A 57,671-nucleotide genomic window follows, 5' to 3' on the forward strand; every position below is an offset into this window, starting at 1 on the left:
AGGTTCTCAAGGAGAGCAGCGCCGAGCCGACATCCAGTCTGCATTTCCTGAAATTTGAGCGGCCTGTTACCGGGCTGGAACGACAACGCGTGGCGGTCGCCTTCGCGCTCGACCTCCTGCCGAACGTGCAGCGGTTCGATGAAAAGCTGCCCCTGGCCAAGCAGTTCAGGATCGTCGAGACGCGGGGTGCGGTGGCAGTCTACTTTCCGGCGGAAAAAGAAACGTCAGGCTTGCGCTTTCATATGCACGCACCTTTCGTGCCTGAACTCAGCCGCGCCAGCATCAAGGACACACCCGCTAATGCGCCACTGTTCGAGCAGCTTGCCGAACTTACGGCAGCCGCTCTGCACGACATTCGCGACCATGGCCTGCTCACGGCAGAATTTCTTGCTGTGCTGCCCAACCGACATGAGCAGATACCTCCGCGCTATGCAGCTATACGGCAGACCCTCATCGAGGCGATGAACACCAAGGTTCTTACGCCGACGCATGCCAAAGGGCATGGTCCAGCCCAACACCTGCTCCAGGCCAAGGCCTCACTAAAGGACCTCCTTGCTGAGGGGGATATTGAGTATCTGGTCGATTACGACGATCAACCACCGCGCTGGGCTGTGGCGGCAACGCAGAAGAATACGAACATCGACCGCTTCCTCGGTTCGCTTGCGATAAAGGACTGGGGCATAGAGGAGTTTGTCGAGCTTCTGACGAATAAAGTCGCGGAGGGCACACGGTATCTTTCCCACCCTCCGTACTACGCGTCTGAGCCCGATCAGGACTTCATGGCGTGGCTTGCTTCAAAGCCTGTGGAATGGCACCAGCAGTTCTATGCGCTCCTCTATACGGAGCTCGCGCCAGAAGGCGATTTGTATCGCCTCAAGGATTGCCGGATCGTTCGACGCAGCGATGGCAGCTTCAGTACAGGCGACAAATCCTTTTTTCCCAGCGATGGTGTCGAACACGATGAAGTCCTGCCGCGCGTTGAATCAGCCGTTTATGGCTCGGGCAAGAGCAAAGTGCAGCAGAGCAACGCAAGAAAATTTCTTGAAGATATCGGCGTTCGCGTGGTCGGTGAGGCCGAGCAGGTCGAGGTCATTCTCACTCAGAGATACACTCGCGAGGCCGAGATCCCGGGTGACGAGACGTACCTCAAGGATCTGAAGCGCTTTATCGCTCTCGTTGAGAAGCAGCCGGACTGCTTCAAGCTGTTTAAGGACTACTATGTCTTCGAATGCGATGGCGACCAGTGGTGCCAGCCCTCCGAGGTTTATCTTGATCAACCGTTTCTGGACACAGGCTTGAGTGCCTACTACGCAGCGAGGGGGCAAGATGCAAAGCTGTTTGCGCTCGCCGGGCGGTATCAGGATTGTGGGATAGCCGCTAAGAGACTTGCGGCATTCGCAAAGGCAGTTGGTGCCGTAACCGAGCTAAAGGTCACGCATGTGGCCTGTTACAGAAACCCAGAATGGCCATACCTGCGGGCGGTCGGCGGCGAGAGAAGCACTTCGCCTATCGACCGCGATTACGCAATTGCGGCTCTTGAGGATTTGCTGAGTACGCCCTCGCTGGAGCTTTCCAGACTCGTATGGCGGACCATGTGTTCGTTACCGGGCGACGGGCGGCATCTTGTCGCTACCTACCGTCGGAACGCTAGCTCAGGGTCGCGGAGCGCCAACTCGCAGTTGGTTCATATCTTAAAGCGCAGTGCCTGGGTCCCTCAGGATAATGGCTCGTTCGTGCGCCCCGCTGAGGCCTCGCGCAACCTGCTTCCCAACGGCTTCGCGTTTGATCCGGGCCAGCAATGGCTCAAAGCCGTTAAGTTCGGCGAGGAGGCGGCAAGGCGATCGGAGGAACAGCGTCGAAAAGAAACGGTCGCAAAGGAGCTCGGGTTCACGGACGACGCTAGCCTGGAACGCGCAAGGCGCTTTGTCGCTCTGCCGCCCGAAGATCAGGAACGGATTTTGGCTGATCAGGATCTCCGGGCGGCCGTGGAACTCCCCGACCACGAGCCCGGCAACCCAGTTCGCCGCGCCGAGGGCGTTGCTGCGCAAGCCGCCGAAGCGCCCGAAAGGATTACCGAAGAGCGCAGGAGGTCCGTGTCACTTGGGCGCGAAGCAGTCAAGGAAGAGGCCGCTCAGTACCTTCGTCAACAATACACAGGTGACGGCGACGTGGTCTGCCAAATCTGCAAAGCGCCGATGCCGTTCAAGCTCGATGACGGCACGGATTACTTCGAAAAGATTGAATTCCTGCCCGAACTGAAGAAGCGGCACTACCAAAACTATCTTGCGCTATGTCCCAATCACGGCGCTATGTTCAAGGAAGCGAACGGTTCCGCTGAAATTATGCGCGCTATGTTCGTTGAGCTGTCGTGTAACGAACTTGAAGTCGTTCTCGCGCAGGCGAATGCTACGATTTATTTCACAAAGACCCACATCGCGGACCTAAAGAAGGTCATCGAGGTCGATCAGGCTGAGGATACTCTGCCGAGTCATTCGGACGACTGATTTGAGCCGTGCGCCTGACGGCGCATTGGCCTCTCATTGCTGCGCTCCGGGAACCGCCTCCGCCATCCGGTGTCGATCCTTCGCGCAGGTGATCGGGGCAGCCGTTGGCTGACTTCCTTTTGTTTGTTTTGAGGACCGGCAGTGGAAACCCAATGAGACGTCTTACTGATCGAGCTGCTAAAAGGCGCTACTGCGCAACAGTGAGCTCGTATCGCAACTTTGTTGACCGTAACAGGCGTCTCTAGATGGAAGAGAAGTCCTGCAAGAAGAAGCACGGCCTTGGAACGGTGTGCGCTACACTTGGCGGGCTCGTTATGGCGGCAACCGAAGCCGCTGTCAAAGAAGCATCAGCGCAGGCTGCGTCGACTGGATGACCTCTCGATTGGCATTTCTTTTGGTCGGTAAGCGAAATCGACAAATGCTACACCAGAGGCAGCGATGCTGGTCAAAATAAACCTACAGAAAGGAACGAATACTATGAAGGAATGGGTTTCGGTGTTGCGGGCTGCGGATGCCGCGGCGCGATGGCATGTCCATCAGCGGCGCAAGGGAATCGCTCAGGAGCCGTACATCAATCACTTGCTGGAAGTGGCTAGTTTAGTGACCGAAGCGACCGGCGGCTCCGATCCGAATTTGCTGATTGCGGCATTGCTCCACGACGCGGTCGAGGATCAGGAGGTGCCACTTGAAATAATCGCCCGCGAATTTGGAAAGCAGGTCGCTGATATTGTGTTGGAAGTAACGGACGATAAGAGCCTTCCAAAAGAAGAACGGAAAAGCAAGCAGATTGAAGCCGCACCTAAGAAGAGCCAGGGCGCGAAATTGATCAAACTTGCGGATAAGACGAGCAACTTGCGAACAATCGCGTCAAGTCCTGCGGCCGGCTGGTCTGTTAAGCGTCGACTCGAATACATCGCATGGGCCAAGAATGTGGTTGCCGGGCTGCGCGGTACGTCATCTTGGCTAGAACAGCAGTTCGATGAAGCTGTGACAAACGCAGAGCATTCGATTAACCCGCCTTTGACAGGCGTTTAAAGGTTAGCTGTGAATACCGGGCTTGCAAACGCGTTTCAATAAACCGAGGGCAGATGCACAAAGTCGAGGGAACGCTCAATCTCAGTGCTGGCGACCTGGTGGGGCATCTGAATTGCCGCTATCTGACCAAGCTCGATCTCAGGGTCGCCAACGGCGAATTGGATAAGCCGACGATTTGGGATCCGGTGCTCGAAGTGCTGGCGGAGCGCGGAAGGCTGCACGAGCGGGGCTTTATCGAGCACATCGAGGCAGGCGGTCTGACCGCAACCATCGTTGATGGTGTAGGTGTCGATACCAAATCGCTGGACGCCACCAGCGCCGCCATGGCCCGCGGAGACGCGATCATCGTTCAGGGTGCGCTGCAGGCGGGCTGCTGGAACGGTCGGGTCGACGTTCTTAGGAGGGTGGAAACACCAAGCCGCTTCGGCCCTTGGTCTTATGAAGTAATCGACACCAAGCTCGCGCGGGAGACGAAGGGCAATACAGTCGTTCAGATATCACTATACTCGGACCTGCTGTCGAAAACCCAGGAGGTCGAGCCAATTTCCGCCTTCGTGGTTACGCCGGGTACAAGCTACATCCCGGAGGCGTACCGGGTCGCCGACTATGGCGCGTACTATCGGCATGTCCGGAGCAGTCTCGAGCGCTCCGTCTCGGGAGCGATCGCGTGTGATCCTTATCCTGAGCCGATCGAACATTGCGAGATATGTCGTTGGCGCCGCCACTGTGACGGGAGGAGGAGAGCCGACGATCATATGTCCCTCGTCGCTGGCATCAGTAAATCCCAGATCGGTGAGCTGGAGCGGCATGGGATCGCGAGCACTGCTGCGCTGGCGACGCTGCCTTTGCCGCTTCAGTGGAGGCCTGATCGGGGGGCCGCCAAGAGCTTCGAGAAGATACGCGAGCAGGCCAGGATCCAGGTCGAGGGAAGGACGAGAGGCAAGGTCCTTTACGAGACGTTGCCGGTAATTGCTGGATTCGGGCTTTCGCGCCTTCCCCAACCTTCTCCGGGCGACATTTTCTTCGACTTCGAGGGCGATCCGTTCGTCGGCAACGGCGGTTTGGAGTTTCTATTCGGCTATATCTACTCGGATGGTCAGGGTTCCGATTGCTATGTGGGCGATTGGGCTTCGAACCGGCAGGAGGAGAGGGGTGCGTTCGAGCGCTTCGTCGATTTCGTGACCGAGCGGCTCAAAGTCTATCCCGATCTGCACATCTACCATTTTGCGCCATACGAACCGGCGGCAATGAAGCGCCTGATGGGTCGCTATGCAACGCGCGAGAACGAGGTCGACGGTCTGTTGCGCGCGGAGATTTTCGTCGACCTCTTTTCCGTCGCACGCCACAGTATCCGAGCGAGTGTAGAGAGCTATTCGATAAAGAAGCTCGAGCCGCTTTACTCGTTTGTCCGAACCGTGCCGTTGGAGGATGTCGGTGCGGTGATGGCCCGTACCCAAGCGCGTCTCGAAATGGCCGATACGGCCGGAATTCCGGAAAATGATAAGACCGCGATCAGGGGTTATAATCGGGACGATTGCGTGTCCACCGCAGGCCCTGCGGAGTTGGCTGGAGACGGTACGTGAGGATCTTATTGCAAGCGGCGCGGTAATCGACCGGCCGGTGGCGGCGGTGTCTGAGATCAGCACTGAGCTCGACGAATGGCAGAAAAAAGTCGCCGCGCTTGTCGCACGTCTCACGGACGGTGTGCCTGACGACCTCAGTGAACGGAGTACCGAACAGCAAGCGCGATGGCTGCTGGCGTTCATGCTAGATTGGCACGGACGCGAGAAAAAGGCTGTTTGGTGGGAATACTTCCGGCTTCGCGACTTTTCGGCGGAAGACCTGCTTCATGAGCGGGCCGGCTTGGCGGACATCACGTTCCTGCAGCAGGTCGGCGGCACCACAAAGGCACCCGTGCATCGCTACCGGTTCGCACTGCAAGATACCGACATCCGGGCCGAAGACGATCTCAGGAGCATCGGTGGCGAGAAGTTCGGACGCGTAGTCGGTATTTCTCTCGACGATCGCACAATCGACATCAAGAAGCGCGGAGACACCGCAGGCTGTCATCCCGAGGCGGTATTCGCCCACAACTTCGTCGATACCCAGGTGCTCGCCGATGCGTTGATGCGGATCGGCGAATACGTGGCGGAGCACGGAATGGAGGGCGAGGGCGATTATCGTGCGGCCCGCGACCTTTTGATAGCCGTTGCGCCACGTCTTCTAGGGCAAGATTTGCAGCTGGACGGCGAGCCGTCATTGACGGCGGCGATCCGGATAGCCCTCAACCTCGACAGCAGCGTTTTCCCCGTGCAAGGACCGCCCGGCGCGGGCAAAACCTACACGGGCGCCCGGATGATTTGCGCGCTCGCGCGCGAGGGTAAGAGAGTTGGGATTACTGCCAACAGTCACAAGGTCATCCGCAACCTTCTGGATGAAGTTGTGGTCGCTGCGCGCGAACAGGCCTTGCCGATCGGTTGCATTCAGAAGATCTCCGACAAGGAAGACGATCGGCCAAGCTTGAAGTTCACGACGGACAATGCGGCATTCCTCGATGCCCTTAATTCTGACTGCCAGGTCGGGGGCGGAACGGCATGGTTTTGGGCCAGACCGGACGCCGCCCGCAGCGTCGACGTGCTCTTTATCGACGAGGCCGCCCAAATGTCGCTGGCTAACGTTCTGGCCGTTTCCCATGCCGCGCGGAGCGTCGTACTTCTGGGGGATCCTCGTCAGCTTGAGCAGCCGATACAAGGGAGCCATCCCGACGGTGTCGACGTCTCATCGCTCGACCATATCCTCGGCCCGCATGCGACTGTGCCCGCGGACCGCGGCCTCTTCCTTGCGGAGACCTGGCGACTACATCCGCTCATCTGCGCATTCAATTCGGAGATGTTCTACGAAAGCCGCCTGCATCCCCGTCCGGGGTTGGAGCACCAGGCGATCAGGTCGAAAAGTAGGCTCAGTGGCGCGGGACTGCGCTACCTACCGGTAGAGCATCAAGGCAATCAAAGCTCATCGCGGGAGGAAGCCGACGTGATCCGTGATCTCGTCGCCGAAATCCTAGGTGGCGGGGCGACGTGGGTTAATCGCGAGGGTGTTGAGGCGCCGGTCGGGCTGGAGGAAATTCTGATCATCGCGCCCTACAACGCGCAGGCGTTCGAGCTTCAGGAACGCATTCCCGGCGCCCGTGTCGGGACCGTAGATAAGTTTCAAGGACGGGAGGCGCCCATCGTGATCTATTCGATGACAACCTCAAGCCACTCCGACGCCCCCCGTGGCATGGAGTTTCTCTATAGCGCCAACCGTCTGAACGTTGCCACTTCGCGTGCGAAATGTATCTGTGTCGTCGTCGCATCGCCCCGTTTGTTTGAAGCGGAGTGCAGGACGCCCCGCCAGATGCTACTTGCCAACGCGTTTTGCAGGTACCTAGAGTTGGCGGCTCCTATCTAATCGAGAGCAGCCCGTGGACTGGTTGAAGACCGACGCCGGTGGTGCGTCTTGCTAAGCACCAAGATGTTTCGACCGGAACTGAGACACGCGTGAAATGCGGTCAGGCAGATAGGTAGTATGATCGAAGAGTATCCTTTCAATGTCCGCGTCCATCGATAGCCTCCTTGTCCTTCCAGCAACCACAACGAAATGCGTTAAGTTCACAAATGTTAATCGGCGTGGGGTCCTGGCGCCGATAACGCGACAATTGGGGTAAGACTCTGTTCGAGCAAGTCGAAGACACCGGTTTAATTGGCGATGTTGAAGTCTGGAGGATCGGAAGAGGTGTGCTGCCCCCGTAATCAAGTGCCGGGGATGAAGTATCCTGCTCGGAAATTTCGTCTAGAGCCTCTTGGTAACCAACCATGTTATCCGCCGTTCGTCGTCTGTATCCTGCTGATTGCTTCGATCAGATCAGAGGCTTGAAGACGATGCAGGATCTCTCTTGCTCGTATGCATCTGACAAAGGTGTCCTTATTCCATTTCGCTTGGCGTTGATGAGGTACGTGATTCCATCGCGACCTGTTCGTTCCAGGCGCGCACTCTCTATGGCGAGCTTGGCAAGATGTGCTGCCGTAAGTGGCGCGATGGTCGCAGGAAATCGTGCTGCCAGAATTGCGTCAACCCCTTCGAAGTTTGCATAGCGGTCGATAATTAGCGTGTTCGGACTTGGGTTGGCATGGTGGGTGTAGTGTCCACCTTGTCCAACTCTATTAGTTTCGCGGCGCCAGAGCCGATCCTTGGCAACCTGTTCGGAAACATTTAGGAGTAGAATTTGGGCAAGCACTGAAGCGCCGCCGTGTTCTAGAGGCACCAGTGTGGGCGCGCCCCCGCGCTTAATGCTGCTACGCGCAAATTCGACACCAAATGGAGTACGCACATTCAGCTTGCATCCGACCACAGCCTCCTCGATCTCTGCGCCCGGGTTATCGATCAGCGAACCGAATGCCAGTATGCCGACGGATGTTGTCATAACCAGTTCCCTCCATTGACACGAGTATCCTAATACGAGTGTCTGGCGCTCGCTGGTTGTAGTCACCTGCACAACTGACCTATGTTGATACTGGCATTCAGACTAGGCAGCGTACTTCGTTAAAGCGCGCTCGGATCAAATTCATTCACTATCTCTGCAAACGCGCGTGTAGGTGCTCCAAAGCTAACAAGCCTCACTTGAAGGCCGAATCCCGTCATCATTTTAAGGGCTCGTCGCAACGCGCTATGGATCCAAGCTTCATCGTTGCCAAAGGCGCCTCCGCCCAAACTTGTGAGCAGAACGATATTCGATGAGCCACGCTGAGCATTCAGGACCGCTGCCCACATCGTTGCCTCGTAGGCCGCCTCCAGAACTAGCGAGGCGAACGCCTTCCAGTGAACCGAAGGTATATGGCGGTTGTAACTCACGGGTAGAGCGGAGCAGAATGCTTGCGAGACGACCGTCGCAGGATGCTTGTCCGTCGCATCGGTAACCTCGACGTCGGTGTGGAGCCCAATGCGCAGCTTCCCACGCAACATTTCGACGTGGTCAGGCCGAGCCGAGCGAATATGCTCTGCGATGGCATCAAGTCCGCTTTGGCTACATTGAGCGTAGCCGTTTTTCATCTCCCAAAACGACCCAACCGGCCAGCCTAGGGCCTCACTCAAAGCGGTTCCAATATCCTCCAATCCGTCAAGCTGACGTTTCCTTGTTTGTCCTTCCGCACTCCCAACTTTGGCAAAATAGTTGCGGTAGATCGTTGCAGCCCCGGCAGCTATCGCGCAAGCCGGCCCCTGAGTGCGATCGTATTGATAAATTGCGACGCCGTCCTCTGGCGTTATGTTCGGACCGGTCATTTCAAGCAAATTAAACTGGGAAGCGACCTGAAATAGCGTGCCCGCGTATTGAGGCTGCCTGTGCATTTCCCGCACGTCCCCAGTCACCAATGATACCTTAAGGCGCCCCGATAAGCCTTTGATGCATTTCGCTCGCTGACGAAGGGTTTCGAGCGATGCCAGTTCCAACTTTCCGATGGCATAGCTCTTGCCGTTGACTAGCGACTTCAGTCGGCCGCGATCGACCACAAGCCTAGCGCGGGTTTCAGCGTAGTCGGTCTCTTGAAATCCCGTCAGCCTCTCAAACCAATCCAAGCAGCCGCCTCCAAGATCTGCCATCTCGATCGCGCCTTTGCGTGCGATGCGTACCGAATTAATTGCCTCTTCGGGCGGCATGCCGAGTTCGACCGGCAGGCGTGCCGGAATCATGCCAGCGCGCCCCAGGCCGCCCTTGCAATGGACGAAGATGTCGGAGCCGCAGCGTGCAAAAGGCGGCTTATATCAGTCAACGAAGTCCGGGCAAAAGCCTAACTCACCTGGCGGTGGATGCGATCGAGTGGCGCGCGGTGGAGTAACTGAGATGAGCTATCCTGTTGGGCCTAGGCTCGTCGCTTTGGCCAATCGAATTCTGCGCAATCTGGATTTGATCGAGGCCAAAGCGACGCCGAACCTGACAATTGGTTTGGATTGGTGGGCCGATGAGACGGCGGGGCGAGCCGGAGCGCTCACCCCAACGGCGCGCCCGCGCCCCGCCGGCTCCTGCATAGGTCCGGGATCCGGGCGGTGCGGGTTATGCGGTGATACGGCCCGCTGCTTTGGCCTCTGCGGCATACGACGACAGCGGCTTGTCGGCGACGAAGTGCTGATCTCGCTCGACGGGCAAGCCTAGCTTTCCTCTTAATTGAGTGATTTCAGCAAGGCTGACATAGCCAAGTTCGGGAAAACCCAGGCCCAGGTCACAGAGACCGAACAAGCGGTCCGGGTCGTCGGGGTCAACTTCACTGAGGAGCCAGGTGGCCACGCCATCCGGCGTGAACAATTTGACCACCGGCCGATGGTCCGTGGCCGGAAGAAGCGCGTTCACCAGAAGTTCGACGCGGTCCGCGACCGTGAGAAGGGGTTCGTTTTTCATTTAACCTCCTTCGGGTTCATTCGAGACTGAGCCGCTATCTTTTGCGGTGGTCCTGCCTGTCGATTTCGTCCCGCTGACCGAGTGACAGCGGATGGCCTCGCAAGCGGAGCAAGCGTGGAGGCGGCGGTGTTGTCTGATGAGCAGTCAACGAACTCGTGAAGTGAGAGATGATAGATGCGCTCGAAGTCGGCGTAGCGGCGCCAGAGGTCACGGGCGAGATCATTGGCGCCGGCCGCCTGCATCGCTTCAATAATGCTTTCCAGCGTCAAGGCCTGGAAGGCCACACGATTAGTGTCTCGATCGTCATCATCGATGAGCTGGTTTTCGTACACCTTAAACGCAGCCATAACGCGGCGATTGAGGCGCGGTCCAACGGCAATGAACATGGCTCTTTGCACGATTTCCTGCTCAACCGTGAGCTGTGCGAGCATATGTTCACGCCACAATTGCTCGAGCCCCAACGAACGAAGCACCGGGCTGTCAGGATCAACAAAAAGGCCGGATTTGCGAGAAACTTCGTCGTAGCGGTCACGGAGCCGAGCGGCGGGGCCAGTCATATCCTCGGAGTATTTGACCTCGATGAAGACAGTGCCGGGCTCGCCGTCAGGCGTGATGACGCGCATGGCGAGATCGAAGGCAGTCCCGTCATGAAGAAAGCGTTCCTCGCGGCGTCCGGGTGAATGCTCAAAGATAAATCCTTCGACCTGCTCGACGAAATCGGGGAGCAGTCCACGAAAAACATCGCTGGCGAGCTTGAGGTCGAGGGCCATTGGGCCGAACAGATTGAAGCATAGAGGCATCGAGCTGAGAGCGTTGCCGAACAACCGCTCTTCGTCGATCGCGGCGCCTTCTTCGCGCATTAACAACTCATGCCGGACGAAGGCATGAATGTCGGGTGAGAGAAAGTTCTTGCCGGCGCGAGCCGCATCGCGACTGAGATTCGAGTGAAGCGGCATGACAACGGCGGTGTCTCCTTCACCACGAACGTGAATACCGGTCTCGATGTTATGATCCTGCAGCCAAAGTGCCTGAAGCAATCGCGCGGCTTTACGGAACCGCGTATCGATCTCGAAATGGACATTGTGCTTTTTGGCTAGCTCGTCAGTGATTAACGGGCAACGTGGTAGCGAGGCGCGTGTGAAGGGCGCATTCGAACAGGCAACCATCTAAATCTCCAGCGTGATAAAGGACGCCGAAGATTCGGATGGGCATCGGCTTTGTTGCGAGTTGTGCGGAGCTTAGGCGATGTTCGAGCCGTGAATGGAAACTCTGAGTTGTTCATCGTCGTCTCCTGGTTTCGATCCGTCACCGGTCGTCGAGACTGCCGAAAAACGCAAGAAGTTATCTGAGATGCTTCCCATCGAGACGGCGGGTGCGATCGGCATCAGTTACAGATGCGGTACGCCAGCGAAAGGCACCACCTCTCTATCGAGGTGGTGAGAAGGGAGTGCCCGAACCATGGTGGACGCTTGAGGGGAGTCGCTCCTTGCCCGTCAGGGCAAGGCTTCGCCTGTCGGGGCGAAGCCTGCTGACCAAGATGTGTCCGAACCTCGGAGCCACGCCGTCGGTAAGCCGCTGGATTGAACGCAACCTTATTATAGGGAGGCCGGGGTCAGGCGGTCGGCCTTTACGCGCTGCTTCATCTGACGCGGACGGATCGTACTGCACATCCTTCTGCAATAGGATCGTCTGTGAGTCGGGGCATCCCGGAGCTCACTCCTGCGATAGCGCAATCGCAATCGCTTTCACCACTGCCAATGGTCGTATCTGGCTGTCCCTAAGTCGCATGGCTAGCGTTAAGGACCAGAACCCGTAAGGGGCAGGCTATTGCTATGACTGAGCAATAGATCTGCACTATCGGCGCTTGGACTGGTTAGCGTCAGAAGCTGTGGTCCGGCTCTGAGCGATCGTGCGGCGCCGGCAGAGACACGAGCCGTGCGCGCATCATCAAATGTAACGATAGTTCGTGCAGAAGCTTAGGCCCGCGAAGCCGGCGCATCGGCTCTGGCCTCGGCATCTTTGACGAGCTTAATAAATCTATCGAGCCCGTTTTCGGGGTCGCATTGCGGGGCGCCGTCGCGATGGATCTTGCCGCTGTTCGGCCAAAAATTGTACGACCCGACTTTCAAATGGTAAGCGGTTTTGCGCTCAAACCAAATGCCCTCTCGTTTCAGGCGGACCATCGCGGCGTACATGTTTTTGGAAAGTGAGGGTGGGTTCATGGTTAGTCCTTGCTTGCTAGCTGTGCCCGGGTGACGGCGGGATGATCGGGTCTTGGCGGTTCTATCGGTCGCCGGAATGACAGATTGGATCGTTTGTCCGTCAATCTGAGAGATCAAAAGATATAGTCGCGAGGCCTTAGGTCTTTCAGCAGGCTGAGCCGAAAAACCCGGCAGCTGTCATAGCGTTTGGCAGGTTGAATAAGCCTACCCAGGGAGATTGTGAAACGCGCCGAGGCCTTCCTTCGTTTATGTGCAAAGATCAGCTGGCCGACCGAGCAGCCGCAATTTCCGTGCAGACACTAAAATCATTGGCGGTTTCATTGAATCGTATAGAAGAAGGGCAGATTTCGAGCGACGTGCTCGAACCTGCGAAGCCGGATAGTTTAGATAGGTTCGAATAGCCCACCAAGAGGTGGATGCCGTCAACAACGTGCTTGCTCGTGCAAGGGCATTCGACCACTGCTCGGCCGTTGTCGAGCGCATACGAAAATATCAAATTCTGAGCGGTGTCGTCAGAGCGAATATCGATTGGACCACCCATGCCGTGATGTTTTGGCTTTTGCGATAATATCCAGGAAAGGCTTTCACTGAGCGCTTGATCATCAAACTGGAATTCCTGATATGCCTCGAACGGTTCTTCGAGCCAAGGAACGTCTTTATCCGCCCTGGGAATTCTGAGTCTGAATGCGTCATCGAAAAAGATCTGAGTCTGGCCCATCTTGCAAAATTGCGTGGATAACGGATCAAACTGACGAAGCGCTTCCGCTATTGCTTTCGAATCGGGTCGGGTAATTGTCATTTCCAGGCCGCTTAGTTTGTCGGAAGTCACGGACCTGCGGCCGATCGAAGTTGAGGCCTTTGCGATAGCCCCGAGAATGCCAATAGACGAAGTAGGTGCTGTGGTATCTTTGTCCGTTGCGAAAGGGCGCGCCATCATCACAGCCTTCGCGATCTCTGACGGGGCGACAGGCTTGGCGTCTCGAAGTTCATCGCAAGATACCGGAGGGGCATTTGTTGTCTTGTAGGGCCATCTTATTTTGAGGTCGGCGACGGTGCCGATAAATGTTTGCGCGCTTGAGGGCGCCGACTCGGCACGCACAAAGCAGAATCTGAATTCGCACCGCGTACCATCCTCCGGAATAACCGCCGTAAATCGGGTCGAGGCCTCAAATGTCAGTGGCAGGTGGTCGCTGGAGTTTTCAAGCCTGACGGGGATGGTCGCTTCAATCATCAGGGATTTACCAGCGCGCACCGTCATTGCCGTGTCAGAGATCGAAAATGATACGCTCTGTTTAGGCGCAATGATGTCGCACATCTTTGTCGTCTTTAACAGCAGCGACGCGTCCGCATAAAGGACGAGAGCGTTGCCGTTGAGGCTCGGGTCTTCACCATTTTCTAAGCCAACGCCCTCAGATGATCCGTGCATTCATGCGCTCCCTACTGCCTTGCTAGACAAGGTTGGCTTTGAAGCCGCTAACAAATAGGCTGAAAAGGTCAGGTCATCATTTTCAAATTGCAATCCAATGAAACTGCCGGCTTTGTGAATCGCGAACTCCACGTTCGTGGGGTCGACAGCGTCGAGGAGAAATCTCAATGGGCGCGTGGGAAGCTTGAATCTGACACCTTGATTTCGGGTGCAGAAACCAGTCGTTTTCTTGTGGATCTCGTGCGGATCATCATCCACCCCGGGAGAACCCAAAAGGATGCATTCACGTTTGCCGTCGCCGTCTATTGTGAAGGTAATATGAGCATTCTCCATGAATGCACTTTCGGTGATTTTCACGAAATCGATTAGTTCCGATTTCGGCAATAGCAAGGTTTCCGTTGAAGGAGCGACGTGCCATGTCGGCGCCTCTTCGGCGATTGTCTCGAATCCATAAGCCAGGCGATCATCGGAAATAATGCAAAACGGTCCACTCTTTGCGATTCGCGTCTGACCCATGTGCAGGAGAACAAGTGACAGTGTGATCGAGGCGTTCAGGCGAATTGAAGTACTTAGATTGGGCAAAGTCGCAGACGCCGCTTCGAGCATAGCGCAGCTCCCGCCGCCACGCACAAGACCGGGCGAAAGCGTAATCAGAGTTGATAGACCGTCGGGAATCGCATCCCCGAGAACTTGGCCCAGCATTTCAAGGGCCTTGGAAGTCGTCCTAGCGTTGAATTCGCTGGAGATCGCAAGATCGAGATCATTGGCGAACTTATCGCAGCGTCCAACAAATTTCGTCTGAGAAACTAGAGTCAGGGGACGGCGAAACCGCTCAGAGTATAGATGAGCCGTCGTGCCAATCTTGATGGACGCGATGCCTTTGACGGCTTTGGACGCGCGAGCGAGTTCGTCGTACGAGAGAACGTATGTGCGTTGTTTCGGACCGGTAAAGTTCAAGGGCTTGCCCTGAAGGTTCAATCGCAGGAACGCCCCCATGTTGTCGCCGTCGATGCGAATTGCGTCTTGCGATACAACGAGCCGGCACAGGCGATGTTGATCGGGCACGCCGCGATAGAAAATCTCAAAAAGACGCGCGAGCCATCGGAATTCATTTTCCTCAATTGCAAATCCGAACTCGTCGTTTGCAAGTGGAAACCGGTTGAAGTCAGGCACAATGGCTGCAAAGCTGCGAGGTACAAACTGGCCAGAATCGTCAAGAGAGGCCGACGGTCCCTCCACCAAGTCGTGGAAGAAATCGAGGTCGTCCAGTTGTTTATCTTCCATCGGCACCTCGAATCCAGCAATATGCATATAGAGTGAAAGCCACATTCATCGCAACACGATGTCCGCAGCCCAAAATCAAAGTCTAGCCGAGCGATATAGGCCGACGCAGCTTAAAAATATATTGGGCCAGCCTCGGATTGTCTCGTTCATCGCGGATCAATTAAGCGACAAGCGTGGACGGAGCATAATTCTTCATGGACCGAGTGGTTGTGGGAAATCCTGCATCGCCGGCATCTATGCGAGTGGGCTGCTCTGTCGAGGGACGGGAGATGACGAACCCCGGCCCTGCATGCGAGACGACTGTGAAGACTGCAGTCTTATTCAGGCTGAAAGGCACCCAAATTTTCGAATTCTGCGGCATGGTGCGGTCAATGATTTGCAATTCGCCGAGAAGATTGCTGAAGAGCTGCCGTCGGCGTCGTTAGGCGGCGGCTGGCTGGTCGTCTTGATCGACCAGGCCCAGCTGATGAGCAAGAGAGCATTCGATGTGCTTCACGAACACATTTCTCGCCCACTATCTAAAGTTACCTTTATTCTGTGTACCGAAGAGCTTCACGCGGTGCCTGCCAGAACGGCAGAACTACTAATCCCTTTGCAGGTTATTCTTCCCAACATTAAGACGCGGATTGCCTACCTCGAGAAGCTTTGCGGCGACGCACAGATTTCGGCTGGCAAGGGCGCCATTGAACTTATGGCAGAATTATCCGATGGATCGTTTACAGCGATCAGCCGGGAATTGGAGATCATTAGCCGCATAGAGACGCTAGATAAGGAGGGCGTCGAGAAGTTCTACCTCGGAGGGCGTGCGGCGTATCAATATGTGGATCTTGTTTTTCAGCAGGCGGATTTCGAAACGCAGCTAAAATACTTGGACGATTGGGAAGAGACATCCGTCCGTAAAATCGAATTAATTGGAGATTATCTTGGTCGGCTGTTTCGTATGGCAGTGCGGCGGTCGGTTGATGCGCCTGTATTCGGCCCTCTTAACGAATGCGGTCCGGCGGTTGATGATTACTTCAAGAACGCTCAGCTGTTAGGGCTCCGACCGCGCGCATTCGCCCATCAAATACTGAGGATATGGAGTGCTGAGCTTAAGCAAGATTCGAAAACCGTTCTGCGGAAGGCCAGCGAGTTCGACGAAATCGTCGGACAAATGCTGGCCGCTGATAAAAGTCCGACGAAGACCGTTGCTCAATGGCTCAGTAAACGAAAAAGAACAGAAAATCTGCGTGCACGCGAACGGGCGTCTGTAAAACCTGAAGGCTCGGTTTCCGTTCTCCCAAATGAGAAAGAGTATCTGAAAGGGAAAGACGTTAGAAAGCTCTGGGATGCCGCGTCGTTTATGGTCCAAGTTTATGGTGACGTCTTAAACGCTTCGATCTCAATCCTGCATAAGGACCTGCCGTTAAAAACAGAAGAGTCGCCGAGCGTTCTGATCACAGACATGGGTCGAGAGCTTCGACTTATGATTGATGGACCGGCCCGAAGGCAAGGACGCGATCAGCCTCAGGCCCATTGGATGTACGTCCATCGATACAGTGAAGCTGAAGGCATTGTCACTGATTTGGTGGCTCATATTCCACCCCAGTTCGACATTGAAGAATGGCTGAAAAGGAAGTTTCTTAGAAAACGAGTGCTTGGATCTCTTTCGGAACGTGCGCTAATCGTTCGACAATATAGAACGCAAAGGCACAACCCGTCAGACTTGAATGATAAGAAGCAATTGGAGCGCCATTGGTCGCTCATCCGCAGCTTATGTGCATCATTGGATCCCAACGAACACGCCAAACTCATTGACGGCCTGAAGCTTCCAAAGCTGAATAGACCAGTAGGGAAGCAAATGACGCCGCATCGCCTGCGAGTCTCGCGCGGGCTTGATCGGGCCGCAAGGCGCAAGGCGAATGAGTTCCTGCCGGTAATCTCCGCCTTCGACGATGATGCTGGCACTTCATTTTTTACAGGATGGGAAATTCGGAACCTTCGTTATCGCCGCGACCTTGCAGAGGAACAGGCCAAAGCCAAAGAAAAACTTCTCGCCTGGGAGGAGGGAGTACCTGCCGATTTGGCAAAGTTCGAGAAGTACTTGGCGCGGAATCGAACCAAATGGACAGCGACCCAACCAGGACTTTCATAAAAGTGAATTTTTAGACCCGCATAAGGGATTCACGACATGACATGCAAAAAATAACAGTAAAATCATATGGATAACATTGCCTTCGATCGTTTTTCTACCCTGTTTCTCCTGAAAGACCACCTGTAGAAATTCATAAATGACCAAATCGACGTTTCATAAATGCATGCATTTGCCTGAGGCATGAATTTTGTCTTCAACAGCATGGAGGCCGGCAGCCTAGAAAGCCGGCCGGTGATTGAGAAACTGCTCGAACTGAAGACCCTTTGCCGCCATCGGCGACCGCGTCGGAAACCGTATGATCGGTGTCGTCGGCACGGTTACCGCTATTTTGGCGAGCAAGGCACGCTCGGCGTCCTCGTCAAGCTCAACAACCCGCCCGACTGGTACGTCGAGGGGAACAGGGGCGATCCGATCGCGCACCTGTACGGCGTCGATCTCAACGGCCCAGGTCGTATGTGATCCGGCCGCGTCTGGGACAGCCGTCGTTTGCGGCCAGGCAAACGACGAATGCTCTACCGCTGACGGCGTAGTCGTGTGGTCTTGACGTCCAGTCCTATCTTTCGCGCCGCAAAAATGCAAGAAAGCCACATGGCACAAGGACTTCTTTGATTTTTTCTAAAAAGCAAGAAGCCCGACCAATCGCGCCGGGCTCTTTTTTGTCTCTTGACCACGACTTTCCCCGATTTTGGTGCTGGCCTGTTTCCGAGTCTCAGCGGCCTGGGGTGTGAACCCATAAATTCAGAGGGTCGGCCGACGTCCGCTTTGGTGCGCATTTCGGACTGAAGTCGGACATCGCGTGAGGTCCGAAAAGTGCCCACTAACGGACCTCGTTGGAGCAATCCACGAAGCCAGTGCGGCACCTGCCCATATCAGCCGAGAGGATTTACGCGAGGCGACGCGATCGGGTCCGCAAGCTCCGCCTTGCGCTCAATTGTGAAAACGGCTCGGGATGCCGACATCACTGCAAGCGCTCTCCCGACAGTACCTCGTACAGATATTCGGGACTCTCTGTTGGCGGCGGCGGCGGAACGTTCTCGGACGGACTTATGGGCAGAACCGGAGCTGGCTTTAGGTCAAAAAAGTCCAGGTTCGGATCGTACAGCATTCGATTCAGTTCCTTCACCTCCAGAAGCACCTCCTGGAAGATGGTCTGCAGCTGCCCCGCGGTTGTGACGAGAATCAGGGATCCGGCGGCAGCGGCCGGAAACTTCGATGCCCATGCAACTGCCTTCTCCGAACCCCACATGGCCGGCCTGAAAACGAGATTCGGATTGCCAGTCACGGAGAACTGCCTCAACCATTGTTGGAGCGAGGGATTGAACCAAGCCGCCCGCTGGGCCGCCGGCGACAGTCGCTCCGCGAACAGGCGTGCACCTCTCACGTGAATACCGGCGCGATTTGCAAACACGAACTCCTCTCCGACAAGCGTATGCAGAGCGCGTTCGATCAAGGGCGAGTACGTGCCCGCAGTCGTCGTCTTGGCGTAACTGTAGCCCTTCAAGACCAGGTACGCAGCCTTCTCATACGGCGCGATGAGTTCGCCAAGACGCTCCAATTCGCGGCTCGCCTCATCCCGATCATTCCTGTCATCCCTGCCGCCTCGTCGGCCCCTGCCTAGCTCTTTGAACAAATCGAACGGATTCCCGAGTGACGTGGCTTCTCCGCCTCCGCCGCCTCCGCCACCAGGGGGATCGCACGGCGGTGGATTGCAGACCTTCACGCCAACATCCTGATGGCCCGACGGATCGATCCGGCTCACGGGGTTGTTGCGCACATAAGCGAACCGATTGTAACCCTGCGCCCCACCACCCACGATGCGGTCGTCTGGCGTGATGAAGCGCCGGGTCTTCGCGTGGTAGTAACGGAAGCCGTAGTAGGCGAGGCCGCTGAAGTCCTCGCGTGGATGACCGGTGAATTTCTCGTAGCTCGTGTCGAGACCGACACTGCCCGCCGCGAGAAGGGCGCCCCAGACATCGTACTTGTATCGGGTCACCGGCACACCGTCCTCGGTGCGCGTCATGAGCGTCGGCGTGCCGAGCAAATCCGGCTGGCGAATATAGATCCCCTGTGGGGGACCGGCATTGATGTCACCGCGGAAGGGTTGATTGATGTGGCCGGTGACCATCGGTGCGGTCGCTTGCCCGTTGATGGCGTCGCCGTAAGTTCGGTTGATGACACCACCGAGCGACAGCGACTTCGCCGTCAATGACATGTCCGATGAGCTCTTACGCTCGGCATAACTCGCGCCGATGAGCCAGCTGTGGGTGGTGTTCGTCAGGTCGTTGTAGCTCTTCTTCGTGCGCCGGTCCGCGAAATCGTACTCGTAAGCGTCGCGCACCACACCGTCCCGGGTGACGCTGCTCAGTCGACCGCGGAAGTCGTAGCCGTAGTGGTGCGTAACGCATGGGGAGAATGAGCAGTCCTCGAACCGGGTACGCTTCCCTTCCGTGTCATGATAGGCGCGCCAGTTGATTGTTGTGCCGGTCTTGTTCTCGATCCTGCGCTCGCCAGAAAGCGTCGTGAAGTAGACGTTTGTGCTGCCTGAATCGGTGATCAGGTTACCGATCCCGTCATAGGTGAACGTAGCAGCAGGCGGCGGGACGGTGGTCGAGCACGTCGGCTCCGTAACTGCCTCCGACCAGGTCGCACACAATCGATTGAGTGGATCGTAGGCAAAGCTTTGTGTCAGGTCGGTGTCGACGCCGCCGATGACCTTGGTGGAACGATTATCGATTATCGCACGGACGTTGCCGATCGCGTCATAGGTGTAGCTTAGGTCCTGAATCGTCGTGCCATCTCTCTGCTTTTGAATAATGTGTGAGATCCTCTGGTCGGTATCATAGGCATATTCAGTCGTGTTGGCCCACCGGGGCATAAAGTAGTGCCAGTAGGTATCATATTTGCGTGATTGCTTGAAGGCATTGAAATCGCTCCAGCTGGCCCACGGGGCGAAGGTGTTGCTCGGAGAGACGGCGGTAAGGACGCCGTCGACCGTGTAGTTGAAGGACTGCGACGAATCGGGATGTGTCATGCTGGTGACGGAGTTACGGTCGTTGTAGCCGAAGGCATAGGTAACGCTGCTCAGCCCATTGAGCGTGATTGTTTGGCTGGTCACGTTTCCACGGCCATCATAGTTGAATTTGGTCGTTCCCGAGCTATCGCTGACCGTGGTCAACCGGCCGACGCCGTTCGTCTGTGAACTCTCATCGTAGGTGTGGGTGATGTGATTGGTGAGGGATAAGCCACGTTCTCCGACAATGCGGTCGAGTTGGTCATACGCATAGAAGAGCTGACGGGTCACAGTCATTGCCGGCGGGCGATTAAGAGTGGTGGCTGACAAGCGGTAGTAGACCTTTCTCGTCAGCATGCCGGCGTCGTCATACGTGTAGCCAACGAGGCCCTCGCCATTCGGATCATTTTCGGTCTTGAGGCGCCCCCAGCTGTCGTAGGCATAGGTGACGGTATTGAAGGTTGTGGCCGGCAGAGTGACCTGCGCCAGCCTGAGCCCCGTCGAGTAGCGGAAGGTTGTCGTGCCTGCGTCATCGACGACCTTGGTCACCAAGCCACGGTAGTTTCGATAGACGCTGCGGACGGAGCCATTGCCGTTGATGGCAGTGGTCACACTGTGTAAGCCGTCCGGGTTGTTGTACGAGAACCTGCGGATGGCTGGCTGCCCCGACGCATGGTAATCGAGGCTTAAGCTCGCGTCATTATTGACGCGCTTGATCGTGAGCGGACGGCCCCATGGGTCAGATATCGTCTCGATGAACTTGGCGATCGGTCCGCTGATGAAATACGGCCACGATTCGCGACGCGCGCGCTGATTAGAGATATAGAGACCCTGGTCCAGGGTATCGATCGTGCCACCGTCAAGGCCTGAATAATCCCGGGTCTGAGCCAGGCCGCCAAAGCCGTCGAAGTAGACGCTCAACTGATGGCTTTCGGTAGGGCTCGCATAGGTGAATTCATCAACTTGATAGCCGCGCACCGGGTCGATGCCGGGGTAGGCCCAGCGCTTCTGGTACAGTCCGACCCCAGGCGGCGCGTAGGTCGTCGGTCGGCCGTAGACGTCATAACCGAAGGTCGTAGTCTGATTATTGGGATCGGTGGTCGTGAGCAACCGACCGGCGGCATCATAGGCGAGCCTAGTGGTCTGGTTCAGCGTGTTGGTGGTCGACGCCAGCAGGCCTTTGTATTCTGCGTCATATGTCAGCGTGACCGGGTGCTCCCAGGGCGGGTTCGGTGGATCGCGCGATACCGGATAGCTGCCAAACCAAGCGAGGTTGCCCTGGGCGTCATAGCTCGAGCTGTTGGTCGTGAATGTCGTGACCCACCTAGCGTCACCGCTCGAAACCTTTTCGCCGCACGCGTTCACGTTCCATGGGTCGTCGATCACGGTGCAGCTTGCTGATTCGGCGTCGTCGAAGAGAATGCGCTCGCGCCTGAGGACGTGCGTGGTCTTTCCGGCGTCGTCGTCATAGGTGACGCGGCGCATGTCGAGCACGATGTCGGTACCCGATGCGTTCGCTCGCTTCGTCCAACTCGAGCGTGGCCGAAACAGCCAGTTCGCGCTGTCGAGGTGGTAGCGGTAGTAACTGTAGACGTCGTTCTCGCCCGGGATGTCGTTCGTGCCTTCGCGGCTGTGGGCAGGCACGAGGTAGAGCGGGTCGTGCGCCACGTAGCGGTGCGCGCACGGCAGAGCGAGCTCCGCCTCGTAGGAGCACGAATAGGAATCGGAGCGGTGGATGGCGATCACGCCCGGGTGCGGGGCTCCCTGAAAGTAAACGTAGCGCGAGCGGTGCAACGGCGTCCGGTCGCGATCGTACAGATTTGCTGCGGCGAGTCTGCCCTCGAAAGGCTTATCCTGGCGGTACCAGCGGACTGTATAGGCCCCAGTATCGAGATTCTTGATTGTCACCGAAGAGAAGCCAAGGTCTGCTCTTTGCTCGCGGGGGCCACCGTACACCCGGCCATTGTTGTAGTCGTACTGGATACGTTCCTTGAATGTGACTCCGTTTCTTGCAATTCCGTGATTCCTGACGATGCTGTGGACGAGCGCCCGCGGCCGGCTCTCGACGCGGCCGCAGACCGGCCCCGTAATATATCCGACGGACTGGGTCGAACTGTTCCAGCCATAACACTGGTCCGGCCACTCGGGCTTGACGGCGTTTTGGTAGTCCGGGTAATCCCCTGTTAGGCGATAGGTAACAGTAGTCGTGCCGAGCACGCCGTTGTAAATGCCGCTGAGCAAGTCCGGTAGGCGATCGGGGGGGTTCGCGGAGCTGATCAGCCAGGAAAGGCCACCTTGCCTGTTAGGTATCCACCTGTTGTTCGGCGGGTTCGGCGGCTCGGCATTGTTGTTGACAAAGAGCAGATCATCGCGGGCGTCGCCATTGTAGTCGGCAACGAGGACGTCGAGTGCCCGTGAGTCACCGCCGACGGGCGAAAATGTCGTCTGCGTGATCCCCCATTGGATGAGCCCACCCGAGCTTCCAAGAAAAATCGTCGAATCGACTAAATAGACGTGCGTGTAGCAGGTCACCACCTGCTCGCGCCAGCGCTCGTGGGTAAAACCGCTGCAAAGAGGCGCAGGCTTGGGTTCCCGACACGACGCGCAGAGGTGATGCTCTAGGAGACCCCAGCGGAACTGAATCCGAGCGACGTCGCTGATCCCATCGCCGTTGAAGTCGCCAACGGCGATGGTGGATTTTGGATAGTGAATCTCACCACCATCGGCGCGAAGTGAACCTTGGTCGTCGATGTGTCCGACAATCGGCCCGAGCCCAGTCGGTGATCCAAGCGCATAATAGAGCCGATCGCCCTGGCGGCCGGAGTAGGACTGGATGTAATCGTCGATGCCATCTCCATTGATGTCCGCAGTCGCAAACTGCCACTGGTTGAGGTGTGGAGGCCGCTCATCTCGACTTGGGTATGGATAAGGATCGGGGTCGGTCGCGTAGACTTGGAGGTTGCTTCCCGCACGACTGGTCGTGCCGAGGCGAACGCGAATGTCGCGCCCGTTGACCACGCCGCTGCAGAGGCCCCCCTCGCAGTTGCTGCCCGGGATCGCCCAGCCCTGATAGGTTAGAAGTGTGTCGCCACTGCCATCGCCGTTGATATCGCCATCACGCACCGCCGTGTAAGGGTAGCGCACCGCTGGAGTGCCGTAGGGTGTGGACGGGGTGTGGCACTCTTCGCTCGGGGGTGACAAGCCGCTCGACGTGCCAAGCACCGTGAGCATGGAGATCATTCCGGCAAAGGGCGTGCCATCCATCTGCATGCGCGACCAGCTCGCCACAATGTCGGCCTTGCCGTCGCCGTTGTAGTCGGTGAGGTCGATGCCGTTGAAGCCAACCGTGTCGGGGTACGGATAGTCCGCATTACACGACGTCCATTCACCTGACCGGTAGCGCCCCGCCAATATCGCAGACAGTTGGTTATCGCGGTAAAGCTTCCAGTAGAGGACGGTGTTTTTCCTGTCGAACAACACCACGTCCGACATCCCATCGCCATCAATGTCGGCGGGGAGGATGCGCCAATCCGCCGGCGAGGATGACATCGTCACGTTGGCGACGGTCTGACTCGGCTGCAAGATCCAGGGGCCGAGTGCACATGTGTTGTTCGCATGTGCGCCGTAGGCGATGTAGGTGGTGAGCGTGCCGGCGTCCGGGTAAATCGCCACCAGGTCCTGCCGGCCGTCGCCATTGAAATCCCCCATTGCCGTCAGATAAGTCGGCTGCACTCCTGAATATTTGCTGTGCTCGACCGGCGGCTTGGCGAGCCAATCGTCTCCGCCGCAGCGGTAAAGCACTTTGCCGCCGTAGCTGCCGTAGTAGGTGCGTACCATATCGGCTTTGCCATCGGCGTTTAGGTCGCCGACGAAGCTGTTCCACAAGCAGCCGCTGAGGTCAGATCCTGGCTGGCAGTTGGGCACCAGGTCAAGGGGCAATTCAGGGGGGCGGTCATCGGGTTGAGTGGCCTGAGTTCCGACAAACGATGCATTTGGGTTCGATGTATAGCTGAAGGTCGTCGCCTCGAGCCCGACGGCACTCGCGTCGTTGCCGTTGCTGCCGAATTCTTGAAACGAGGTGAGCAGGCTACGGCCGGAAGCCGCGCTGATCGTGTAACCGAGCTCGTAGCGGCGGATCAGCGTTCCAGCCAACGGTGGGATCGAATGCCCGTACACCCTGATGTTCTTGAGACGCACCGAATGATAGCTTGGCATCGGTGTTCGGTCGGGCCGGTTCTCATACTGAAAATGTACGGACTTCGCTCGGCCCTGCGCGCCTACGAGCGGCAGGTTGTAATCCACCCGGAGGGGCCGGAACGTGCCGGCAGCTTGATTGTAAGCGACAACAAAGTAATTCCCGTCCGCATCGACGACCTTGTAGAGCGGCCAGGCGACGATGCCGCGGTTGTGCGTGACACCATTCGCCGGCTCCCACAGGCCTGCATGCCAGGTACCTGGTGCGTATAATCCCGGATGAGCGTTCGCGTCGCCGCCGAAATAATACTTCCTGCCCGAACCGTCCCGCATCTCCCAAAAACAAGGGCCGCTGCCACAACTCTGATTGCTCGGCCGAAACTGCTCCGGCGGCGAACCGGCGCGCACCTTCTTTCGGTAGTAGTAGCCCGCGGCGTTGACAAGGCGATTGTCACGATTCTCAGACGTGCCCCAGCCGCCGGGCAGAAAGACAAACTGGTCCGTGGCGTCGAATTTCATCCCCGTATCGCGCGCACGGACGATCGCTGGAAATCCAGTGAGTACCCAGCCAAAACCCGCGATGCCATTGCCGGTCGCGGAGCTGTAGGCCAGCCCGATGCTCGGGCTGGGACCGCGTGCCGCCGGAACGGCCACTGCCAAGCTAGTCTCGAGCGCACCGCCCGCCGAGGCATCAACGGCACTCGCCGCTCGGGATGAAGGTTCAGCCGGCGGATTATCGCTCTGGGCCAAAGCCGGCGAAGCCGGAAGCCAAAGGCACGCCAAGAGCGCGAGCAGCACTGCCGGGACGAAGGCCTTCAACAGTGGTTGCGGCGCCATAGAATTCTCCCTCCGCGCGACGCACCGCCAAGCTGGGGCTTCAGCTCCTCAGGGACAATGGCGTCGGGCGACTTGCGCCCTCCAAATGGAGGGTATCCGGCGAGAGGCCACGATCAGCGGACGAATGGGTTCACATATCCGGCGACAAGCTTGACCAGATCAGCTTGCCGCCTCGTGTCAGTCTTTTCGAACATGCGCTGTAGGATGCCATTTCACCGTCATCTTGGAGATCCCGAGCAGTGGAGCACCAAGGCACTTTAGCATAGCACAAAATCCCGCAAAGGCGCTGTGAAATGTCAGCGCATCCGAAGGGCGCGAAGTCGGCTCTGGGTCATTCTCGTCGATATTTCCCCAGCATGTCCGGTTAGGGGGTAATCTCGGAAATGCCTGTTGTCCGGTTTTGCCGATTGAAGGCATCGTTTGGACGTGATTCAAGCGCCCAAGCGGGACCTCGGATCATGCGGTATGAACCGACAAACTTTGCATGGGCTGCCATCAGGTCGTTCCTTCCGAACAAGCCGCGTCGCATCCCCCGTGTTGACGAGAGTCGGCCACCGGACAGATGAAATGGAACAAACGGTCTGGGCTTAAGAGGGACCCATGGCTCAACAGCGTAGACGCGTCAAACACACAGCGACCTTTGAAGAACGGCTAGCGGAAGAAGCACAGAAATTCAAAGAGGCGGCCGAACAGCAAGCTCCAGGCAGCATGGCCCGAGAACTGCTTTAGCGGCGAGCTGGGCGCGCCGCGACAGCATCGCACATCAATAAGTGGCTGACATCGCCAGGACTGCAGCCCCCCAAGTCATTGGAAAACTTGCTCGCTGATCAGAGGAAGTAAGGCCGCCTCAGTTGGCGGCCTATTTAGACCAGTCCCCCGTTTTTCAGGCTGCCGCGCCCGATCTGGTCTTTGAGCGGGGCCGGCCCCGGCGGCGCTCGGGCTGCGAATTATCAACCTGCCGCTGCCACTCGACAATCTGGTCAGCGTACCAAATGCGGCGATTGTTGCTGATGTAGGTCGGCTTCGGAAATTGCTTCAGCCTGATCATGCGCTCCAGCGTCGTCCGCGCAATCGGGACAATTTCCAGAATCTCGTTGAGCTTCAGCATCTTCCGAGGTTCTTGTTTTTCGTTGCCGTCGTCCATCTTGGCCTCTCGTCTTGTCGGCCAGCACTTGCGCTCCCATGCCTGTCAAAAGCCAGCGGTAATGATTGAATTGCCCTAGCGCGGCCCGAACCACCTGATGCTCGCGCTCCATCAGGTTGCACATGCGAGCGCTGGGTCGCTTGCGCAGCAGAACAGAAAGCGGATCGGCTTCGTGATCACGAAGCCATTGCAGTGCGCGATACCGAGCTGGCGTTGTCATTCAAAGTGACCTCCGCTTTTGTTTTGCCATCAAATAGAGGCGCGCCCGCGGATGCCAAGAGAGCTGGGCCAAGACTCCCGAACATCCGCGAGCCACCTCCCGCCTGGACGCGGGCCCATGCCGACCCCGCGCCGGGCGTAGCTCACATCATTGTGGCGGGCCCATCTAATTGCTATTTTGTCTGGCCGGCGGCGCGATTGCAGTCACGCCGCCAGCCGGCCTGTGTTCAGGCGAGCCGTTCGATCCGGTCGGCCTGCTGGTCGTTCGAGATTGCACCGCCGCAGTCGCAGGAGAAGGCGTGCGCTTGGCTGATCGACAACTCAAAGAAGCGCAGCGCATCGGCTATCGACGTCGACGCGCTCAGACCCTGTGCCTGAAACACCGGGTCTGACGCCGCGATGCCGAGAGCGGTCACGTCGTCGGGGCCGATGCGGGTTCTCTGCTGCTGGGCCCAGCTCATATACTCCAGCGCATGATAGAGCCCGATGGGCCTGCCTGCCTTACGCACCAGCGCGGCCCAGTGCAGCAGCTTCTCGCGTCGCGTCATTTTCGCGGAAGCAATCGGGACAGCACTAACGAGTTCGCTAGTTTCGATGTGCTTCATGTTTTGTCTCCGTTGTGGCGGCTGATGCAATTACCCGAAACCTCCCCGCCGCCGGCAGGAGACCCGGGCCGAGAACGTCATGCCGCCAGTCCCATCGTTTGCATTGCCTTGCTGTACATCTCATCGAGTTCGGCAATCGCCTCAGGGCCATCCAGCTCGGCCATTTCGCGCAAGATCGGCATGCCGCTATCGATGCTGACCATAATCTCGTCACGCATTGCGGCGCGGCCCTCGGCGTAAAACTCGACGCGTTCCAGCTCGCCGATGTGAAACAGCACGCCGACGCCGCCGCGATCCCGGAATGGCTTGTAGTTGTCGGTGACCCAAATCAGCGTCACGCCTGGATTGCGCCGGATCATGAAGCCGGCGGGCCCACGGTGTTCGGGCAGATCGGCTTCGTTGCGGCGCATGCGCGGCTGCGTCAGAAACGGACAAGCCGAGACCGCGTAGCGGCTGCAATCGTAATGGCTCGGAGGTTCAGCGGACGTTCGGTTGACGCCGCACATCGGCCCTACGGTGAATGCCAGCCACTTGCCCAGCGTTTCGCCGCACAGCCAGCATCGCTTGTGGCGAACGCAGATGCCCAGCTTCTCGCCGTCGAAACCGCGAAACTCCGGCTTGCCATCGACCCACGGCACGAAGTATGGCACCGGAAACCCTTCGCTACTGATCGGAAGATGCGAAAGCCGCTTCGGCATTTCCAGATGTCGGATGCGTTTGTTTAGCTGCTGTTTCATCGGCTGCTCCTTGGAGGGATCAGGCCCAGCTTGTGCATGTCGTCGCGCGCCTTCGCGAGCAACAGCTCGTTGGTGGTTGGCTGCTTCTCCGCGTAAGCGCGGGCGGCCATCAGCGCGACCAGATAGACCGTGAGCGGTCGTGCGTTCTCGTCGAAATCCAGTTCGCTTTCGACTACCGCCGCCGTCATCTCCAGCATGGCGCAGGTGCCCTGCAGCAGCAGCGCAAGATAGAAGTCGCACGGCATCAACTGCAGCACGCGCGCCGCTGACGCGGTGACGTCGGTGCCAATCTTGCGCTGCATATCGTGGACAATTTGTTCCCGTCTGTTCATCGTGCTTCTCCTGCTGACAACAAGCCAAGCTGGTCGGCGCGCTCGGCGACAGTGCGGCCATCGTGGGTGATTTGAAACGGCAGGAAGACCTGCTCGAAGCTCAACACGCCGCATTCAATCGCGATGAGCTGGCCCTTGATCCAATCGCGCAGGATCGAGTTGACCGCGATCTGTCCCTGCGCCAGCGCGCTCTCGCGGTACTGCGCCTCGGTGCGCCTGATCCGATAGCTGTAAGGATGCTCACGTAGATACATCGCGGCCCAGCCCTTGGCGCGTCGGCATCATCTCGACCGGCCTTATCGTCAATGGCGATGACGAAGCCGAGCGCGGCGCTCTGGCGCGAAAGCGGTTCGGCGTCGTCATTCTCGACGAGGCGCACAAGGCGCGAGCCTCGCGAGGGCAGAACGGCCGCGATGCGCCGAAGGCGAACAACCTACTCACGTTCCTGCGGACGGTCTCGCGCGAAGCGACGAACGTGATCCTCGGCACAGCGACTCCGATCCAGCTCAATGCCGTCGAACTCTGGGATTTGCTGATGGGTTTGGGGCAAGGAGCGCCGCAGGTGCTGGGGACGCCCTTCGATGGCGGCGAATGGGTTCGCGAAGAGTCAATTGGCTTTCTAACTGGCGGTCGCGCCTGGCCGACGAACGACACAAATAGGTGGGGCCTCTTCAGGAATCCGCTGCCACCCGCTGCTGAGCATACGGTGTTTCGCGACATCCGCAGCGACGCCGGCCTGCAATCGCGCGAGGTAGTTGGCCCTCGTTACGATGCGCTGAGTGCTGACATTCGCACTGAATTCCTAAATGACTTCCGCAAGCTTGCCGAGCAGCACAATCCGATTGTCCGCCGCGTCGTACGCCGTACTAGACCGATGCTGGAAGCTGAGGGACTTTTGAAGAGGATCGGCGTGATTGTCCACCCGCGAGGGGACGACGGGCTTCCGGCTGCGCTATTCAGCGGTCAAGGGCTAGAGATGAGCTTCGCTTTTAAAGCAGCCTACGAGGCAGCAGAGGCCTTTAGTCGCCTTTACGCCCAGAGGTGCCCCAGCGCAGGCTTCCTGAAAACAATTCTGCTGAGGCGGATCGGTTCGTCGGCCCTCGCAGGCCTTGAAACCGCTAGGCGCCTGCTCAACCGCATCGAGGAACCGCTCCTTTCCGAAGATGAGATCGGCGACGAGGGTGAGCCTCGCGATACCGCTCCTCCCGATCCGCAAGAGATTGGCTATCTACGCGAGGTCGAGCGCAATCTTGCGGCCGTCATTGAGGGTTCTGATGTTGATCCCAAGGTTCAGGTGATCCTCCATTTCCTACGCGAACGCCGATGGCTTGAGCACAACGGCGCGATCATTTTTAGCCAGTACCGCACTACCGCCGAGTGGGTTCTGGAAGCGCTCTGCGAAGCTTTCCCCGACGAGCCGGTCGCCCTATACGCGGGTGGCGCGGCATCGTTCGTCGCCCGAGGTAATGAACGACGGACGGCAGCACGTGAGCAGATCAAACGCCGCATTCAGGACGGGGAAATTAGGCTCGTCTGCGCCACAGACGCGGCTTGCGAGGGCCTAAACCTTCAGCGTCTCGGCGCACAGGTGAACGTCGATATGCCGTGGAATCCATCGCGGCTTGAACAGCGTAAGGGACGTGTGCAGCGGATCGGCCAAATCCGAGATAACGTGCACGTTCTGAACCTTCGTTACGCGGGTACGGTTGAGGACGATGTCTATACCGCTCTTTCGAACCGGTTCGGAGATATTTTCTCGGTCCTTGGACAACTCCCGGACGCCTTTGAAGACGATTGGATCGCGGCCGTCCTAAAGGATCGATCTGCGGTGCTAAACTTCTCGCAGCGTGTGGAAAACACTAAACCCGCGATGGAGCTTCGCTACAACCAAGATATGGACGACCGCGGTCTAGATTGGGAGTACACAGAACGCGTTCTATCGTCGCGGGATCTAGAACAGTGGATGCGCGAGGGGTGGTAACGAGGTGGAAAGTAGCTCGAAGATTCGTGAAGAAGTCTGATGTTCTCAAAATCGTCAATTCTTGCGCGGCCCGGCTGGTCTCCTAAGGTTTTCGATGAGTTGATGGGGCCGCCTGATGAAATTAGGAAAGGACCCACCAAGACTCAACTTTTTAAGCCTGAGCGGGTGTTCGCGGTTGAAACTTCGGCCCGTTTCAAGGAGATCATGCAGCCGTTCGAGGTGATGGAATATCGAGCCATTCCAGGTTTGTTGCTAACGACAAACCCGTTTTGCTCGCTTGTCGATTCTATGGTCTTCGGAGTCATTCTCTTTACTGAGGGGAGAGTCCGAGAAGGGGCGATCGGGCATTACAATGCAAACCGCACAGAAAGCTTCGCGACCCGTGAAAGCACAGACGGTCTAATCAATCGTATAATGGTTGAATATGCTCGCGAAAATTTGGTCTTTTATGATGAGACCATTGAGGCTGCCGCAATTGAGGCTACCGACGAAAACGCTCTGAGAGTAATTCGCAGAACGATTTATCACGTCATAGGAAAGACCTACCCGAAACTTGCCCAGGAATGCTTTGCACAGCTAGACAGCACATTAAGCGGATAGCGCCTTCTAGTTACCCCGCGGTAGCTCCACAGACCTACACGGAAGGACTAGTCCGCTAGCTGTCGAGCGCTGGTGTAACAGGCGGGCGGACCACTAATATATAAGCGGCGGGTTCATTCCAGCCCCTCATATTCGAATGCTACGCCTTCGGGATCGTTCTCCTCGAACCATTTTTTCTACGGCATCAGCATTCGCGATCACCTTGATGTAGTCGACGTCGCCGACTTGTTTGTTTTGTGTTGACATAGACAAGGACGGTCATTGGTCCCTCTTTAGCTTGCGCCGGCCCCAATGCGCTCCTTCCGTTTTGGATTGAACTCGCGAACGTAATGGCGGTTCATCAAGGCGCGGTAGTTCGCGAGCTCGGTGACCCACAATCTGTAGAAAATTTGCCGCGCCTGGGAAGCTGCGCTTTGATAGGGCCATGGCTCCTCGCTTCCTGACCTTTCTTACTGGACGCAACATGCCGATCATTCGGCAGCGCCCGGATTCTGAGCCATCGATCATCAACGAAAAGACCATTGCCGATTTCACGCGCGTGGTGGAGCAGACCGGCATTTTAAGGCAACCGGCGGAAGCGGAAGCTGGATGCGACCGATGACTGAGCTCACCCGCCGCCGCGATCCGGATCGCGCAGAAGAAACGTGGCTGATCTACTACAGGGATGTTCGTGCCGGCAAAATCGGCCGCGCTGTAGGTAACCCCGGCGCCACGGAGCGCTGGAATTCGCATTGTGGGTTTTACCCGGGCAGCAATCCGGGTGAACAGGCGTATGGTTCGGAAGACAATTTCGACGAAGCGCGGGCAGCCTTTGAGCGCGCCTGGGCGGCTTTTCTGGGCCGGCGCAGCCCGGCGGACTTCCAAGCCTGGCGGGATCAGCAAGACTGGACGGCCCGTAAATACGCGATGTGGGAACGTGGGAAAAGCTCCCTCAAAGGCCTAATTCGATGATGCGCTGTCCCTGCGGCGAACGGTTTGATAGCCACCGGCTCGAGCACACCCGTATCCACGTTCCCCACATAACTGAGCACCAGCGTGAAATTCGCCGCTAATCGCCCGTTTGCCGATCCTGAAAAGGCCGCCCGCAAGCTTTTGGAGATCGCCAAGGCAGTTGAATCCGTCCAGGACGGCCGCATCCATATTGAAAAGATCAACGCCCCGTTCCTCTACAAGGAACAGGGCAGCGTCGCCGAATATGGCGCAGCGCTGAAACACGCGATCGACCGCGGCTGGCTAGTCATGCACGAGTCGGGCACCTTTGTGAGGCTCACTCAATCCGGCGCAGATCTGCTCGCCTGAAGGAAGGCCTATGTGCAATCTCTATTCGATCACCACGAACCAGGAAGCCATCCGCGCTCTTTTCCGCGTCATCAACCGCTACGTCGGCAACCTGCCGCCGATGCCCGGCGTGTTTCCGGATTATCCCGCGCCGGTGGTCCGCAACGCCAACGATGGCCGCGAACTAACAATGATGCGCTGGGGCATGCCGCCGCCGCCAAAGATCGGCGGCCCGCCGGCCACTAACATCCGCAACACGTCGTCGCCGCATTGGCGCGGCTGGCTGACGCCGGAGAGCCGCTGCCTGGTGCCGTTCAACAGCTTCGCCGAGTACGCGCCCGAGCCGAACCCCGAGACCAAGAAGAAGGACGTCGTCTGGTTCGCGTTGAACGACGACCGGCCGCTGACCGCCTTCGCCGGCATCTGGACCGAGTTCAAGGGCGACCGTGGCACCAAATCCAAACCGGTGCCGGGCCCGCATAACGTCTACGGCTTCCTGACCACCACGCCGAACGCGGTGGTCGAGCCGATCCATCCGAAGGCGATGCCGGTGATACTGACGACGGATGAGGAGCGCGACGTTTGGATGCGCGCGCCGTGGGATGAGGCAAAGGCGCTACAGCGGCCATTACCGGATGAAGCGTTGAAGATCGTCATGCGAGGCGAGGACAAGGAAGACAAGGCAACCGCCGCGTGACCGATCGCGGCTGGTCCCGCCCGTTCGATGAGCCGATACCGTTGCCGCGCGGTCGCCAGCTCGTCACGCTACAGGACGCCGCCGAGTACATCATGGAGCTGCCGGAGGCCGAACACGGTGCCGCCGAATGGCAAGCCGCGATGGAAGCGCTGCTCCTGGTTGCCGATCTCGGCGGCCCGACCATGTTCGCCCGGATTGGCATGATGCGCGCATTGAACCGAGGCCGCGTTCGGGAGTTTAACTCATCTCGGAAGAGCCCCCACTGGGGACCCGCAAGCTGGCGCGAGATCGATGAAGACGGTCTGGATTTACGTTGATACCGGCAAACAGGTCGGCGATCGTGACCATCTCAAGGTGTTTGCAAACTCGGACCTTGCCGATGAGTGGTTCCTGGTGAACGATCCTGAAGGCGTCGTGTTTGAATACGAGGTCATAGGCGCTGCGGATGACGAAACCGGGGAAGGATGCTGACGGCATCGCCGAAACCGAGGCACGACCTATGCCGGGCGCGATGTTGACGATCTGGACAGGCCGCAAATCGAGCGCGCTCGCGCTGCACTGAAAGCAAAATGGCCGCAGATTGCTCTGCGGCCCACCGACAAAGTAATTCTGCCGTACTGAAATCGTCGCCCTCGGTGCTGTTGATACCGTACCTCAGCCCTGTTTCAGTTTGGTTTCATCCCATCCCGTATTTCGTTTCATCCCCTCCCGTATAACTACGGACCTAGTTGGAAATCGGGGCCTAGCTCTATTTGTACGGAAGATGCTGAATGCGTACCGCCTCACCGTGTAAATGCCACGGTGGTGCACGATCTGCGCGACCGCCTTGGTGCTGCCCTCGGTCACCGGCTCAAGCTGACCATCGGCACCTATGACGAGATGCTCGGTGATCGCGGTGGGTATGACACGCTCGCCTTCGCCGGTCTCGGTGACGTCGTAGCCGAACTCGGCACTGACAAGGAGGACAAGGCCGCCGCGTAAACCCAGGTTTGGAACGTGACGGCCTCAATAGCCAAAAGCCAGCAACTGTCGCCATGGGCATCAGGGCTTATCGCATCTCAACGCCACGTCGACCCTGCAGCGCCCATACTACCCTAATGACCCACCACGAGCCCGATGATCGATTGGGACCGGCTGAGCGCTGCAGTGGCAGGAACGAACCGGCCAGTGTAGGCTTGGTTACCTTTCGGGTGCCTGTTGCGTCGGAGTATTGCAATGCCAAGAATGGGCTGGTCACCGAGTACCGTGCCGTACGGCGCGGATCAGACGGTCTATCTCGTGGTCGACCGTTTTAGGAATGGCACTGTGTATCGCGAGACTGAGATCGAGCGCACGGACCTCGAAACGATCATTAGCGATTTTTTGACCGGGCAGTTCAACGATCCGGTTCGCGTCGTTGCCTTCAACACTTTGGAGCATTGGGCAGACGATGTTTCGAAAGATGTCGCTGACGAAATTCAAGCTCGGTGCGACATTGCGGGCGAGCCCGTGCCTGAGCATCTCCGAGACTTCGTTGACACCTGCGCTGGGCCGACGCAGCAATTGGCGTTACGACTGGTTTAGGCGGCGAGGAGTGCATGGCATTTCAGCGCAAGAAGCCTATCGCCATCGGCGTCAAAGCACCGTATCCCGGTTTCATCGAACCGGCCCTCGCAACATCTATCGAAAAGGTACCAAGCGGCGAACGCTGGCTGCACGAAATCAAGTTCGACGGTTACCGGGTGCAGGTCCACCTCGTGAACGAGGCGATGAAGGTCTTCACCCGGCGCGGTAACGACTGGACCAGGCGTTTCCGGAAGATTGCCGACGACGCCTGGCATATCGCCGCCGGTTCGGCGATCATCGATGGTGAGGTCGTCGTCCCCTCCGAGAACGGCACGACGGACTTTTCCGTTCTGCAGAATGAGCTCAAGGGTAAGTCGAAAAAGATCGTGCTTGTCGCATTCGACCTGCTCTACCTCGATGGCTATGACCTACGGAAGCTGCCGCTGATTGAGCGCAAGGTGCACTTGAAGAAGACGATTGACGGCACCGACATCCAGTTCAGCGAGAGCTTCGAGGTCGATGGAGCGGAAATGCATGCCCACGCCTGCAAAGTCGGACTTGAGGGCGTCGTCTCCAAGGTGCGCGACAGCGCGTATATCTCCGGCAGGGGCAACAACTGGGTCAAGAAAACCTGTGCCCAGCGCGAGACGCTGACCATCGCTGGGTTCGCGCTCGACGGCAACAAGTGGGACGGAATTTACGTCGGCCGGCGCAAGGGCGAGGATCTGATCTACGCCGGCAAGGTCGACCACGGCTTCGACAAGATCTCAGCGGCAGCACTACGCAAGCGACTGACGCCGCTGATCCGCAAGACTCAGCCCTACACCAAGCGCATCGCGCACAAAGGCATTTGGGTCGAGCCGGAGTTACTAGCCGAGATCGAGTACCGCGCCAAATCCGCCGAGGGCAAGGTGCGTCATCCCTTCTTCAAGGGCCTGCGGGAGGACCTGTGATGGACATCTACGACGATGCCGAATGGACGGCGATGGTTATAGACGACCTCCGGGCTGCGATCGAACATGGCCGCTCGATCGAAGAGGTGGCTGAATTTTATGCCGTGTGGGGCACCGTGGATGAAGTCGCCCGTAAGGCCAAAGAACTCGGCTTGTGCCCGCCGGATGGCAAAATGACGGCGCATCCCGAAAATGACCGACCATGATCTCAGGGACAAGCCGGACAGAGGTCCAAGCATCTTGCGAATTGCCCCTTTTTGACGCCTTGGTCGATCTGCCGGCGTTGGGCAGGTCAGGTAAAGCATACGCGCACGGCCAAGAGCGGAAGACCCGACGGCGACCTCCCAAAGGCCGCTAAGCCCCAAGAGCGACTAAACTCCGCATCGCAGCGAAATGACGCGATGTGCCAACAGGTGACATTCGGAATGAAAATGCCGCAGGCCCTGCGCACGGACGCTGCGCTGCTTGAGGCAAAGACGGAAGAGAGGTATATTGGAGGTTCTTCTTCCCGCGATTTTGGGGGGAGCGCGATGGCACCCGGTACTGGAAAGAGTCGTTCAGCTCTCTGGCACTATCGGAGTTCATATCAGCTGCTCGCTCTTGTGGCGCTCGTGTCCTGGCTCCTGCGTCCTGAGACCGGTTTGGCCATGCCGCCTCAGTACGAAAAGGGCGGCACCGGCTGGGATAGGAAGACCATTGCATCGACTTCCAACTGGGGTAATCGCCGTGGGCAGGCACTGGGAGAGGCGGCGCGGCCGGCAAACCTATCGCAGCTGTCGCTAGGCGTTACGCGTCAGGCTCTCGAGAGTCCTGCGAGCGCGGGCGGTGGCTCAGGAGTTTCGAGCAACGGGCGTGGTTATGCCAGCTTCAAGTTAACAATTCCGGTTGCGCGACTACCCGGCCGTGGTCTCGATTTGGCGCTCGATCTCCACTTTGACTCGCATGTTTGGCACCGCGCTGGTCGGACTATGGTCTTCGACGTCGGCGCAGACTGGCCGGCACCCGGGTTCCAGTTGGGGTTCGGAAGTATTATCCAATTCCCTAACGGGTTGCCGTGCCCGCATTGCAAATTGATCAGCCGCTTGATCGAGCCCGATGGTACGTCACGTCCGACTGTCCTGGATTTTGAAGGCAAGAACGCGATCAATAACAAGGATGAACGAACCTACCGCACAACCGACGGCAGCCTAATTGACTACACTGTCCAATTCGACGGGAGCCAGGTTCTTTTCGCTGTTGCAAAGTATCCGAACGGCATGGAAATCCACTACAGGGCCAAATCGGTCATCGACGAAGGAATCATTTTCCCCACGCGGATCATCGACGTGAATGGCAACGTCATCGTAATCGACTATCGCTCCAATCGCGCGCCGCAGATCGAAACAATTTACGACACAGTCGGTCGAGCCGTGCGGTTCCACTATGATACAAAGGAGCGTCTGACAGCGATCACTGCACCCGGTTATGGAGACCGAGATCGACGCACGCTCGCCCGCCTCCACTATGCAGAGATTGATCTCAATCTTGAGAATGCCTTTGCCGCTCCGTTGCAGGCGGTAGCACACACGTGCAAGAGCCCGGCAGTAGGTGAGCGACGCAAACCCTGTCCCGTGCAGGTGATCGACGCGGTAGTCTATCCTGGCACCCGAACTGGTTACTGGTTTGGTGATGCCTACTCCAGCTACGGCATGCCGACCAAGGTCAGTGAACGGCGGAACATGGATCTTGTGGCCAGCTCGCTCAATGAGCAGGGCTCGATTTCCCTCGGGCTCATGACACGTGAGCGATCTTACGACGACTATCCATTGGTCCCAAGCGGCCTGGCCGACGCGCCGGCCTATACAACGATGACAGAGAAATGGACCGGCATGGACGCACCGCCGCCGGTGACGCGGTTCCAAACGGATCCGATTAAACGGACTTCGACGATCACACGGCCCGACGGCACTCGCATCGTACAAACCGCATATTCGCGACCCTCCCAGTTTGACGACGGGCTCCCAGCTTTGGAAGAGGTCTTTGACACCAACCAGCAGCGGCTGCGATCGACTACCAAGGTCTGGCAGCAGGGGGATGCTAACGGCTACTATTCTCCGCGGATCAAGCAGATTGTGCGTACCGACGAGGCGGATCAGAAAACGGCAACTGAATACGACTATGGTCCGTGGCATAATCAAGTTGAGACCACGCGGGAGCTCGACTATGGGGGTGGGAAGATCCTGCGCGGAACCAGGATAAGTTACGAGACTGATTGGCACTACCGCAGCCGTCATATATTCAACCTGCCCAAGGTTGTGGAGGTCTTCGCCGGTTCGCCGGGAGTTGCGGCGATCGAATCCAAGACCGAGTTTAGCTATGACGAGGTCGCATTGCTGCCGGCACGAGCGACACGCGGTCGTGATGAGCGCTATACGAGAGGCCTCGACTATGACCCAGAGACTAGGCGACGAGGCCTGATAACCAAAGTTCGGCGCTATGCCGATGCTGCGAACCCAAGCACCTCTGTGGTCCAGGATGAGGATCACCTATACGACGAGACGGGCAATCTCATTTACATCTACGGATCGGCCTGCTGCCAACAGATCCATTTCGTATTCGAGCCTGCCACGCAATATGCGTGGCCATCGCGGATCGCCCGCGGTTCTGGCGATCCGAACTCCCCGGTGCGGCTCGAAGAGAGCTTCCGATACGATTTCGGAACCGGCCTCACGATCGCAACCACGGATTTTGATGGCCGCATCACCGAAATGAGACACTTTCCGGATTCGCTTCGACTGGCCTCCACGAGCTTTCCGAGGACCGCCCAGGCTCCGTCACTACCAAACATCCTCTACGAGTACGATGATGTGGCGATGACGATTGGGTGGGGCGCTGTTGCGAAACCGCCTGGTGCCGCACCGATTGTGGCAGCCGAGGCGAGCACGACCTACAACGGTTTAGGTCTGCCCCGGGAAACGCGAGTTCGCGCGAATGACGGGGGGTGGGATGTCGTCGAGCTGCGCTATGATGCGCTCGGCCGGCTGGAACGTCGGTCATTTCCATTTCGGGGAGGACTTGGGCAGCACTGGATCGTCCAGACATATGACGCGCTCGATCGCCTCACGAGCCGCGCAGAACCAGGCGATGGTTTAAGCAATGCGAGCAGTCGGTTGTTTTACAACGAGACCAATCGGCCGACTGGCGCGACAGCAGGTTTCGGGCAGACAATTCGTCTGGTAGATCCGATCGGCCGCGAAACGTGGATGCTCAGTGACGCCTTGGGCCGCGTCCAGGAACTCGTCCAGCCAGACCCCGCTGGAGAAGGCTCGGTCTTCGCGGGCATGCCGCTCCTCACCCGCTATAGCTACGATGCCCAATACCTCCAGGTGAACCAGGGAAGCCAAGAGCAAAGATTTCGCTACGATTCGCTGGGCCGCCTGACGCATCAGGCGATGCCGGGGAGAGACGCGGTATTCGATGGACCTGATGGCAAAAAATACAGCGATGTCTTCGTCTATGATCAATTCTCAAATCTGGTTAGCCGCCGGGACGCGCGCAATAGTGGCGAGAACTACATCTATGACGACGATCCGCTGAGACGGCTGAAGCGCATCGAGCTTGCGGGGGGCGCCGGGGTGGTGCTTAACCGGCCTGGATCGCCATCCGCAGCAGCACAGAACGTCAGCTACGAATACATGACTTCGGGTAATGTGCGACGCATACACAAGATCACGACCCCTGGGGTCGTCGAGGAGATCTACAATTATGACCGAGAGGGACGGCTTGAAGTCCTGAGCCGTATTCCGGCGAACCGACCGAATTTTCCACTCGACATACGTTATGGCTACGACGAGTTTGGCCGTTTAACGGTCAAACGCTATCCGGCACAGTTCGGAGTGGCGCTTGGGAAGAGCGTGACTTACGAGTACGGGCGGGACAGCAGGCCCCAAACCGTGAAAGTCAATGGGGAGCCGATTGCTGCCAACATAGTTTACAACGCGAGCGGCCAAATCAGCGGTATGAGTTTGGGACCGAACGGGCCAAGACCTGTACAGGAGACGAATGACTATTACGCCAACGGACGGATGCTCAGTCAGACGATCAAGCGAGGCGGAAATCAACTCTTCTGGGCTCATTATGACTACTCTGCGGCAGGTCAGCTGTTTCTCCAACTTGAGAACAACGATGCCAATATTCGGCGCTATACTTATGATGCGCTCGGGCGACTGAAGACTGTTGCCGGGGGACCCCACGCTGCTCCATCCCACATTCGCGGCTACCCATCCCACATTCCCGGCTACAGCTACGATGACCTTGGACGGTTAATCCCCGTTGTCGTGGGATCCCATGCTTCTGCCGAATGGAATCAGACTTATAGCTACGACCAATATGGCAACCGGATAGGTACCCACGCTGCGGGCGTGATCTCCGGGGGTGCGCAGGCGCCGGCTGACGGGATTACCCAGTTGGCGGTGTCTCCCTCCACCGGGCGAATAGAGAGCCCCGGCTTCGGGTACGATCGGGCGGGCAGAATTACGCGTGCTCAGCGGTTGGATGGTGTTTGGCAGCTGTTCGACTACGACCGCAGAGGCAGGTTGGTCTCTGTCACCGATACCGGTGCCCCATGCGGATACCCCATCTGTTTCCCCGATGATTCCTCTACGGAAATCTACCGCTATGGGGCCGACGGACATCGGGTGGTCACTGAAAACGCGAAGATCGTCGGTGTTGGCGCTTCACAGACATCCATTCTTTTGAACTCGCGAGTCTACCATGTGTGGGACGATCAGTCGGTCATTGCTGACTACACCGAGACCCAGGGCTCTGCGTGGGCTCCACGCTTGACGCGGAGTTATGTCTACCTTGGCTCGCGGTTGCTCGCCACGTTCGAACCAGGTCCCACAGGCGAGATGGTGCGCTACTATCATCCGGACCGGCTCCACACCCGACTGATCACCAGTCCAGCAGAAGATGCGACCATCAGTCAGTCAGTCCTGCCGTTTGGAACGCCATTGGATAGGGGGCCGCCCGGAACTACGAACCGCTATTTTACCAACTATGAGCGAAGCCCGGTGACGGGACTGGACTACGCAATCAACCGATACTACGCTCCCGCGTTGGGCCGCTTTACACAACCTGATCCACGTTCCGGTGTACAAGATTCCAACGGTTACACGTATGCCCATAACGACCCAATTAATCTGACTGATCCACTGGGGCTAAGGGAGTGCGACGGGCAGCGCTGCGTTGAGGTGAGTAATGGTGTCAGGACGATCTACGACCAAGCCACCGGACGAATAATTAACGAAGAGAATCTCGAAACAGGAGAGATAACCGTTTACGCACCCCCCCGTGACAGACCAGAAACAGAAACAGAAACAACAGTTGTCCGACCCCCTCCCTCAATGAGGGAGCGAGTTGAACCGGCAGAGCGCACCGCCGAGGGGCGGAGGGAAGGAGGTCGCCCTGCAGGACGCACTGCTCCAGGACGCGCTAAAGCCAAACGAAGTGCAAACGTAGCAAGGCAGTATGCGATCGAACTTGGTTCTTATGAGGTCGAACGATACCTATGGCAGCAAAGCTGCTTAGCCGCCTTCAGCCAAAAATATGAAGAGCGCCGACAACAAGCGATCGATCCAATAAGGAAAGAGATCGCAACGCAGGCGGCGGTCATCACAGGTCTTGCAACTCTGGCGGATCCCTTTCTCAGCGAAACCGGTATTCCAAGAATAGTAAAAGCGCTCGCTGTTGCGTACGGGGCAGCGGGCTACCTGTTAGCGTCGGACATCGTTTCGTTCACCATGTTTCAGTCTAACTTTTCAATAGTAGTTAACCCACCATGCCGATGATTAATTGAACCTTTTTTTGTTATCTGAGCGCGTGTATCCCGGCACCTCACCTGGCGAGCACCGCACCGGCATCGCCGCGACATTCGAGGAAGCGCGCGCCAGTTTCGAGCGAGCATGGCGGACGCTCGCGGCAAAGCCGGACCAAGGCTGACTGTCAGGCGTGGCGCGATCAGCGCGATTGGACGTTATGGAAATACCAGATGCACGACGCCCGCCTGCCGCTGCCGACCCAGAGGCCGGAGGGGATCGCGCACTGCTTCTGCGGCCAGACCATCACCAGCGTCACGCTCGGCCAACACGTTCTCGCGGCACGCCGGGCGATTGGCGCATGAGACCAAGTGCAAAATTAGTAAGCGCGCCCGCCGCAGAAGCCTGTGTGGTCTAGCGGCCGCCCTGCGCTTCACCGCTCTCGCGCTTGCCGCTTGGTGACACGCGTTTATAGCGACAACGCAACTTCGGAACGACTATCCACCTAGCGATGCGCACCGCTCTTGCCCGTTTGGGCATGCGCCCATTGGCCAGAACCAAGCGATGCAAGGCGCGTCGGAAAACCCCGGCTGCACCAGTGGTGCATGTTCTTGGCTTTTCTTGCCCGGCCTAATCATGACGCAGAAGCCCGCCCTGGAGTCAATCGGGGCGGGCTTACACTTTTTTGAGACGATCAGGCGGCGATGCGGATCAGCGGCTCCAGATCATCAAGCGACTTGCCGGCAATGATCCGGCGCAAGGCGACGTCGAGCTGATCAAGCACCGCGCGCTTTTGCTTGAGCTGCTTTGAAAGGTTGCAGACCTTGCCGGTCACCGTCGGCAGCGCTCTGCCGGTGTCCTCGTCCTTTAAGATGGTGTGGTCGAGACACCGTGCGATCCAGCCTTCGGGGCAGCCAATCTCGCCGGCCAGGGTAGCGGCTGTGCGCCGCAGATCGTGCGGCGTGAAGGGCGCGAGCCCGAGCAATTCACAGATGCCCTTGCTCTGCTTGGTGCCGCGCAGCGCGGTCGCCATGACTCTCCGGTTCATCGGCTTATCGCCGAGCGGGCTGGCGAATAGATGCTGCTCGTCGCCGAGCGACTTGGCCTCGGCAATCACCTCCCGCGCGAGGCTGTTGAGCGGCTGCTTGATCACCCGCCGCATTTTCACCCGCTTGAGCGGAATGACGATGTGCGGCATCGGCAGATCAATCAATTCGTCGCGGCGGCCACCGAGTATTTCCGCCGAGCGCAGCATCGTGGTCAGCGCCAGCTTGATCGCGAGCCGCGTGCGGCGGTCCCATGGCATCAGATCGTCGTCGTCGAGGCCGTGCCAGAGCGTGCGTATCTCGGCCTCGGAAAGATAGCGCTGGCGCGGACGCTCCTTGAGCTTGCCGAGTTTGAGAAAGGGCTGGCAGGTCGGCGGCAGATAATCCTGCTCGGCTTCGGCGGCCCAATTGTACAGGCCGGAAACCGCGCGGCGCATGTGGCGGGCCCGGCTCAACGAGGCCTTGCCGAACTTGCCCTCGACGATGTCCTTCGATAGTCCCGCAACGTCCTGCCGGGTCACTTCGACGGCGCGCTTGCGGCCGAGCCGTGGCTTGACCAGATTGTTGAGATGACCGGCCATGCCCTTCCAGCTTTCGATCCGGGGCCGGCGCTCGCCGTCTTCCTTAAGCTCCAGCTGCTTCATCCATTCGATCCGCAGCTCGATCAGCTCTGCGACCGTCTTGTTGTGCTTGGTCGCGGTCGTCAGCTCCTGCCGGCGCTGCTCGGCAACGTTGACGCCGCCGTGATCGGTCTGTCCCTTGAGATGATAGGCGGCGGCGCGGGCTTTGACCGGCGTGCACTCCCTCGGATCGAAGGTGCCGATCTTGATGCTGCGCTGTTTGCCGCCGGTGGTTTCGTTGCGGTAGCGGAAATGGAAGTTCGCCGAGCGCGGCGATACGTCAACGTAGAAGCCCTCGCACTCGGTGTCGAAGAACTTGGTGCGCTTGGCGACCTTGAGTCGGCAGACATCGGGATTGATATAGACGCGGGTTTCGACCAGGGCGCTGGCGGCGGGGCGGCCCTTGCGCCGGCCCGGGATCGAGGCAATGTTATTCACGGTTCTAACTCCTGTCAGGGTTGGGATCAGCCGGGTTCTTGGCTTGCGGGGCGGCCCTTGGGAGGGCCCCGGAGGCTTAAGAGCCCGGCTCTTTTTTTGGGAAAACGGCGGGCATTGGCCGATAAGGCTAAATCAAGAAAGCCCTATAAATAAGGGTACTTCTTTGTGCGCCCGTGTACTTCCCAGTACCAAAATATAGACGTGTAATCCTGACGCCCGACCCCGCCTTGGCTGCCGATCTCCGCAAAAATACAGTTTCAGCCACGCTGGGGCACTTGAGTCCCCACACCTAGGGTAGGGGGAATCTTCTCCTGACCTGGAGACCTGCATGTTTAGCAAGTACACCTTTGGCGCCCGCAGCTATGGCCACAACAAGCCGGGTCATCGAGAGGTCCGACCGATGAAATTGAAACAGTGGGAGCGATTCTGCGGCAGATGAAGCGGAACAAGAAGCTACGCAGGCGCGTGCTGATCGCGAAACAGCCACTGCCCGTCCGGTGATGGGCTGTTCAGGAAGGCACGGACGCACGTGAATCCCCAGTAGCCGCCGGTGATAGCTACACGATCCACTTCATAGGAGAGTACAACGTGGGAACATCAACCGATGCACACTGCTCCGCCTGCGGGTACGACACATTCCTGATGCTCGGAGGGGGCATGTCTAACCACACAACGTACGCAGCCTGGCCGGTGAGCTGTAAGACGTGCGCAGCAGTCACGACGGCCAATTTCAAGGAGTCGCCGTTAGTCTGCCGATCATGCAAGAGCCAAGACGTTACTTCACCCACCGACCTTCGGTGGTGGAAAGGTGACGGCAATGTCATCGAGAGTTGGCTTATGGGGTTGGCAAGGGACGACGCCCTGACGCTGACTAACGGCCACTATCGCTGTCCCAAGTGCGACGAATTTGAACTGCGTTTCGGTACAAATGCCGCTGGACACCCCATAAGGATGTGGGACTGACAATGTCCGCCTGACCTAATCGCCGCTGGATGAAGTCAATCCCTGACCAGACCAGCAAAATGGCGCAACGCTGATCCACGCTCTTCGGATGTTACAGTTGACTCGCGATAAGTGGGGCGTCGGCATGGTTTTTAAGATCGTGTAAGTTTCCAAGGAAGCTTACGACTGATATCCATGGTTGGGGTTATCCCCCTAGGCTTCGGAAGTGGCTTAGGAGTTTTTTTAGTCTTATGCTCAGCCTTCGGTTTCTTGGCGGGTTGTTCTGCCGCTCGCGGTGCCGTTTCCCACATAGAGCGGTGCACCTCCGAGGTCTTTCGCTCAGGGACCTTAGGATGAGGACTATGCCATTTCCGTCTCATTGTTTGCTGCTCCTTTAAGTAACGGGTGGTTCGATCACCAAACTATCCCTGGCCGGTGACCGGCTCTGGCTGGGTGTTCAGGAAGGCACGGACGCACATGAACCATGAACCCGCGGTAGCCGCCTGTGATAGCCACACATCCAGTTTGATACACAACACCGTTTAACGATTATATTCCGTTAGGTGGCGATGTGCGTTTCGGCCCCACCGCCCTGTTCATGGCACCGATCCGCGAGGACCGGACGCGACGACGGAAATGCTGCGCTTCTTCCTTGACCGGCCACGCCGCCATCAGGCCGAGCCGACAGAACCAGCGTAGGCGAGGTTTAGATGGACCTCCTCGCACAGCCGGCGATCGGAGCGGATGCCGAAGCAGTAGCCGATGATCAGCATCCGGATCATCAGCTCTGGATCGATCGAGGGCCGCCCCATCGAGCTGTAGAAAGATCGCGCGGTCGATCGAGCGCAGCAGGTGATCGGCCGGCACGTGCCGCTCCAGACTGAACTCGTAGAACAGCGCCTCCTGCATCGGCTGCTTCTCCGATTGATGCGAAGCAGTCTAGGCAGACTACCCCGCGAGGGTAGCAGCCGGTCTATCCCATTCTGAAGTCTCCGGCCCTGTTCGGATCGCAAGGGCCTGCCAACCGAGACGTTCTGAATCCTTATCGCCCAAGAGTAGCGCAACGGTCAGCGCCTCCTCAGTCTCGAAAATGCCAGCGGCTGGCATGAAGGCGTGCATCGGCCTGGTCGATTCCTATTGCTTCTCGACCTCGCGCTTTTGCTGCACCTTCAGTTCCTGTTTTTCGCTCATTTTGCTCCCCAACTCATCTGATCTGAATGGTGCGCGGCTTGTCGCGCTCAGCACGCGGGATGAAGAGTCCAGAAGGCCGTCACTATACTCGGCCTTGATGCCATCCGGATCGATCTGCACTGGAACGGCGATGGTGCGGTCGAACTCGCCCCAGAAGCGCTCCCGCCGCTGGGAGCTTGCCTGCTGCGGATATTCGACACTCTTCCGGCCAGCTATCCGGACAGTGTTGTCCCTTGGCCTGCGCTTGAGTTTCTTCGATCTCCTGCTAGGATTGTCGCAGCTCAGAGCCACCTCCTGGAGGTGCCCGATGCCTAGCCTCGCCGCCTGGAAACGCATCGCCTCGGAAGCAGGACGCTTTGCCCGCAGTGCCGACCCGCTCGCGGAGATGTCCGCGGCCGGGATCGTGGCCGACCCCGAGATCCGCGAGGTGCTCGAGGACCAAAAGCCAGCCTTCAAGCTCGACCCGGTGGCGTACGCGAGGCTTCTCGGCGAGTACGGCCCGCTCCCCGAGGTCAGCGTGACCATGGGTGACCGGCCAGCCCAGCCGGCCAGCGACCGCTCCGACTACGGCCTCTCCACTACGATCGACGTTGCGCTCGTGAACGAGATCGTTCGCGCGTTTTGGGACGCGAGGGCCTATAAGCGGCGCGTGCCCGCGTCGATCGTCCGCAAGGTGCTCGACATCGCCGCCATCCGTGCGGCGTTTGACGGGGTACCGGACGATCCCGACGCGGCAGTTGGGCAGATGGATCTCCGCGGCGCCGCCGAGCTTGAAGCGTACTCCGGAGGACGCGACGTCATCGTCGTGCAGCCGGTGAGTCTCCGGATTACTGGGGCGCAGCCCGCCTCTCTCGACGTCACGCTCCGACTCAGGCTTCCGCTCGTCGGCACCGCCACAGCGAGCCGGGTCTACCTCTCGGAAGCGTCTGTGCAAGCGTTGGCTGTGGACCTAACCGTAGACCAGTCGTCACTGGTGCGGCCGAATTCGGCGGCGGCCGTTCAGATGCTCGAAGAGCGGCTGACCGACATGCTTCGCACTCTCGCGGTGGACGCGCGCCTCGCTTACTCGCTGCCGTCGGAAATCGCCCTCCGCGGACGACTGGACAACACCACGCTGACGATTGGCGCAGCGGCCGGTTACGCACGGCCCACGGGCGGGCGCAGCTACCTGAGTGCAGGCGCTGAACTAGCCCCGCTCGGCGGCACCCCGCGGCCGAACTCGCTGGCGGTGGCAGTGCCGGACCAGTCAGAGAACCTACGGATCGTGGTGGATGAGCGATTGGCAACCGGGGTGCTCACCGCCACCATCGAGTCAGGCGATCTGGCCGCGTTTGCCAACCGCAAGATTGCATCGAAGTTAGATCCGTTGAACCCGGCGCCGATCCGGTTCGACGGCGGTACCGTGCGCTTCACCGGCGGGCGGATGGTGATCACGCTCGACACCGTTTGGGAAGACGCGTGCGTGGCGGGTAAGAACCTGGCGATGGTCGTCACAGTCACGTCCACGCTGACGGCGGCTGGCGGTCAGGTCAACGCGGCCGATACCGAGATCGACATCAACCTCGACAACACGGATGCGCTGGTGTGTACGCTTCTGAGCGGCCTACTCGGCCCGTTCGGGCTGCTGGCCAACACGATCGTGCTCGGCATCATCGCAGCGATTAACCCAGCTCTCGACGACAAGTCGCTCCCGTCATTCCTGGAGCCCGTGCTGCCGAGGACGGAGCTGCGGCTTCGCGCCGCGCTGTCGCGGCTCGAGGTGAACGAGGGCTACGCGGTCGCGACCGGCGTCGCCAGCATCGTCCCCAACGTCACCGACTGGTTCGTGTACCTCAAAGTGTTGTACCCGAACCCGATCGTGCCGCGCCGTCCGTCGCTTCGGGTGCCGGTGGCAGACGCTACGGTGGCGCTCTACGAGCTCGACAACCCGCCACCAGCCGGGGACGACGTCGCGGTTCCAGATGCGGAGCCTATCGAGCACCTCGTCGGCCGGTACCTCACGACCGAGGTGCGGTCCTACCATCCTCGCGCAGACGAACTGCTCGGAACCGCCGCGACCGATGAGGACGGCTTTGTGCGTTTCCGGGTCCGCCCGAATGCGATCGGCGGGACTATCACGACCTATCGAACCAAGGAGGATGTGGTGACCGGCAGGGTGCTGAGTCAATCGACTGCGCACGCGCCGGCACCCGAGCCGGGCCCGGATTTCGCGGTGACGATCACCGCCGCCGATGGAGCGGTGCTCACCACGCGCCGGTTGGTCGCGCTCAACGCCAGTCAGAAGCACGCGGGAACGCTGGACGACCCGCTGCTGGTGGTCGTGTCGCAGTCCGGGCCGCTGCCGGTGGACATGGCGTCGGGTGGGGACGACTGAGGGAGCCGACCGCGGTGACACCGGTGGCATCGAATGGGAAGGGTAGTTCTCCGAGGAGCCTAGATTCGGGCTTTCTCGATCGCACCGATCAGATCTGACCAGGCCAAGAATGCTGGGAACGTTCTCGTCCAGGAATTGGACCTGGGCCTTCGACAGGCGCTCCTTGCTGGGATCGCGGAACCATCTCAGTACTCCCACTCCGCATCTTTATAGAAGCGCCACTCCAGCCCTTCGCGGTACCATTCGCCGGCACAGACCTGGAAGTGCTTGAACGTGGAATTGAACTCATCATCCGGGCCATCCCATGCGATCAGCTCCCGCATAAGATCGGCCGGGATCAGCTCGTCAGTCCAGTGTCAAACGCCATCCGGATCTGCCCCCTTTGCGTCATGAAGAACTGCCCCCACCATCGGGATTATACTGCCCCCACCATCGGGATTATGATCTCGGTTGAAGGTTGTTTCCGCCGGTGACGGGCCGGAGGGAGGCGGAGCCGACCGGAGGGCCGTCACCGGCGGTCGGCGTCTTGATGAGGCCGCTCTTGCGCTTGGCTCGGAGCCGGTAGCTGTCGCCGCGGATCGTCAGCACGTGGCTGTGGTGCAAGAGCCGGTCGAGGATCGCGGTGGCGACCACGGGATCGGCGAACACGGTGCCCCATTCGGCAACACTGCGGTTCGAGGTGATCAGCATGGCGCCAGTTTCATAGCGCCGGCTGACCAGTTGGAAGAACAGATGTGCCGCGTCAGGTTCCAGCGGCAGGTAGCCGAGCTCGTCGACGATCAGCAGCTTTGGCTTCGACAGCGCGAGCAGTTTCTCGTCCAGACGCCGTTCGCCATGCGCCTTGGCAAGGCCCGCGACCAGCGTCGTCGCAGTGGTGAACTGCACCGTGTACCCGGCCAGGATTGCCTCTCGCCCCAGCGCGATCGACAAGTGCGTCTTGCCGACGCCGGGCGGCCCGAGCAGCAGCACATTCTCGCCGTTAGCGATCCAACGTGACGCGGCAAGATCGCGGATCTGCTTTGGATCGATTGACGGCTGCGCCTCGAAGTCAAAGCCAGCAAGCTCCTTCACGGCCGGGAAGTGTGCGAGCTTCAGCGCCATCTCGATGCGGCGATGGTCCTTGCGTGCGATCTCGCGCTCGCACAGCAAGATCAGCGTCTCACGCGCCGACAAGTTCGCGCGCGCCGCCTCGTCGAGGAGGCTGTCGAGCTGATCGCGGATCCCGGAGAGCTGCAATCGCGCCAGCATGGCATCTAGCGGATCGGTCGTTGCTTCCATTACCTTTTTTGCCATCGTCATCAGAAGCTTCCTCCGACCGCGGCTTCATATTCGGCAAGAGGACGTAACAACGACGGCGGTGAGGACGGCGCCAGCACCGCCGCCGCGATCTCCGCCCGGCGGACCGCGCCATTGCGACCAGCAACACCATCGAGATGGGCGGAGTCGATGATCCGCAGCCGGCGACCCTCCGATTGCTTGTGGACCGCAACCTGGTGCAATCCATGGCGGATCCGCACTTCGCCGGCCGCGATCGTTACCGCCACGCGCTCACCAATCAGGCGCCACGGTACCGAGTAGCTGTTCGTGTCGATCTCGACGGCGCAATCATTGCCGACGACGCGGGACAGTTCACGCAAGGATCCGAACGACGGCTGCCCGCCGAGCGGCTTCAACCGATGTATCTCGTCACGCGCGAAGCGGATGATCGGCGCCTCGCCGGTCGTGCCGTGGATCCGAACGTTCGCAACCTCACGCTCCCATCTGTCGAGATGCGCCTCGAACGCTTCCCAACTTGGGAAGCAATGACCGGCGATCGCGTTCTTCTTCACGTAGCCGACGCCGTTCTCCGTCTTGCCCTTCGTGCGCGCCCGATATGGCGCGCAGGCGCGAGGGCGAAAGCCCCAATGTTTTGCGAAGGCTATCAGCTTGTCGTTGAACTGAACCGACCGGCTCACTGCGTCGTGGCGCACGACAAGCGCGCGTGGATTGTCCATCAGCACTTCCTCCGGCACACCGCTGAAGGTCGTGAATGTGCTCTCGAGCCCGGCGAACCAATGCTCCTGCCTCTCGGCCCGGAACGCACGCACATGGAGCCGTCGCGAGTGTCCAAGCGTTGCCACGAACACGAATGCCTTGACTTTCGCCCCTCCGATCTCGACCAGGCGCTCCCCGAAGTCGATCTGCAGCTGCCGGCCCGGGGGCGTCTCAAACCGCGTCGTCGCCAGCGCCTCCGCCTTCCGCGCAATCCGCTTCACACCCCACCCGCACGCCCTCAGGCGCATCATCTCCGCCACGTCATCCGGCGTCTTCATCACCTGCCCCCGTGGATCATTCCACGGCGAGCCTTCAGTGATTCGTTCCCGCTTCATTCACTCTCTCCTCAGCTATCCGAGGAGGGGGCAATTCCTCGTGACGCTGAGGGGGCAGTTTTCCATGGCGCGCGACAGTCCAGACCAGCTCGGAGGTCGATCTCACGATCCTGGCGCGATCTGTGATCCCGTTCTCGACGACGGAGATAGCGTGTCGCAAATCGGCCAGTTCTGACAGTAACAGCGCTGCGTTGTTCGGCCCGCCTTCGGGGTGAGCGCTGGTCAGACCAAATCTGCCGGTCTTGCCGATGATCTGGAGCACTCTCCCCATCACCTCGGCGACCTCGCCGCTTTCCTCGACGACGCGGTCAATCTGTCCGTCGAGCGTGGTTGGTAGAAACTTCGGGTTCATCGTTTCTTGTTCCGTATGAGCCTGAGGTTGGAGATCAGTTGTTCGAGGTGATGATCCTGGCGGAAGACGCCGGCCCCGCGGTCGGCACCGTCCTTGCAGATCCAGAGGGTGACGCCCAAGCGATAGGGCTCACCCATGTTGTCCTGCTATGCCTTGATGGCGGCACCTTCCTCGCCGACGATCGTGAACGACTTGATCGACGCCCTTCATGCCTTTCGATCCTCGAATTTGATGTTGACTAAACCGTTGCCGCCCAACCAGGCGAGCAACTTTGCTGCGGGCAGGTAAAGCCGTGCCCGATTAGCATACTGATGCTCTCCTCATAAATTCAGCCATCTCGGTGAGACGGTTCGATATGGAAACTCGGAATTGCTAACTCGAAGGCTGCATTCACCGCAGTTGGGACGGTCATTGATCCATGACTAGACAGAGTTCTTAGATTTCGTCTCGTATGAACGTACTTTGATCTATGGGTTTCAGCGCAAGGCACCTACAGCTGACATCTGGTCATCTTACCAGGCCGCTCGGGCGGCGAGCGGTGTACTTGGGCCGGCAAGCGCGGCAATAGCGGCATACCCCCGCTTTCCGAAGGCCGTAAATCAGCGCGTCAGGTCATGATCTCAATCCCTCCGGCTTAAAGAAGGTAGCGCACGCTATACTGCCAGTTTCTGGTATCGACGGGCTGGCTGTCTGAATTGTCTTGGCTGTGCATCCACAGAACGATGCCGGATGACCGAGACAATCGGTCGGAAACTTCAGCGAGATTGAGCACCGCCCCGGCATTTGGCCACGGTGTGCCTAAGGACGGCGAGATATAGGGCCGCGCGGATTTGCGGGGGTCACGGCGTCGCATCGAACGTGCCGTGGACCGTTACATCCCCCGTGGCGTCGACCTCGCCGGGGGCCACGATCAACGTAGTACCAAGAACCGACAACTGATCGCCGGAGACTGTCGTCTTGCGCCCTGCCGCGACCAGTCCATCTGAGGCGGTGGGGTCGGACGCGTCACTGCTCGTCAGCAGCCCGACCTTGGCGGCACTCAGAACCAGGTCGAAGGCGGCTTCGTCGATCGCTGCGATGCGTCGCCGGTGGCCGCCCAGCGCGTGCGGCATGCCATGCCCATCGATGGCGACCACTAGGTTGTCGCCGGCAATATGCCTGGCATAAAAGCCGGCGTGGCCACGGTTCGCGCCGAAGCCTGTCGGCGAGAGCGGGACCGCTAGCAAAGCTTCGGTGCCGCCGGGCGCTGCCATGACGGTCCAGTTGCCGCCCTTGGGCGGGTTGAGTTCGAGTTGCCCGCCATCGGCGGACCAGTCGCCTGCTACACCCTCAACCCACAGTCGGGTGCCGCCGGCTTCGTCGTCGAGTAGCGGGGCATCGAGCGTCGCCGTCACGACGACCGACCCCGCGCCCGGATTGCTGACGAAGCCGGGGACGCGCAGCTCATAGCGGATACTGGCGCAAATCCAGCGCTGGGCGCCGAACATGAACGAACCGGGCCGGCCAGGAAGCTGCGCGACTTGCGCAAGCCCGCCCCACCGGTCACCCTCGGCGAGCAGCAGCTGGGCGAGGAAGTGGTGCGGTTCGGTGAGGCCACGAAAGCTTCGGTGCAGCACCAGCGGGCTGCGGCGCATTGTCTGGCCGTCGTAGCCGGAGAGACGGGTTGCGCCAGGCGCCACCCAGCCTTCCGAGAGATCCGCGTCAACAGCCTTGCCGGTGATCGCCAGGTGGACGAATCCTTCGTTCTTACCGTTGGCCCACCAGCCAAGAAGCTGGGGTACGGATTTGCGCACAAGCCGGCAGACGCGATTAAGGTGTGTGCGATTGTCGATGGCGCTGTCACGGATCATGCAGCCGAGCGGTTTGGACGCAACCGCAAGGGCAGTGAAGTCCGTTCCGGCGCTTCGCAAGGCAGGTGCAAACATGCGGGCGAAATAGTCCTTGGCCTCTTCCTTGAGCCCGCGCTGGTAGATGACATAGGCGACTTCGCCAGCGTCCGAACCAAGCGCGGTTGCCGCGAACCACTCGCGCGCGGCGTGGTCGATGCACCGACCGACAACACGGGTTCTCGCTTCACCGGCTAGCTCAAACCCCAGCAACTCGAATGGGAATATCTTGTCGTGCCATTTTAAATGGCACTGGGGGAGTGTCCGAAGCAGCGCGAGAGGATCGAAATCTCCTCGCCTGTCGATGAGCACCTCCAGGATCGGCGCATCGCCGAGCGCCAACGTAACGGCCAGGCCGCTGATGTCGAGCTCGGTGCTGTCGAAGGCGACGTAAGGCATGGGATTGAGCCACTGTTCAGATGAACCCCGGGTCGGGGTGGAAGGACTGCCCGGCAGCGCCAGCCGCAGCACCAGCCGGAGGATTAGCTTGCATATAGAGGGCCTCGCGAACGACTGACGCGTCGCCGAAAAGACTGTTGTCGCTGCTGTCGGTGCTGTGGACGTTTCCGACCTTGCGGACCATCCTTCCCTCATGACCGGTAGCCACATTGTGCGGCGACCAGATCAGTTCGGACAGCGACTTGGTAAGCTCGGCCGCATCGGCGACCCAACTCCGCAACAATAGATCGGCATCCATCTGGGCGAACGCGCCAACCGCAGCCATGACGCAGCCGCGAACCGGGACGGCGATGCTGTTGGGGAGGAAGAAGGGGGTCTGGCCTCCTCCCTCTGCGCGCAGCGAAAGCGTCGGAAAAGTATGCCCGGCCAGTGCCGTCCCGGTGATCTGGGCGGTCATGGGCTGCTGCTGCAGGTCGAGCACCAGAGCGAGTTCGGTAACCCCCTGGTTATTTGTGGTGAGGCCGACTTCGTGGACAAAGCGCTCTTGGAAGGCGCCAAACGAAGCGCGCGAGGGCGCGAACCGAGTGTTGTCGGCATTGACTCCCAAATCTGGAACGACCGGCGCCCAGCCCGCCGCGTCGATCCATGGCTCATCGACGGCACCAGGATTGTTGACGTCGAACAGCATGAGGATGCCAACTTCGTTGCTGCGCCGAATCGCCGAGCGTCGCAGCAATCGCGTGCGCTTGATGACAAGCGTCTCGTTGACCCCCCGCCTGCTGATCTGGAGTGTGCCCGTTCCGCCGGCTCCACCCGGAAACGGGATGTTCTGCGGCTGATGGCCATTGTCGACGTCGGTATGGCTATAGGTCAGGTAGACGGCAAAATGAGCCGTCTGCAGTGCGACGAGCCCATTAGGTTGGAGGGTGAACATGAGTCTAATCCAAAAGCTCGTCAGGCGGCTCGAAACAATGGCAATGTCCCTATCTACGCCTCGGCTTAGTGTGTACATCGAACATGCTCCTTGCGTCGGTGCTAAATCTTGGGGAATCCCGCCAGCCAAACGGATGTTTTGGCATCAAAATCCAGTGGGCGGTCGAAACCTTCAATTTCGACACGAAGCCACTTTCCCTCGGACCGCCCGAAGTTCCACAGCGCGACCGCGGGTCCGAGATCAGTCACGGTCGGACCCGTGTCGATCTGCTTCAGCGTTATGCCCCGGTCGCCAAACTCGCGCAGCGCTGGCAGGTCGAACGCTGCCCTCAGGGTCTCCGCGCGGCCACCGGCCGAGCGGGCCAACCCATCCAGCAGCAGTCTCGAGTCGGCGAGCGCTGCACCTGGAGAAAGCGCGGTCCTCTCAAGGATCGCAATATTGACCAGCCGGACCCCGACAAGCGCGTAGAGGAGGGGGGACGCCTGTGATAGCGAGCCGCTCGCGGGATGCGCGTTGTGCACCTTGCGGTTGAGCCATATTCCCCGCAGGATCGAGACCAGGCTCCGGCCGTCCTGGAAGTCAATCCCGTAGGTTTTCTTGACCCAGGCAGTAAAGGGCATCGAGGACGAGGCCTGGTCGTCCAGCTGCGCCAGCTTGTTGTCGTCGGCGAAGAGGCTCAGCAGCAAGGCCAGTTCGAAGCCGACGCCTTCGGGATCGTTGGGCTTAGCCCAGATGAGTCCTGCCTCGTTGGCAGGCTGATCATTCTTGGGCGGCGTATGATTGGTCCTGGCCTCGAAAGGTTGCAGGCTTGCCGCCGAGATGACCGGGAAATGGACCTCGGTGGGGGCCACGAGGTTCGCGGAGAGGACAATCGGCACCAGCGGCAGGGACTGATCGCTCTGCTGGGGCGGGTAGTAGTTCTGGTGGTGCGAGCCATAAAAGTCCGACAGCGCGCGCATCGAGTCCTCGGTAGGCACCGCCGACTTGCTGAGGTAGATGAAGGACGGGAATCCGTTGTTGGCGTAGCTGACCGGATTTGCCACAAGCTTGGCGTTGTGCTCGGCCAGCGTCATACTCGTGACGATGAGCCGCGTATCAGTAGGTACGGTGATGGCGGTACTGCGGAGGTTCACGACGTCGCCGAGGTAGTCCGCGAGATCGAGCACGCTGTCGGTCAGCCGGAGGTGGAAGCGAATGATGTTCGCGATCTGATCCGAGCCTTCCCTGAGGTCGTTGGGCACCGGGTAGTATGCATCGAACGGAATGTTCTTGAGTCCCGCATAGGACTCGTTGTCGGGCTTGTTCTCGATGAGCGTCGCGGGCAGTCCGCTTGCGCCAATCTCCTTGACCGCGTCCATGCTGAACCCCACGACCTGGCTGAGGTCGCGCAGATTGAGCACCGTCTTGTCCTCGGGGGCCGCTTCGATGAACTCGCCGAGCAGTGCCGCCCGGACTTCGCGCTTGAGGACTTCGTGCGACGCCTCGCTCAGCGAGCCCTTGTTCCTATAGACGTGCGCCAGTCTGTCGAAGAAGGCCGAGAGGTCGCTATATTTGTCCTCGTCGCCCGGCTGGGGCAGTGCCGATCGCAGGTCCTGTTCTGCCTTCAGCGCACCGGTCAGAGCCCCATCGGCATCAAGGACCGTGCCGGGAATGGTAACGTCCGGCCCCGCGCCCGATACGACCGCCTTCAGTTCTGCCACGCTGGCCTTGAGGATCGCTGGCTTGTAGCTGATCTCCGCTGTTCCCGCGGCCGGATCGACGACGATGCTTGCTGCGTCGGTGTCTCCGACCTTCAGCTTTCCGTTCCGCGGCTTGACCGGTTTGTCCGCTGGTGGCGGCCCGCCGAGGGCATCGATGGCTTGCTGGGTCAGCGGGAGCTTGATCGTAGCCGGAGCGTTGGCATTCTGGCCGGCGATTGCTGCCTTGAGGGTAGCCTTCTCACGCTCCGCCGCCCCTTCAGCGCGCCAGCCGCGGCTCTTGACCTCGTCGTAGTGACGCAGTCCGCCGGCGGCAATGACCCGCGCCGGTAGGGCCACCTTTTTCCCGGAAGTATCGAGGTCGCGGCTTCGCCTCAGCGCCAGGATGCGCTTAAGCACACCAAGCTGCACGCCGAGCTCAACCTTGGCCTTGGCAAGGAGGCCCACTAGATAACCCACCGAACTGGTCGCATACTCCTCGACCGTTACGTCTAGAGCCCGCCTCAGGGCCCGTTCATCTTTGCCCAGCTTGACCGCCGAAAGCGCCGAGACAACACGCTGACGCATTTGCTTGACGTCCACGTCCGCGCCCGCGGACTCCTTCGTGAGCCCCTCGACCACATTCTTCAGCCGCGCTTCTTCCGACGGAGCCGGACCAGCAAGCCGCAGGACCTCATGATGCACCTCCACCAGCCGGTCGGCGTACTTCTCGGCCTCGTCCACTGCTTTGGCCGCGGGTCCGGCTAGCCGGAAGCCGAGTGTCAGCAGCAGGCTTTCGACTTTCTTGTCCAGCGCGCCCCGGGTGAAGGGGGTCTTGCCACCGATTTTGCTCACCAGCACTTGACCGAGGCCCGTAATGATTCCGGTAAGGGGCGCCTGAAGTTCTTTCTCGAAATCCTTGAGGGAGGTTGCAAGGGCCGTGTCCACGGCGCGCGAGATCAGGTCGGCGCTGAGCCGTTGATCTTCTGCTCCGGTGCTGAACCGCACCCCTTGCCGGTCCTTCATGGTCTGTTCGAAGACGGCCCGGCCGACCTTGGGCAGAGCTGCTTGGCTGTCGTAGGCATCGTATTTGCTCATCAGCCAGACAAAGAAGAAGGACTGATGCGGCAGGGACCGCGCGAACGCGTGAACGGCGTCAGAGCGTCGCCGATATGCCCGGTAGACATCCATGAAGCTGCCGCCCTTGACGATCCGCTCGTCCAGCGACAGGTCGAATCGCGGGTCGCTGGCGTAGTTTTTTAGCCAACCGGTCGTGAATGGCTCCCGCGTTGCCATCTTCTCCCAGGTAGCGTCGGCGCGTTTTGCGTCGAGGACCGTTAGCCGAAGATCGCGCATTGCCTGGGCCATGGCGTTGGCGGCGTCTGACTGAATTGCGTTGTCCTGGAAGAAAGGAAATGCAGCATACGCAGCCAGGAGCTGCTGATGCGCACTGCTCTCGTCGGCCGGGCTGGCGAGCAGATACTTGACGACTGCCCCGGCGATCTGCGGGTGTTCGAAGTGGGCCGCTGTCGAAGCGCCTGGCTGAAAGACGACGCCACGCAGCTTATCCAGCAATTGACCCGCGCGTTCTGAGGCGTACCCGTCGGCAACCGTCAGGAGCGCGTTTGTGAAGCCGCTGGTCATGAATTGCGCGAGCCCGTCAAGGTTCTGGACGAGCGTGCGGAACAGCCCGCCGCCGATCTTTTGCGCGCGCAGCACTGGGTTGCTTAGAGGGTTGCTGTCGCCGATAACCTCGAACAACGCGTCCTCCGGATCGAGCTCGATCTCGGTGATTGCCTCGCCGGCTTTGGGGATGTAGCCGGGCTGCTCTAAGGTGTAGCTGTCGTAGATGGTGTTGCCCACTCGCAGCGCTTTGTTGCCGACCTTCAGGACCTGGGGGCGGACTGCCTCGAAGATCGCCTGCACCTGAGGTGCCCCAGGCGCTCCCTCCTCCGTGTTTCGACTGTCGAACACGAAGCTCCTCGTCTTCTCAGGGTTCTGGTTGAACTTGCCGATGAATTGAATCGTCCGATTGTACTCCCGCAGTCTTGCGAGCTGATCGTTGGCTAATGCCATTATTTTCCTCCGGTTTTTTCCTGACGGTCCGAACGCGTATTTCGGTCCTGTGATTGCCCATACCACATGTCCAGTCGTCGTTTCTTGATGAGCCGCTCGATCATCCGGATCGAACCGGCGCCGGCGACCTCGCGAACAACTGCCGATTGAATGTCCTCGGGACAATCCGACCAGCGCAGCGATTTAAGTTTCAGTTGCACCACACGCGTGAGGTCGCCGATTTCATCGATCGGAAAGAACGGCACGATGAAGTCAATCCGGTCCAAGAAGGCCCTATCCAGGCTCGAATGGCGCCGGTTCTGCTGCAGGGCAGCCCGGCGCTGCTTCAAACTCAGATAAAGGTCAATGGACGCAAGATCTGCCTGCGCCGCCGGGACGCGCGCCGCCTCGATTGCTGCATCCAACC

44 protein-coding genes and 2 pseudogenes (2 of these 46 only partly in view) are annotated in these 57,671 nt (G+C 59.1%); 23 read left to right on the forward strand and 23 right to left on the reverse strand.

What is annotated here, in order from left to right:
• From KJQ96_RS11365 to KJQ96_RS40170, 4 genes are all read left to right on the forward strand, one after another.
• Nucleotides 1–2,504: the 3' portion of a sacsin N-terminal ATP-binding-like domain-containing protein gene (locus KJQ96_RS11365; protein ID WP_213286702.1), read on the forward strand. It extends 658 nt beyond the left edge of the window; the window shows 2,504 of its 3,162 coding nt (coding positions 659–3,162); its start codon lies beyond the left edge, outside the window; the stop codon is at nt 2,502–2,504.
• A gap of 438 nt (nt 2,505–2,942) precedes the next feature.
• Nucleotides 2,943–3,539 (forward strand): HD domain-containing protein, encoded by a 597-nt coding sequence (locus KJQ96_RS11370; RefSeq protein WP_249733948.1) that lies wholly within the window; start codon nt 2,943–2,945, stop codon nt 3,537–3,539.
• A gap of 53 nt (nt 3,540–3,592) precedes the next feature.
• On the forward strand, nt 3,593–5,122 hold the full coding sequence (locus tag KJQ96_RS40165; RefSeq protein WP_249733950.1) for a TM0106 family RecB-like putative nuclease: 1,530 nt from the start codon (nt 3,593–3,595) through the stop codon (nt 5,120–5,122).
• Between the two features lie 46 nt (nt 5,123–5,168).
• A complete protein-coding gene (locus KJQ96_RS40170) occupies nt 5,169–6,989 on the forward strand; it encodes an ATP-binding protein (protein ID WP_309142401.1) in 1,821 nt (606 codons plus the stop codon).
• A 448-nt stretch (nt 6,990–7,437) separates the two neighbouring features.
• Here KJQ96_RS40170 and KJQ96_RS11380 read toward each other — a convergent pair whose 3' ends face one another.
• The 6 genes from KJQ96_RS11380 to KJQ96_RS11410 all read right to left on the reverse strand — a co-directional run bounded on the left by KJQ96_RS11380 (nt 7,438) and on the right by KJQ96_RS11410 (nt 14,901).
• Nucleotides 7,438–8,001 (reverse strand): hypothetical protein, encoded by a 564-nt coding sequence (locus KJQ96_RS11380; protein ID WP_213286703.1) that lies wholly within the window; start codon nt 7,999–8,001, stop codon nt 7,438–7,440.
• Between the two features lie 119 nt (nt 8,002–8,120).
• Nucleotides 8,121–9,266 (reverse strand): hypothetical protein, encoded by a 1,146-nt coding sequence (locus KJQ96_RS11385; protein ID WP_249733952.1) that lies wholly within the window; start codon nt 9,264–9,266, stop codon nt 8,121–8,123.
• Nucleotides 9,267–9,627: 361 nt separating this feature from the next.
• A complete protein-coding gene (locus tag KJQ96_RS11395; protein ID WP_213286704.1) occupies nt 9,628–9,969 on the reverse strand; it encodes a DUF2958 domain-containing protein in 342 nt (113 codons plus the stop codon).
• Entirely contained in the window at nt 9,966–11,135 is a 1,170-nt protein-coding gene (locus KJQ96_RS11400; protein WP_213286705.1) for a hypothetical protein, read from the reverse strand. Before KJQ96_RS11400 ends, KJQ96_RS11395 begins: the two co-directional genes overlap by 4 nt.
• A gap of 1,315 nt (nt 11,136–12,450) precedes the next feature.
• The gene (locus KJQ96_RS11405; RefSeq protein ID WP_213286706.1) at nt 12,451–13,617 is read right to left on the reverse strand and encodes a hypothetical protein; all 1,167 of its coding nucleotides are present in this window, start codon (nt 13,615–13,617) and stop codon (nt 12,451–12,453) included.
• Nucleotides 13,618–14,901, reverse strand: a complete 1,284-nt coding sequence (locus KJQ96_RS11410) for a hypothetical protein (protein WP_213286707.1) — start codon at nt 14,899–14,901, stop codon at nt 13,618–13,620.
• Nucleotides 14,902–14,959: 58 nt separating this feature from the next.
• On the opposite strand from KJQ96_RS11410, the gene KJQ96_RS11415 reads away from it, so the two are divergent.
• A complete protein-coding gene (locus KJQ96_RS11415) occupies nt 14,960–17,035 on the forward strand; it encodes a hypothetical protein (RefSeq protein WP_213286708.1) in 2,076 nt (691 codons plus the stop codon).
• A gap of 180 nt (nt 17,036–17,215) precedes the next feature.
• Nucleotides 17,216–17,494, forward strand: a complete 279-nt coding sequence (locus tag KJQ96_RS11420) for a hypothetical protein (RefSeq protein ID WP_213286709.1) — start codon at nt 17,216–17,218, stop codon at nt 17,492–17,494.
• 499 nt (nt 17,495–17,993) lie between these two features.
• Here KJQ96_RS11420 and KJQ96_RS11425 read toward each other — a convergent pair whose 3' ends face one another.
• The 6 genes from KJQ96_RS11425 to KJQ96_RS11450 all read right to left on the reverse strand — a co-directional run bounded on the left by KJQ96_RS11425 (nt 17,994) and on the right by KJQ96_RS11450 (nt 28,367).
• Nucleotides 17,994–25,076 (reverse strand): RHS repeat-associated core domain-containing protein, encoded by a 7,083-nt coding sequence (locus KJQ96_RS11425; RefSeq protein ID WP_213286710.1) that lies wholly within the window; start codon nt 25,074–25,076, stop codon nt 17,994–17,996.
• 980 nt (nt 25,077–26,056) lie between these two features.
• Nucleotides 26,057–26,440: a hypothetical protein gene (locus tag KJQ96_RS40175; RefSeq protein WP_249733954.1), complete on the reverse strand. Its 384-nt coding sequence runs from the start codon at nt 26,438–26,440 to the stop codon at nt 26,057–26,059.
• Nucleotides 26,441–26,666: 226 nt separating this feature from the next.
• A complete protein-coding gene (locus tag KJQ96_RS11435; protein ID WP_213286712.1) occupies nt 26,667–27,044 on the reverse strand; it encodes a hypothetical protein in 378 nt (125 codons plus the stop codon).
• Between the two features lie 77 nt (nt 27,045–27,121).
• Complete coding sequence (locus KJQ96_RS11440; RefSeq protein WP_249733956.1) at nt 27,122–27,781, reverse strand: hypothetical protein; 660 nt, start codon at nt 27,779–27,781, stop codon at nt 27,122–27,124.
• On the reverse strand, nt 27,778–28,113 hold the full coding sequence (locus KJQ96_RS11445) for a hypothetical protein (RefSeq protein WP_213286713.1): 336 nt from the start codon (nt 28,111–28,113) through the stop codon (nt 27,778–27,780). Before KJQ96_RS11445 ends, KJQ96_RS11440 begins: the two co-directional genes overlap by 4 nt.
• The gene (locus KJQ96_RS11450; protein WP_213286714.1) at nt 28,110–28,367 is read right to left on the reverse strand and encodes a hypothetical protein; all 258 of its coding nucleotides are present in this window, start codon (nt 28,365–28,367) and stop codon (nt 28,110–28,112) included. The genes KJQ96_RS11445 and KJQ96_RS11450 overlap by 4 nt, the downstream gene beginning before the upstream one ends.
• A 221-nt stretch (nt 28,368–28,588) precedes the next feature.
• On the opposite strand from KJQ96_RS11450, the gene KJQ96_RS11455 reads away from it, so the two are divergent.
• From KJQ96_RS11455 to KJQ96_RS41350, 15 genes are all read left to right on the forward strand, one after another.
• Nucleotides 28,589–30,094 (forward strand): helicase-related protein, encoded by a 1,506-nt coding sequence (locus KJQ96_RS11455; protein WP_213286715.1) that lies wholly within the window; start codon nt 28,589–28,591, stop codon nt 30,092–30,094.
• 39 nt (nt 30,095–30,133) lie between these two features.
• Nucleotides 30,134–30,694, forward strand: coding sequence for a hypothetical protein (locus tag KJQ96_RS11460; protein WP_213286716.1), 561 nt, complete (start codon nt 30,134–30,136; stop codon nt 30,692–30,694).
• Nucleotides 30,695–31,118: 424 nt separating this feature from the next.
• Nucleotides 31,119–31,295 carry a hypothetical protein gene (locus KJQ96_RS11465; protein ID WP_213286717.1) on the forward strand — a complete coding sequence of 59 codons (177 nt, stop codon included), beginning with the start codon at nt 31,119–31,121 and terminating at the stop codon, nt 31,293–31,295.
• Nucleotides 31,292–31,645: a hypothetical protein gene (locus KJQ96_RS11470; RefSeq protein ID WP_213286718.1), complete on the forward strand. Its 354-nt coding sequence runs from the start codon at nt 31,292–31,294 to the stop codon at nt 31,643–31,645. The genes KJQ96_RS11465 and KJQ96_RS11470 overlap by 4 nt, the downstream gene beginning before the upstream one ends.
• Nucleotides 31,646–31,729: 84 nt before the next feature.
• Nucleotides 31,730–31,993 carry a hypothetical protein gene (locus KJQ96_RS11475; protein WP_213286719.1) on the forward strand — a complete coding sequence of 88 codons (264 nt, stop codon included), beginning with the start codon at nt 31,730–31,732 and terminating at the stop codon, nt 31,991–31,993.
• 10 nt (nt 31,994–32,003) lie between these two features.
• Nucleotides 32,004–32,669 carry an SOS response-associated peptidase gene (locus KJQ96_RS11480; protein WP_213286720.1) on the forward strand — a complete coding sequence of 222 codons (666 nt, stop codon included), beginning with the start codon at nt 32,004–32,006 and terminating at the stop codon, nt 32,667–32,669.
• Nucleotides 32,666–32,986, forward strand: a complete 321-nt coding sequence (locus KJQ96_RS11485; RefSeq protein ID WP_213286721.1) for a hypothetical protein — start codon at nt 32,666–32,668, stop codon at nt 32,984–32,986. Before KJQ96_RS11480 ends, KJQ96_RS11485 begins: the two co-directional genes overlap by 4 nt.
• Entirely contained in the window at nt 32,961–33,140 is a 180-nt protein-coding gene (locus KJQ96_RS11490; RefSeq protein ID WP_213286722.1) for a hypothetical protein, read from the forward strand. The genes KJQ96_RS11485 and KJQ96_RS11490 overlap by 26 nt, the downstream gene beginning before the upstream one ends.
• A 330-nt stretch (nt 33,141–33,470) precedes the next feature.
• Nucleotides 33,471–33,650: a hypothetical protein gene (locus tag KJQ96_RS11495; RefSeq protein WP_213286723.1), complete on the forward strand. Its 180-nt coding sequence runs from the start codon at nt 33,471–33,473 to the stop codon at nt 33,648–33,650.
• 234 nt (nt 33,651–33,884) lie between these two features.
• The gene (locus KJQ96_RS11500; RefSeq protein ID WP_213286724.1) at nt 33,885–34,232 is read left to right on the forward strand and encodes a hypothetical protein; all 348 of its coding nucleotides are present in this window, start codon (nt 33,885–33,887) and stop codon (nt 34,230–34,232) included.
• Between the two features lie 14 nt (nt 34,233–34,246).
• A complete protein-coding gene (gene ligD / locus KJQ96_RS11505) occupies nt 34,247–35,167 on the forward strand; it encodes a non-homologous end-joining DNA ligase (protein WP_213286725.1) in 921 nt (306 codons plus the stop codon).
• Nucleotides 35,167–35,373 carry a hypothetical protein gene (locus KJQ96_RS11510; protein ID WP_213286726.1) on the forward strand — a complete coding sequence of 69 codons (207 nt, stop codon included), beginning with the start codon at nt 35,167–35,169 and terminating at the stop codon, nt 35,371–35,373. The genes ligD and KJQ96_RS11510 overlap by 1 nt, the downstream gene beginning before the upstream one ends.
• Nucleotides 35,374–35,592: 219 nt before the next feature.
• Nucleotides 35,593–40,995 (forward strand): RHS repeat domain-containing protein, encoded by a 5,403-nt coding sequence (locus tag KJQ96_RS11515; RefSeq protein ID WP_213286727.1) that lies wholly within the window; start codon nt 35,593–35,595, stop codon nt 40,993–40,995.
• A gap of 4 nt (nt 40,996–40,999) precedes the next feature.
• Nucleotides 41,000–41,146, forward strand: coding sequence for a hypothetical protein (locus KJQ96_RS11520; RefSeq protein WP_213286728.1), 147 nt, complete (start codon nt 41,000–41,002; stop codon nt 41,144–41,146).
• A gap of 49 nt (nt 41,147–41,195) precedes the next feature.
• Nucleotides 41,196–41,327 (forward strand): hypothetical protein, encoded by a 132-nt coding sequence (locus tag KJQ96_RS41350; RefSeq protein WP_256441607.1) that lies wholly within the window; start codon nt 41,196–41,198, stop codon nt 41,325–41,327.
• A gap of 329 nt (nt 41,328–41,656) precedes the next feature.
• On the opposite strand, the gene KJQ96_RS41730 is transcribed toward KJQ96_RS41350, so the two are convergent.
• From KJQ96_RS41730 to KJQ96_RS11535, 3 genes and pseudogenes are all read right to left on the reverse strand, one after another.
• Nucleotides 41,657–43,066 (reverse strand): tyrosine-type recombinase/integrase, encoded by a 1,410-nt coding sequence (locus tag KJQ96_RS41730; protein WP_213286729.1) that lies wholly within the window; start codon nt 43,064–43,066, stop codon nt 41,657–41,659.
• Between the two features lie 1,614 nt (nt 43,067–44,680).
• Nucleotides 44,681–44,917 (reverse strand): annotated as a pseudogene (locus KJQ96_RS11530) (transposase); the annotation flags it as partial.
• Nucleotides 44,918–45,142: 225 nt separating this feature from the next.
• Nucleotides 45,143–45,535: an Hsp20/alpha crystallin family protein gene (locus KJQ96_RS11535; protein WP_213286730.1), complete on the reverse strand. Its 393-nt coding sequence runs from the start codon at nt 45,533–45,535 to the stop codon at nt 45,143–45,145.
• Here KJQ96_RS11535 and KJQ96_RS11540 point away from each other — a divergent pair.
• Nucleotides 45,507–47,573, forward strand: a complete 2,067-nt coding sequence (locus KJQ96_RS11540; protein ID WP_213286731.1) for a hypothetical protein — start codon at nt 45,507–45,509, stop codon at nt 47,571–47,573. The two genes, KJQ96_RS11535 and KJQ96_RS11540, sit on opposite strands and share 29 nt — an antisense overlap.
• Before the next feature lie 185 nt (nt 47,574–47,758).
• On the opposite strand, the gene KJQ96_RS11545 is transcribed toward KJQ96_RS11540, so the two are convergent.
• The 4 genes and pseudogenes from KJQ96_RS11545 to KJQ96_RS11560 form a co-directional block, all read right to left on the reverse strand.
• Nucleotides 47,759–47,896 (reverse strand): hypothetical protein, encoded by a 138-nt coding sequence (locus KJQ96_RS11545; protein ID WP_213286732.1) that lies wholly within the window; start codon nt 47,894–47,896, stop codon nt 47,759–47,761.
• Between the two features lie 115 nt (nt 47,897–48,011).
• Nucleotides 48,012–48,872 carry an IS21-like element helper ATPase IstB gene (gene istB / locus KJQ96_RS11550; RefSeq protein WP_305829269.1) on the reverse strand — a complete coding sequence of 287 codons (861 nt, stop codon included), beginning with the start codon at nt 48,870–48,872 and terminating at the stop codon, nt 48,012–48,014.
• A pseudogene (gene istA / locus KJQ96_RS11555) lies at nt 48,872–49,855 on the reverse strand (IS21 family transposase); the annotation flags it as partial. The gene istB and the pseudogene istA, both read right to left, overlap by 1 nt.
• 64 nt (nt 49,856–49,919) lie before the next feature.
• Entirely contained in the window at nt 49,920–50,294 is a 375-nt protein-coding gene (locus tag KJQ96_RS11560) for a hypothetical protein (RefSeq protein WP_213286734.1), read from the reverse strand.
• 38 nt (nt 50,295–50,332) lie between these two features.
• Between KJQ96_RS11560 and KJQ96_RS11565 the strand changes: the two genes are divergently transcribed.
• Nucleotides 50,333–50,536 carry a hypothetical protein gene (locus KJQ96_RS11565; RefSeq protein ID WP_213286735.1) on the forward strand — a complete coding sequence of 68 codons (204 nt, stop codon included), beginning with the start codon at nt 50,333–50,335 and terminating at the stop codon, nt 50,534–50,536.
• A 597-nt stretch (nt 50,537–51,133) separates the two neighbouring features.
• Here the strand turns inward: KJQ96_RS11565 and KJQ96_RS11570 are convergent.
• From KJQ96_RS11570 to KJQ96_RS11585, 4 genes are all read right to left on the reverse strand, one after another.
• Nucleotides 51,134–52,579 carry a hypothetical protein gene (locus KJQ96_RS11570; protein WP_213286736.1) on the reverse strand — a complete coding sequence of 482 codons (1,446 nt, stop codon included), beginning with the start codon at nt 52,577–52,579 and terminating at the stop codon, nt 51,134–51,136.
• A gap of 16 nt (nt 52,580–52,595) precedes the next feature.
• Entirely contained in the window at nt 52,596–53,513 is a 918-nt protein-coding gene (locus KJQ96_RS11575; protein WP_213286737.1) for a hypothetical protein, read from the reverse strand.
• A 101-nt stretch (nt 53,514–53,614) separates the two neighbouring features.
• A complete protein-coding gene (locus KJQ96_RS11580; RefSeq protein ID WP_213286738.1) occupies nt 53,615–57,265 on the reverse strand; it encodes a hypothetical protein in 3,651 nt (1,216 codons plus the stop codon).
• On the reverse strand, nt 57,265–57,671 hold the 3' end of the coding sequence (locus KJQ96_RS11585; RefSeq protein ID WP_213286739.1) for an AAA family ATPase. It continues 1,909 nt past the right edge of the window; 407 of the gene's 2,316 nt are visible here — the last part of the coding sequence; the start codon falls outside the window, past its right edge; its stop codon occupies nt 57,265–57,267. Before KJQ96_RS11585 ends, KJQ96_RS11580 begins: the two co-directional genes overlap by 1 nt.

It is taken from the genome of Bradyrhizobium sp. sGM-13, assembly GCF_018398875.1.
GTDB lineage: Bacteria > Pseudomonadota > Alphaproteobacteria > Rhizobiales > Xanthobacteraceae > Bradyrhizobium.

Excerpts from the sequence above, each read along its gene's own strand:
- KJQ96_RS11500 (WP_213286724.1), top strand. The coding sequence starts at position 33,885 with ATGCCAAGAATGGGCTGGTCACCGAGTACCGTGCCGTACGGCGCGGAT.
- KJQ96_RS11445 (WP_213286713.1), bottom strand. The coding sequence starts at position 28,113 with ATGAACAGACGGGAACAAATTGTCCACGATATGCAGCGCAAGATTGGC.
- KJQ96_RS41350 (WP_256441607.1), top strand. The coding sequence starts at position 41,196 with ATGCACGACGCCCGCCTGCCGCTGCCGACCCAGAGGCCGGAGGGGATC.
- KJQ96_RS11490 (WP_213286722.1), top strand. The coding sequence starts at position 32,961 with ATGAAGACGGTCTGGATTTACGTTGATACCGGCAAACAGGTCGGCGAT.
- KJQ96_RS11480 (WP_213286720.1), top strand. The coding sequence starts at position 32,004 with ATGTGCAATCTCTATTCGATCACCACGAACCAGGAAGCCATCCGCGCT.
- KJQ96_RS11435 (WP_213286712.1), bottom strand. The coding sequence starts at position 27,044 with ATGAAGCACATCGAAACTAGCGAACTCGTTAGTGCTGTCCCGATTGCT.
- KJQ96_RS40175 (WP_249733954.1), bottom strand. The coding sequence starts at position 26,440 with ATGACAACGCCAGCTCGGTATCGCGCACTGCAATGGCTTCGTGATCAC.
- KJQ96_RS11515 (WP_213286727.1), top strand. The coding sequence starts at position 35,593 with ATGAAAATGCCGCAGGCCCTGCGCACGGACGCTGCGCTGCTTGAGGCA.
- KJQ96_RS11540 (WP_213286731.1), top strand. The coding sequence starts at position 45,507 with ATGCCTAGCCTCGCCGCCTGGAAACGCATCGCCTCGGAAGCAGGACGC.
- KJQ96_RS11405 (WP_213286706.1), bottom strand. The coding sequence starts at position 13,617 with ATGCACGGATCATCTGAGGGCGTTGGCTTAGAAAATGGTGAAGACCCG.
- KJQ96_RS11560 (WP_213286734.1), bottom strand. The coding sequence starts at position 50,294 with ATGAACCCGAAGTTTCTACCAACCACGCTCGACGGACAGATTGACCGC.
- KJQ96_RS11410 (WP_213286707.1), bottom strand. The coding sequence starts at position 14,901 with ATGGAAGATAAACAACTGGACGACCTCGATTTCTTCCACGACTTGGTG.
- KJQ96_RS11575 (WP_213286737.1), bottom strand. The coding sequence starts at position 53,513 with ATGTTCACCCTCCAACCTAATGGGCTCGTCGCACTGCAGACGGCTCAT.
- KJQ96_RS11395 (WP_213286704.1), bottom strand. The coding sequence starts at position 9,969 with ATGAAAAACGAACCCCTTCTCACGGTCGCGGACCGCGTCGAACTTCTG.
- KJQ96_RS11380 (WP_213286703.1), bottom strand. The coding sequence starts at position 8,001 with ATGACAACATCCGTCGGCATACTGGCATTCGGTTCGCTGATCGATAAC.
- KJQ96_RS11460 (WP_213286716.1), top strand. The coding sequence starts at position 30,134 with ATGTTCTCAAAATCGTCAATTCTTGCGCGGCCCGGCTGGTCTCCTAAG.
- KJQ96_RS11535 (WP_213286730.1), bottom strand. The coding sequence starts at position 45,535 with ATGCGTTTCCAGGCGGCGAGGCTAGGCATCGGGCACCTCCAGGAGGTG.
- KJQ96_RS11400 (WP_213286705.1), bottom strand. The coding sequence starts at position 11,135 with ATGGTTGCCTGTTCGAATGCGCCCTTCACACGCGCCTCGCTACCACGT.
- istB (WP_305829269.1), bottom strand. The coding sequence starts at position 48,872 with ATGACGATGGCAAAAAAGGTAATGGAAGCAACGACCGATCCGCTAGAT.
- KJQ96_RS11370 (WP_249733948.1), top strand. The coding sequence starts at position 2,943 with ATGCTGGTCAAAATAAACCTACAGAAAGGAACGAATACTATGAAGGAA.
- ligD (WP_213286725.1), top strand. The coding sequence starts at position 34,247 with ATGGCATTTCAGCGCAAGAAGCCTATCGCCATCGGCGTCAAAGCACCG.
- KJQ96_RS11425 (WP_213286710.1), bottom strand. The coding sequence starts at position 25,076 with ATGGCGCCGCAACCACTGTTGAAGGCCTTCGTCCCGGCAGTGCTGCTC.
- KJQ96_RS11440 (WP_249733956.1), bottom strand. The coding sequence starts at position 27,781 with ATGAAACAGCAGCTAAACAAACGCATCCGACATCTGGAAATGCCGAAG.
- KJQ96_RS11470 (WP_213286718.1), top strand. The coding sequence starts at position 31,292 with ATGACTGAGCTCACCCGCCGCCGCGATCCGGATCGCGCAGAAGAAACG.
- KJQ96_RS40165 (WP_249733950.1), top strand. The coding sequence starts at position 3,593 with ATGCACAAAGTCGAGGGAACGCTCAATCTCAGTGCTGGCGACCTGGTG.
- KJQ96_RS11570 (WP_213286736.1), bottom strand. The coding sequence starts at position 52,579 with ATGCCTTACGTCGCCTTCGACAGCACCGAGCTCGACATCAGCGGCCTG.
- KJQ96_RS11545 (WP_213286732.1), bottom strand. The coding sequence starts at position 47,896 with ATGCGGGAGCTGATCGCATGGGATGGCCCGGATGATGAGTTCAATTCC.
- KJQ96_RS11580 (WP_213286738.1), bottom strand. The coding sequence starts at position 57,265 with ATGGCATTAGCCAACGATCAGCTCGCAAGACTGCGGGAGTACAATCGG.
- KJQ96_RS11420 (WP_213286709.1), top strand. The coding sequence starts at position 17,216 with ATGAATTTTGTCTTCAACAGCATGGAGGCCGGCAGCCTAGAAAGCCGG.
- KJQ96_RS11415 (WP_213286708.1), top strand. The coding sequence starts at position 14,960 with ATGTCCGCAGCCCAAAATCAAAGTCTAGCCGAGCGATATAGGCCGACG.
- KJQ96_RS11510 (WP_213286726.1), top strand. The coding sequence starts at position 35,167 with ATGGACATCTACGACGATGCCGAATGGACGGCGATGGTTATAGACGAC.
- KJQ96_RS11385 (WP_249733952.1), bottom strand. The coding sequence starts at position 9,266 with ATGATTCCGGCACGCCTGCCGGTCGAACTCGGCATGCCGCCCGAAGAG.
- KJQ96_RS11465 (WP_213286717.1), top strand. The coding sequence starts at position 31,119 with ATGGCTCCTCGCTTCCTGACCTTTCTTACTGGACGCAACATGCCGATC.
- KJQ96_RS11450 (WP_213286714.1), bottom strand. The coding sequence starts at position 28,367 with ATGTATCTACGTGAGCATCCTTACAGCTATCGGATCAGGCGCACCGAG.